This window comes from Pseudomonas sp. A1230 (assembly GCF_044218825.1).
GTDB lineage: Bacteria > Pseudomonadota > Gammaproteobacteria > Pseudomonadales > Pseudomonadaceae > Aquipseudomonas > Aquipseudomonas iridis.
The window spans coordinates 3,786,042-3,843,712 of the sequence record NZ_CP162582.1 but is presented as its reverse complement, the minus strand read 5'-3'; the positions used below and the strand labels follow the sequence as shown (position 1 = coordinate 3,843,712).

Annotated in this window: 49 protein-coding genes and 4 pseudogenes (2 of these 53 cut by a window edge); 32 read left to right on the top strand and 21 right to left on the bottom strand. The window is 58.5% G+C overall.

All coding sequences use genetic code 11. The annotated features are described in order from the left end of the window. A protein-coding gene (locus AB4P97_RS17945) for an amidohydrolase (RefSeq protein ID WP_395601425.1) crosses the window boundary here: on the top strand, window positions 1-746 show its 3' portion. It extends 46 nt beyond the left edge of the window; the window shows 746 of its 792 coding nt (coding positions 47-792); its start codon lies beyond the left edge, outside the window; the stop codon is at window positions 744-746. A gap of 179 nt (window positions 747-925) precedes the next feature. Here AB4P97_RS17945 and leuA read toward each other — a convergent pair whose 3' ends face one another. From leuA to AB4P97_RS17925, 4 genes and pseudogenes are all read right to left on the bottom strand, one after another. Next, window positions 926-2,605: a 2-isopropylmalate synthase gene (leuA, locus tag AB4P97_RS17940; protein WP_042560915.1), complete on the bottom strand. Its 1,680-nt coding sequence runs from the start codon at window positions 2,603-2,605 to the stop codon at window positions 926-928. A gap of 480 nt (window positions 2,606-3,085) precedes the next feature. Then, window positions 3,086-3,907, bottom strand: coding sequence for a M23 family metallopeptidase (locus AB4P97_RS17935; protein WP_042560914.1), 822 nt, complete (start codon window positions 3,905-3,907; stop codon window positions 3,086-3,088). A 3-nt stretch (window positions 3,908-3,910) separates the two neighbouring features. Continuing rightward, on the bottom strand, window positions 3,911-5,290 hold the full coding sequence (xseA, locus tag AB4P97_RS17930) for an exodeoxyribonuclease VII large subunit (protein ID WP_042560913.1): 1,380 nt from the start codon (window positions 5,288-5,290) through the stop codon (window positions 3,911-3,913). 10 nt (window positions 5,291-5,300) lie between these two features. After that, window positions 5,301-5,441, bottom strand: a pseudogene (locus tag AB4P97_RS17925) (LysR family transcriptional regulator); the annotation flags it as partial. A 49-nt stretch (window positions 5,442-5,490) separates the two neighbouring features. Between AB4P97_RS17925 and AB4P97_RS17920 the strand changes: the two are divergent. From AB4P97_RS17920 to AB4P97_RS17855, 14 genes and pseudogenes are all read left to right on the top strand, one after another. Next, window positions 5,491-5,688 (top strand): annotated as a pseudogene (locus tag AB4P97_RS17920) (sulfite exporter TauE/SafE family protein); the annotation flags it as partial. A 198-nt stretch (window positions 5,689-5,886) separates the two neighbouring features. Next, a complete protein-coding gene (locus AB4P97_RS17915) occupies window positions 5,887-6,435 on the top strand; it encodes a sugar ABC transporter ATPase (RefSeq protein ID WP_042560911.1) in 549 nt (182 codons plus the stop codon). 206 nt (window positions 6,436-6,641) lie between these two features. After that, complete coding sequence (guaB, locus tag AB4P97_RS17910) at window positions 6,642-8,111, top strand: IMP dehydrogenase (RefSeq protein ID WP_047302990.1); 1,470 nt, start codon at window positions 6,642-6,644, stop codon at window positions 8,109-8,111. Between the two features lie 99 nt (window positions 8,112-8,210). Then, window positions 8,211-9,788, top strand: coding sequence for a glutamine-hydrolyzing GMP synthase (guaA, locus tag AB4P97_RS17905; protein WP_042560909.1), 1,578 nt, complete (start codon window positions 8,211-8,213; stop codon window positions 9,786-9,788). 304 nt (window positions 9,789-10,092) lie between these two features. Next, window positions 10,093-11,295, top strand: coding sequence for a site-specific integrase (locus tag AB4P97_RS17900; protein WP_000954590.1), 1,203 nt, complete (start codon window positions 10,093-10,095; stop codon window positions 11,293-11,295). A 147-nt stretch (window positions 11,296-11,442) separates the two neighbouring features. Continuing rightward, a complete protein-coding gene (locus AB4P97_RS17895) occupies window positions 11,443-11,664 on the top strand; it encodes an AlpA family transcriptional regulator (protein ID WP_001179606.1) in 222 nt (73 codons plus the stop codon). A gap of 4 nt (window positions 11,665-11,668) precedes the next feature. Then, a complete protein-coding gene (locus AB4P97_RS17890) occupies window positions 11,669-12,496 on the top strand; it encodes a helicase RepA family protein (RefSeq protein ID WP_001162384.1) in 828 nt (275 codons plus the stop codon). Further along, the gene (repC, locus tag AB4P97_RS17885) at window positions 12,483-13,364 is read left to right on the top strand and encodes a replication protein C, IncQ-type (protein ID WP_000743064.1); all 882 of its coding nucleotides are present in this window, start codon (window positions 12,483-12,485) and stop codon (window positions 13,362-13,364) included. Before AB4P97_RS17890 ends, repC begins: the two co-directional genes overlap by 14 nt. Window positions 13,365-14,396: 1,032 nt before the next feature. Further along, on the top strand, window positions 14,397-14,585 hold the full coding sequence (locus tag AB4P97_RS17880; RefSeq protein WP_000024442.1) for a stabilization protein: 189 nt from the start codon (window positions 14,397-14,399) through the stop codon (window positions 14,583-14,585). 140 nt (window positions 14,586-14,725) lie between these two features. Beyond that, window positions 14,726-15,505 (top strand): P-type conjugative transfer protein TrbJ, encoded by a 780-nt coding sequence (gene trbJ / locus AB4P97_RS17875; RefSeq protein ID WP_000836966.1) that lies wholly within the window; start codon window positions 14,726-14,728, stop codon window positions 15,503-15,505. A 12-nt stretch (window positions 15,506-15,517) separates the two neighbouring features. Further along, a complete protein-coding gene (trbK, locus tag AB4P97_RS17870; protein ID WP_000718002.1) occupies window positions 15,518-15,754 on the top strand; it encodes an entry exclusion lipoprotein TrbK in 237 nt (78 codons plus the stop codon). A gap of 10 nt (window positions 15,755-15,764) precedes the next feature. Beyond that, window positions 15,765-17,192, top strand: a complete 1,428-nt coding sequence (trbL, locus tag AB4P97_RS17865; RefSeq protein ID WP_001405816.1) for a P-type conjugative transfer protein TrbL — start codon at window positions 15,765-15,767, stop codon at window positions 17,190-17,192. Window positions 17,193-17,196: 4 nt separating this feature from the next. Further along, window positions 17,197-17,445, top strand: coding sequence for a hypothetical protein (locus AB4P97_RS17860; protein ID WP_000213809.1), 249 nt, complete (start codon window positions 17,197-17,199; stop codon window positions 17,443-17,445). Between the two features lie 63 nt (window positions 17,446-17,508). Next, window positions 17,509-17,733 (top strand): type I toxin-antitoxin system ptaRNA1 family toxin, encoded by a 225-nt coding sequence (locus AB4P97_RS17855; protein WP_000211355.1) that lies wholly within the window; start codon window positions 17,509-17,511, stop codon window positions 17,731-17,733. Between the two features lie 36 nt (window positions 17,734-17,769). On the opposite strand, the gene AB4P97_RS17850 is transcribed toward AB4P97_RS17855, so the two are convergent. The 3 genes and pseudogenes from AB4P97_RS17850 to AB4P97_RS17840 all read right to left on the bottom strand — a co-directional run bounded on the left by AB4P97_RS17850 (window position 17,770) and on the right by AB4P97_RS17840 (window position 21,714). Continuing rightward, window positions 17,770-17,973 carry a hypothetical protein gene (locus tag AB4P97_RS17850; protein WP_000131871.1) on the bottom strand — a complete coding sequence of 68 codons (204 nt, stop codon included), beginning with the start codon at window positions 17,971-17,973 and terminating at the stop codon, window positions 17,770-17,772. Window positions 17,974-18,087: 114 nt separating this feature from the next. Next, window positions 18,088-18,795: pseudogene (locus tag AB4P97_RS17845) on the bottom strand (arsenic resistance protein); the annotation flags it as partial. A 33-nt stretch (window positions 18,796-18,828) separates the two neighbouring features. Next, the gene (locus AB4P97_RS17840; RefSeq protein ID WP_001138082.1) at window positions 18,829-21,714 is read right to left on the bottom strand and encodes a Tn3 family transposase; all 2,886 of its coding nucleotides are present in this window, start codon (window positions 21,712-21,714) and stop codon (window positions 18,829-18,831) included. A gap of 125 nt (window positions 21,715-21,839) precedes the next feature. Between AB4P97_RS17840 and AB4P97_RS17835 the strand changes: the two genes are divergently transcribed. The 4 genes from AB4P97_RS17835 to AB4P97_RS17820 all read left to right on the top strand — a co-directional run bounded on the left by AB4P97_RS17835 (window position 21,840) and on the right by AB4P97_RS17820 (window position 24,593). Then, entirely contained in the window at window positions 21,840-22,454 is a 615-nt protein-coding gene (locus tag AB4P97_RS17835; protein ID WP_000904906.1) for a recombinase family protein, read from the top strand. 65 nt (window positions 22,455-22,519) lie between these two features. Next, window positions 22,520-23,323 carry an aminoglycoside O-phosphotransferase APH(3'')-Ib gene (aph(3'')-Ib, locus tag AB4P97_RS17830; protein WP_001082319.1) on the top strand — a complete coding sequence of 268 codons (804 nt, stop codon included), beginning with the start codon at window positions 22,520-22,522 and terminating at the stop codon, window positions 23,321-23,323. Continuing rightward, complete coding sequence (locus tag AB4P97_RS17825) at window positions 23,323-24,159, top strand: aminoglycoside O-phosphotransferase APH(6)-Id (protein WP_000480968.1); 837 nt, start codon at window positions 23,323-23,325, stop codon at window positions 24,157-24,159. Before aph(3'')-Ib ends, AB4P97_RS17825 begins: the two co-directional genes overlap by 1 nt. 161 nt (window positions 24,160-24,320) lie before the next feature. After that, complete coding sequence (locus tag AB4P97_RS17820) at window positions 24,321-24,593, top strand: hypothetical protein (protein ID WP_208536440.1); 273 nt, start codon at window positions 24,321-24,323, stop codon at window positions 24,591-24,593. A gap of 15 nt (window positions 24,594-24,608) precedes the next feature. On the opposite strand, the gene tet(Y) is transcribed toward AB4P97_RS17820, so the two are convergent. From tet(Y) to traJ, 3 genes and pseudogenes are all read right to left on the bottom strand, one after another. Then, window positions 24,609-25,784, bottom strand: coding sequence for a tetracycline efflux MFS transporter Tet(Y) (tet(Y), locus tag AB4P97_RS17815; protein ID WP_011931119.1), 1,176 nt, complete (start codon window positions 25,782-25,784; stop codon window positions 24,609-24,611). Window positions 25,785-25,810: 26 nt separating this feature from the next. Beyond that, window positions 25,811-26,686, bottom strand: a pseudogene (gene traI / locus AB4P97_RS17810) (TraI/MobA(P) family conjugative relaxase); the annotation flags it as partial. Further along, window positions 26,683-27,057, bottom strand: a complete 375-nt coding sequence (traJ, locus tag AB4P97_RS17805; protein ID WP_033472343.1) for a conjugal transfer transcriptional regulator TraJ — start codon at window positions 27,055-27,057, stop codon at window positions 26,683-26,685. The pseudogene traI and the gene traJ, both read right to left, overlap by 4 nt. A 329-nt stretch (window positions 27,058-27,386) precedes the next feature. Here traJ and AB4P97_RS17800 point away from each other — a divergent pair, with 329 nt between their 5' ends. The 6 genes from AB4P97_RS17800 to AB4P97_RS17775 all read left to right on the top strand — a co-directional run bounded on the left by AB4P97_RS17800 (window position 27,387) and on the right by AB4P97_RS17775 (window position 33,801). Continuing rightward, window positions 27,387-27,779, top strand: coding sequence for a TraK family protein (locus tag AB4P97_RS17800; RefSeq protein ID WP_052928019.1), 393 nt, complete (start codon window positions 27,387-27,389; stop codon window positions 27,777-27,779). A 244-nt stretch (window positions 27,780-28,023) separates the two neighbouring features. Next, window positions 28,024-29,517 carry an IS91-like element ISVsa3 family transposase gene (locus AB4P97_RS17795; protein ID WP_001120888.1) on the top strand — a complete coding sequence of 498 codons (1,494 nt, stop codon included), beginning with the start codon at window positions 28,024-28,026 and terminating at the stop codon, window positions 29,515-29,517. 30 nt (window positions 29,518-29,547) lie between these two features. Next, window positions 29,548-30,432 (top strand): DUF3363 domain-containing protein, encoded by an 885-nt coding sequence (locus tag AB4P97_RS17790; protein ID WP_001447541.1) that lies wholly within the window; start codon window positions 29,548-29,550, stop codon window positions 30,430-30,432. Window positions 30,433-30,648: 216 nt separating this feature from the next. After that, window positions 30,649-31,863 carry a chloramphenicol/florfenicol efflux MFS transporter FloR gene (floR, locus tag AB4P97_RS17785; RefSeq protein WP_066679304.1) on the top strand — a complete coding sequence of 405 codons (1,215 nt, stop codon included), beginning with the start codon at window positions 30,649-30,651 and terminating at the stop codon, window positions 31,861-31,863. Between the two features lie 27 nt (window positions 31,864-31,890). Next, on the top strand, window positions 31,891-32,196 hold the full coding sequence (locus AB4P97_RS17780) for a LysR family transcriptional regulator (protein WP_001255015.1): 306 nt from the start codon (window positions 31,891-31,893) through the stop codon (window positions 32,194-32,196). 111 nt (window positions 32,197-32,307) lie between these two features. Continuing rightward, entirely contained in the window at window positions 32,308-33,801 is a 1,494-nt protein-coding gene (locus AB4P97_RS17775; RefSeq protein ID WP_001120888.1) for an IS91-like element ISVsa3 family transposase, read from the top strand. Window positions 33,802-33,976: 175 nt separating this feature from the next. On the opposite strand, the gene AB4P97_RS17770 is transcribed toward AB4P97_RS17775, so the two are convergent. From AB4P97_RS17770 to treR, 5 genes are all read right to left on the bottom strand, one after another. Further along, on the bottom strand, window positions 33,977-34,279 hold the full coding sequence (locus AB4P97_RS17770; RefSeq protein ID WP_000251875.1) for a phosphoglucosamine mutase: 303 nt from the start codon (window positions 34,277-34,279) through the stop codon (window positions 33,977-33,979). An 86-nt stretch (window positions 34,280-34,365) separates the two neighbouring features. Next, window positions 34,366-35,181 (bottom strand): sulfonamide-resistant dihydropteroate synthase Sul2, encoded by an 816-nt coding sequence (gene sul2 / locus AB4P97_RS17765; RefSeq protein ID WP_001043260.1) that lies wholly within the window; start codon window positions 35,179-35,181, stop codon window positions 34,366-34,368. A gap of 393 nt (window positions 35,182-35,574) precedes the next feature. Continuing rightward, a complete protein-coding gene (locus AB4P97_RS17760; protein ID WP_042560908.1) occupies window positions 35,575-38,694 on the bottom strand; it encodes a membrane-targeted effector domain-containing toxin in 3,120 nt (1,039 codons plus the stop codon). Between the two features lie 163 nt (window positions 38,695-38,857). Further along, on the bottom strand, window positions 38,858-41,953 hold the full coding sequence (locus AB4P97_RS17755; protein ID WP_395601424.1) for a membrane-targeted effector domain-containing toxin: 3,096 nt from the start codon (window positions 41,951-41,953) through the stop codon (window positions 38,858-38,860). 102 nt (window positions 41,954-42,055) lie between these two features. Further along, the gene (gene treR / locus AB4P97_RS17750; protein ID WP_042560906.1) at window positions 42,056-42,760 is read right to left on the bottom strand and encodes a trehalose operon repressor; all 705 of its coding nucleotides are present in this window, start codon (window positions 42,758-42,760) and stop codon (window positions 42,056-42,058) included. A 236-nt stretch (window positions 42,761-42,996) separates the two neighbouring features. Here treR and treP point away from each other — a divergent pair, with 236 nt between their 5' ends. The 7 genes from treP to tadA all read left to right on the top strand — a co-directional run bounded on the left by treP (window position 42,997) and on the right by tadA (window position 52,427). Then, entirely contained in the window at window positions 42,997-44,439 is a 1,443-nt protein-coding gene (gene treP, locus AB4P97_RS17745; protein WP_115147752.1) for a PTS system trehalose-specific EIIBC component, read from the top strand. Between the two features lie 129 nt (window positions 44,440-44,568). Beyond that, a complete protein-coding gene (gene treC, locus AB4P97_RS17740; protein WP_042560904.1) occupies window positions 44,569-46,215 on the top strand; it encodes an alpha,alpha-phosphotrehalase in 1,647 nt (548 codons plus the stop codon). A 105-nt stretch (window positions 46,216-46,320) separates the two neighbouring features. Then, window positions 46,321-47,544 (top strand): maltoporin, encoded by a 1,224-nt coding sequence (locus tag AB4P97_RS17735; protein ID WP_395601423.1) that lies wholly within the window; start codon window positions 46,321-46,323, stop codon window positions 47,542-47,544. A gap of 62 nt (window positions 47,545-47,606) precedes the next feature. Beyond that, the gene (gene ptsP / locus AB4P97_RS17730; protein WP_395601422.1) at window positions 47,607-50,144 is read left to right on the top strand and encodes a phosphoenolpyruvate--protein phosphotransferase; all 2,538 of its coding nucleotides are present in this window, start codon (window positions 47,607-47,609) and stop codon (window positions 50,142-50,144) included. A 1-nt stretch (window position 50,145) separates the two neighbouring features. Continuing rightward, window positions 50,146-50,436, top strand: coding sequence for a PTS glucose transporter subunit IIB (locus AB4P97_RS17725; protein ID WP_395601421.1), 291 nt, complete (start codon window positions 50,146-50,148; stop codon window positions 50,434-50,436). A 117-nt stretch (window positions 50,437-50,553) separates the two neighbouring features. Further along, entirely contained in the window at window positions 50,554-51,930 is a 1,377-nt protein-coding gene (locus AB4P97_RS17720) for a multicopper oxidase family protein (RefSeq protein WP_042560900.1), read from the top strand. Further along, window positions 51,930-52,427 (top strand): tRNA adenosine(34) deaminase TadA, encoded by a 498-nt coding sequence (gene tadA / locus AB4P97_RS17715; protein ID WP_042560899.1) that lies wholly within the window; start codon window positions 51,930-51,932, stop codon window positions 52,425-52,427. The genes AB4P97_RS17720 and tadA overlap by 1 nt, the downstream gene beginning before the upstream one ends. A gap of 130 nt (window positions 52,428-52,557) precedes the next feature. Here the strand turns inward: tadA and cmoB are convergent, their stop codons facing one another. The 6 genes from cmoB to lon form a co-directional block, all read right to left on the bottom strand. Further along, complete coding sequence (cmoB, locus tag AB4P97_RS17710; RefSeq protein WP_042560898.1) at window positions 52,558-53,514, bottom strand: tRNA 5-methoxyuridine(34)/uridine 5-oxyacetic acid(34) synthase CmoB; 957 nt, start codon at window positions 53,512-53,514, stop codon at window positions 52,558-52,560. Beyond that, window positions 53,511-54,254 carry a carboxy-S-adenosyl-L-methionine synthase CmoA gene (gene cmoA, locus AB4P97_RS17705; RefSeq protein ID WP_395601420.1) on the bottom strand — a complete coding sequence of 248 codons (744 nt, stop codon included), beginning with the start codon at window positions 54,252-54,254 and terminating at the stop codon, window positions 53,511-53,513. The genes cmoB and cmoA overlap by 4 nt, the downstream gene beginning before the upstream one ends. Before the next feature lie 196 nt (window positions 54,255-54,450). Continuing rightward, window positions 54,451-54,936, bottom strand: coding sequence for a hypothetical protein (locus tag AB4P97_RS17700; RefSeq protein WP_042560896.1), 486 nt, complete (start codon window positions 54,934-54,936; stop codon window positions 54,451-54,453). A gap of 130 nt (window positions 54,937-55,066) precedes the next feature. Then, entirely contained in the window at window positions 55,067-55,717 is a 651-nt protein-coding gene (locus AB4P97_RS17695; protein ID WP_181818523.1) for a lysoplasmalogenase, read from the bottom strand. A gap of 2 nt (window positions 55,718-55,719) precedes the next feature. After that, a complete protein-coding gene (locus AB4P97_RS17690) occupies window positions 55,720-56,112 on the bottom strand; it encodes a protease inhibitor I42 family protein (RefSeq protein WP_047302952.1) in 393 nt (130 codons plus the stop codon). A gap of 217 nt (window positions 56,113-56,329) precedes the next feature. Beyond that, a protein-coding gene (lon, locus tag AB4P97_RS17685; RefSeq protein WP_047302950.1) for an endopeptidase La crosses the window boundary here: on the bottom strand, window positions 56,330-57,671 show its 3' portion. 1,082 nt of this gene lie beyond the right edge of the window; only the last 1,342 of its 2,424 coding nucleotides appear in the window; the start codon falls outside the window, past its right edge; the stop codon is at window positions 56,330-56,332.

Below are 57,671 nucleotides of genomic sequence, written 5' to 3'. Positions count from 1 at the left end.
AGACCAGTCTGGCGTGGCACGACCGCCAGTCCAACTTCGAACATTTCGAGGTGTTGCTGGAACAGGCGCGCGGGGCGGATTTGATCATCCTGCCGGAGATGTTCACCACTGGCTTCTCGATGGAGTCGGAAACCCTCGCCGAAGCCGAGAATGGTCCGACCAGCAAATGGCTGCGGCTTCAGGCCGCCAGACTTGATGCGGTCATTACCGGCAGCGTGATCATCCAGGCGGCCGACGGCAGCCATCGCAATCGCCTGCTGTGGGCGAGGCCGGACGGTGAAGTGCTGCATTACGACAAGCGTCACCTGTTCCGCATGGCCGGCGAACACAACCACTACACGCCCGGTGAGCGGCAGGTGCAGTTCGAACTCAAGGGTTGGCGAATTCGTCCGCTGATTTGCTACGACTTGCGTTTCCCGGTGTGGAGCCGTGATGCGCAGGACACCGATCTGCTCCTGTACACCGCCAACTGGCCGGGTGCGCGGCGGCTGCACTGGAATCGGTTGTTGCCGGCGCGCGCCATCGAAAACCTCTGTTACGTGGCAGCGGTGAATCGCGTTGGCACCGACGGCAAAGGTTTTGCCTACACCGGCGACAGCCAGGTGCTGGATTTTCAGGGCGAGTCTTTGCTGGCGGCGGGGGAGGCGGACGGGGTGTTTAAGGCTGTGCTGGAAGCGGCGCCACTGGCGGCTTATCGCGAAAGATTTCCGGCTAATCTGGATGCCGACACCTTCGAATTCACCTGAAATTCAAGCGGTGACGGGGAGGGCCCTTTCGCGAGCAGGCTCGCTCCCACATTGGAATGCGATCCTCCTGTGGGAGCGAGCCTGCTCGCGAAGGTGGCTTTGAAATCTGCACAAAAATGTCAGGCAAAAAAAAGGCCCCGGAGCTTTCACTTCGGGGCCTTTTGCGTTTCAGCGGTGGATTAAGCCGCTTTCGCTTCCGGCTGGCTCAACGAGCGATTCAGCGCGCTGAACAGTGCCTTGAAGCTGGCAGTGGTGATGTTTTCATCGATACCCACGCCGTGCACCGCTCGTTCGCCGTTCACGCGCAGCTCAATATAAGCCGCCGCTTTGGCGTTGGTGCCCGCGCCAATCGCGTGTTCGTTGTAGTCCATGATCTCCACCGGAATCGGCAAGCCGGCCACCAGTGCTTCCAGCGCACCGTTGCCCTTGCCGCGCCAATGCAGGTTGGTTTCGCCCTGACCCTTGCTCGCCACTTCAACTTCGACGGCGCTGTTGCCGTTTTCTTCCTGCAGGCGATGGCTGACCAGCGCATAAGGGGTGTTGGCTTGCAGGTACTCGCTGATCAACAACGAGTGGATCTGCTTGGCTGTCATCTCAAGGCCCAGGCGATCGGTTTCACGCTGTACCACCTGGCTGAATTCGATCTGCATGCGACGCGGCAGGCTGATGCCGTATTCCTGCTCCAGCAAGTAGGCAATGCCACCCTTGCCCGACTGGCTGTTGACGCGAATCACCGCCTCGTAGCTGCGGCCAATATCGGCCGGGTCGATCGGCAAGTACGGCACTTCCCACAGTGCATCTGGTTTCTGCTGGGAGAAGCCCTTGCGGATGGCGTCCTGGTGGGAACCGGAGAATGCGGTGTGGACCAGATCGCCAACGTACGGGTGACGTGGGTGAACCTGAATCTGGTTGCACTCTTCAACGACTTTGCGCACGCCGTCGATGTCGGAGAAGTCCAGCTGAGGATCGAGACCCTGGGTGTACATGTTCAGTGCAACGGTAACGAGATCGACGTTGCCGGTGCGCTCGCCGTTGCCGAACAGGCAGCCTTCGACGCGATCGGCGCCGGCCATCAGGCCCAGCTCGGTGGCGGCCACGCCGGTGCCACGGTCGTTGTGGGTGTGCAGGCTGATGATCACGCTGTCACGACGGTTGATGTTGCGACCGAACCATTCGATCTGGTCGGCATAGATGTTCGGCGTCGCGCACTCAACAGTGGCCGGCAAGTTGAGGATCATCTTGTGCTCAGGCGACGGGTTCCAGACCTCGATCACTGCATCACAGACTTCCTTGGCGAATTCCAGTTCGGTGGCGCTGAAGGTTTCCGGCGAGTATTCGAAAGTCCACTCGGTGTCCGGCTGCATGGCGGCGTATTTGACGAACAGCTTGGCCGCGTTTACCGCGATGGCCTTGATGCCTTCCTTGTCTTGGTTGAAGACGATGCGACGGAAAGAAGGCGAGGTGGCGTTGTACAGGTGAACGATGGCTTTCTTCGCGCCGCGCAAGGATTCGAATGTGCGCTCGATCAGGTCTTCACGGCCCTGGGTCAGCACCTGAATGGTGGTGTCGTCCGGGATGTGGCCTTCTTCAATCAGGGTACGCACGAAGTCGAAGTCGGTTTGCGAAGCCGCCGGGAACGAGGCTTCGATTTCCTTCACGCCCACTTGCACGAGGGTTTTCCAGAAGCGCAGCTTTTTCACCGCGTCCATCGGCTCGATCAGCGACTGGTTGCCGTCACGCAGGTCGGAGCTGCACCAGATCGGCGCGGTATCGATGGTTTTCGACGGCCAGGTGCGATCAGGCAAGTTGATGACGGGGAACGCGCGGTATTTCGAGGACGGATCTTTGAGCATGCTCATCGGGAAATTCCTTATTGTCTGGGCCGAAAAGAGGCGGCCTGCCGGTACAACGAATGTGTTGGGAAAAGCGTAGGACGAGGCGCCGCGATTCAGCCTGGCAGTCGTGCGCTGACGAGGCACAGGCTGCGGTGCTGGCGAAGCTGAATAAGGGTGTGAGAGGTTTTCATGCCTTCAACCCTAACCGCGAGGACAAAGGTTGGCAAGCGGTCGAAAAAAATTGAGAGGAATACTCGAAAAGACGGGTTTTGCGCGATTTTATTGTTTGTAAGTTGCCGGATCGTTTTGATGTTTGCGCGAGGTTTGGTTGGGGCGCAATTGAGGGTGATGTGTTATTCCAGAATATTTCGGTGACAGTGAGTCCGTCATCGCGGGCAAGCCACGCTCCCACAGAGATTGGTGGTGTACACAACATTCATGTTCACCTCGAACCCTGTGGGAGCGGGCTTGCCCGCGATGAGGCCGGTAGCCTCACCACATAACTCAGGGCTGGAACGCACCAATGAAAATCGCCGGGTCCACCCGCGCATCATTCAGGCTGATGTTCCAGTGCATATGCGGCCCGGTCGCCCGGCCAGTCGAGCCGACCTTGCCAACCACTGCCCCACGAGCCAGCTGATCGCCAACCTTCACATCGATTTTCGACATATGGCAGAACATGCTGATAAAGCCCTGGCCATGATCGACAAACACCGTATTGCCGTTGAAAAAGTAATTGCCGGTCAGGATCACCTTGCCCCCCGCCGGGGTCTTGATCGGCGTGCCGGCCGGTACGGCGAAGTCGAGGCCGGCGTGAGGATTGCGTTCTTCACCGTTGAAGAACCGGCGCACGCCGAACTTGCTCGACAACGGCCCGTTGACCGGCTTGTCCAGCAACAGATTGCTTGGAATGTTCGGGCTGAAGCTGCGATAAGCCTTGATCTGCTCGGCCAACTCGCCCTCGATGCGCTTGAGGTTGGCCGGGTTCGGATTGACCTGCTGGGTGTTCTTCAGGGTGATGCGCTGTTCCGGGTATTTTTTGCTGCCAACGGTGAATGGCAAGGTTCGACCGCCGCTGCTGATCTGTTGTGCGCCAGGCTTGACCGTCAATGGCACACCGACAATCGCCAGCCAGTTGTTCTGTTCTTTCACCACAAGCACTGGTTTGCCCTGATACGTGGCTTTCGGCGCCTGAGCGGCAGCGCCAAGATCAACCACGGCCACGCCGCCGGGCACCGGTTTGTTGAGCAGCCGGGTGATGTAACTGTCGGCGTGGGCATTGAAGGTCAGGCAGAGCAAAAACAATGGAGCCAGAAAACGCGGCATGGATCAGTCCAGTAAAGAAAGGGTGACGGGCGTCAGGTGATTGTCCTCGACGCGCACTTGCAGTTCGCCTTCGCCGAGTTTGGCTTTCAGGCGCTGGCCGGTGTGTGTCTGCGCGGCGTTGCGAATCGCGTTGCCGCGCTCGTCGAGCAAAATGCTGTAACCGCGGCCAAGGGTTGCCAGCGGGCTGACCACATGCAGCGTCTGCATCTGACTTTGCAATTGCAGTCGACGGTTTTTCAGACCTTCGCGCATGGCCCGGGGCAGACGTTCGGCGAGGCTGTCGAGGCGCTGGCGCAACATCGCCAGTTGCCGTCCCGGGTGTTGTCCGGCGAGGCGGGTTTCCAGACGGATCAGACGTTCGCGGCGGGTATTGAGCTGGCGCTCGAAAGCCCGGCGCATGCGCATATCCAGATCATCCAGGCGCTGAGCCTGCTGGCGCAGTCGTTCGCCGGGATGACGCAAACGACGAGCCATGCCTTCCAGGCGCAAGCGATCGCGCATCAAGCGGTCACGCATACGCATCACCAAACGACGATGCAGGCTTTCGACCTGACGGATCAGATGACTGGAGTCGGGGGCGAGCAACTCGGCGGCAGCGGAAGGTGTTGGTGCACGCACGTCGGCGACAAAGTCGCTGATCGACACATCGGTTTCATGGCCGACGGCGCTGACGATTGGCGTCACGCAGGCATCGACCGCACGGGCCACGGCTTCTTCGTTGAAGCACCAGAGGTCTTCCAGTGATCCACCGCCACGGGCGAGGATCAATGCGTCAAAGCCGCGCGCGTCCGCCATTTTCAAGGCGCGGACAATTTGCGCGGTGGCTTCGCGGCCCTGCACGGCGGTCGGGATCAACGTCAGCTGCACTTGTGGCGCCCGGCGGCGGAACACGCTGATGATGTCGCGGATCACCGCACCGGTCGGCGAGCTGATGATGCCGATGCGCTGTGGATGGGCCGGCAGCGGCACTTTGCGTTCGGCACTGAACAGACCTTCGGCGCTGAGCTTTTCCTTCAACGCGTCGAAGGCCAGGCGCAACGCACCGTCACCGGCCGGTTCCACGGTGTCGAGTATCAATTGATAGTCGCCACGGCCCTCGAACAGCGAGACCTTGCCGCGCACCTTCACCGCCAAACCGTCCTTCAACGCCTGACGCACCCGAGCGGCGTTCTGCCGAAACAGTGCGCAGCGCACCTGAGCACCGCTGTCCTTGAGGGTGAAATAGATGTGGCCGGACGCCGGACGGGCGAGGTTGGAGATTTCGCCCTCGACCCAGATGTTACTGAACACGTCTTCAAGCAACACCCGCGCGCGGCCGTTGAGCTGGCTGACGGTCAGGACTTCACGGTCCAGGCCAAGTCTTGCAAAGGGATCTTTAATCATGGGGCGCAGTTTAAAGGCATTCGCCGGTGAATGTCTGGAGGAAGCGTTGGATCAAAGGTGTGGGATTTTGCCTATAGGCGAGGGCGACGGTGCTGTTGCAATCGGCATCCGAGGGAAGGAATCTTACGCCGATGGGGGCGCTGTCCTGAATCAACAGCAAAAATCGAATGGTTGCGGCTGCTGCCGTGCATGGTGGTGGGCTGTTTACCATCGCAGGTGTGTATGCCGAGCTACCCTTGTTGATGCTGGCGCTGTGTCTGTTGCCGGCCATGGCATTGGGATTGTGGGCTGGTCGGCGGCTGACGATGCGTTTGTCCCGCGAAGCATTTGTGCGACTGGTGATGTGGCTGGTGCTGGCAAGCGGGATTGCGTTGATCGTGCGCTACTTCAGCACTTGACCGGATTTCGTCAGGGATTAAGCTGCCGGCCGCACTGACGCCATCGCGGGCAAGTCGAATCGGCGCACCGATGCTCCCACAGTGATTTGAGTCGATCACAATGTTTGTATTCGCCTCAGACCCAGGGGGAGTGGGCTTGCCCGCGATGGCGGTGGAGTGAGCACCGCAGAACTTCCATTTGACGTCGCAGGCTGCATCATGAATTCGCAAAGCATCATCGTCCCGAAAATCTCCACCCTGCCGGTGCACGAGCCCCGGGCGCGGGCGATCGTGCGCTGGCTGGTGCGCAAGAACATCGTCAAGGAAGAGCTAAGCACCTGCGGGCGCACCGGCAACCGCATGGCCTACGCGATCGCTGATGGCGCCCGCGCGGTGGTGCTGCATCCCGAAGCACTGCCATTCGGCGAGCCGATCAATGGCCTGGAGATCGTCACCAAGCGCTGCATCTTCACCCCGGCCAAAGGTTTTCTCGAAGAAGCAGGTTGCGCCGAATGTCGCCGGGAAATCGGCGAAGCGCTGTTCGATAGCCTCGAGGACTGGATGCCGGCACGCACCGACAACTTCACCTGCCCCGAATGCGGCCACGAAGACGATATCAATGGCTTTCTCTTTTTGCAGGAATGCGCGTTCTCCAACCTAGGGTTCATCTTCAACAACTGGCTGGAAGCGGGGTTCAAACAGAGCTTTATCGACGAATTTGCCGATTGGCTCGATCAACCTGTGAGCTGGGTAAAAGTTGAACTCTAACGCCACATTCCCTGTGTAGGAGCTGCCGAAGGCTGCGATCTTTTGACGTTGTTCCTCAAAAGCAAGATCAAAAGATCGCAGCCTTCGGCAACTCCTACAACGAGCAGGGTTTTCCGTATATCAATTAGGCTGAGTTTTACATTGAACAGCAGGGGGTGTCTGACTATAATGGCGCGCTTCCATTTTCCCGCTCGGGAGCCCCCGCGATGCTGCGTATCAGCCAAGAAGCTCTGACCTTCGACGACATTCTTTTAGTACCTGGTTATTCCGAGGTGCTTCCTAACGAAGTCAGTCTCAAGACCCGTCTTACCCGTGGCATCGAACTGAACATTCCTCTGGTTTCTGCCGCCATGGACACCGTTACTGAAGCCCGTCTGGCAATTGCCATGGCTCAGGAAGGTGGCATCGGCATTATCCACAAGAACATGACCATCGAGCAGCAAGCTGCCGAAGTGCGCAAGGTCAAGAAGTTCGAAGCCGGTGTGGTCAAGGATCCGATTACCATCGAGGCTGATGCCACGGTGCGTGACCTGTTCGAACTGACCCGCATGCACAATATCTCCGGCGTTCCGGTGCTGCACGATGGCGACCTGGTCGGCATCGTCACCTCCCGCGACGTGCGTTTCGAAAGCCGTCTGGAAGCCACCGTCCGTGAAGTGATGACGCCTAAAGAGCGTCTGGTCACGATCAAGGAAGGCGCCAGCAAGGACGAAGCACGCGAATTGCTGCACAAGCACCGCATCGAGCGCGTGTTGATCGTCGACGACAAATTTGCCCTCAAAGGCATGATGACCGTCAACGATATCGAAAAAGCCAAAGCCTACCCGCTGGCCAGCAAGGACGATCAAGGTCGTCTGCGCGTGGGTGCTGCGGTCGGTACCGGTAAAGACACCGGTGACCGCGTCGCTGCACTGGTCCATGCCGGTGTGGACGTGGTGGTGGTCGACACCGCTCACGGTCACTCCAAAGGTGTGATCGACCGTGTTCGCTGGGTCAAACAGAATTTCCCTGACGTGCAGGTGATCGGCGGCAACATCGCCACCGGCGCTGCCGCCAAGGCCCTGGCCGAAGCTGGCGCCGATGCGGTCAAGGTCGGTATCGGCCCTGGCTCGATCTGCACCACCCGCATCGTCGCCGGTGTCGGCGTTCCGCAAATCAGTGCCATCGCCAACGTCGCCGCTGCCCTTGAAGGCACAGGCGTGCCGTTGATCGCCGACGGCGGCATCCGTTTCTCCGGTGACCTGTCCAAGGCCATCGTTGCCGGTGCTTCCTGCGTGATGATGGGCTCGATGTTCGCCGGTACTGAAGAAGCGCCGGGCGAGATCGAACTGTTCCAGGGCCGTTCGTACAAGGCTTATCGCGGCATGGGTTCGCTGGGCGCCATGTCCCAGGCTCAAGGTTCCTCCGACCGTTACTTCCAGGACTCCTCGGCAGGCGCCGAGAAACTCGTTCCGGAAGGCATCGAAGGCCGTGTGCCATACAAAGGCACCCTGAGCGCGATCATTCACCAGTTGATGGGCGGTCTGCGTTCCTCGATGGGTTACACCGGCAGCGCCGACATCGAAGAAATGCGTACCAAGCCCGAGTTCGTGCGGATCACCGGCGCCGGCATGGCCGAATCCCACGTTCACGACGTGCAGATCACCAAAGAAGCGCCAAACTACCGCGTAGGTTGAGCCTTCAAGCAAATCGTTAAGCAACCGGGGCTGTGTTATTCAGCCCCGAGTTGTTTCTGAATCACGACTGTTTCTGAATTACTTAGACGAGACTGAATCATGGCCCTCGACATTCACGCTCACCGCATCCTGATCCTCGACTTCGGTTCGCAATACACGCAACTGATCGCCCGCCGCGTGCGCGAGATCGGTGTTTACTGCGAACTGCACCCGTTCGACATGGACGAAGATGCGATCCGCGAATTCGCACCTAAAGGCGTCATCCTCGCCGGCGGCCCGGAGTCCGTGCACGAAGCCAACAGCCCGCGCTGCCCGCAAGCCGTGTTTGACCTCGGCGTGCCGGTCTTCGGTATCTGCTACGGCATGCAGACCATGGCCGAGCAACTGGGCGGCAAGGTTGAAGGTTCTGAGCTGCGTGAGTTCGGTTACGCCCGCGTTGACGTGGTCGGCAAGAGCCGTCTGCTCGACGGCATCGAAGACCACATCGACGCCGACGGCCTGTTCGGCCTCGACGTGTGGATGAGCCACGGTGACAAGGTCACCAAGATGCCGGAAGACTTCCACATTCTGGCCAGCACCCCAAGCTGCCCGATTGCTGGCATGTTCAACGACGATCGCGGCTACTACGGCGTGCAGTTCCACCCGGAAGTGACCCACACCAAACAGGGCGGCCGTATCCTGTCGCGCTTCATCCTCGACATCTGCGGCTGCGAAGCACTGTGGACCCCGTCGAAGATTGCCGAAGACGCCATTGCCAACATCCGCGCACAGGTCGGTACCGACAACGTGTTGCTGGGTCTGTCCGGCGGCGTTGACTCCTCGGTGGTTGCCGCGCTGCTGCACAAAGCCATCGGCGACCAGCTGACTTGCGTCTTCGTCGACAACGGTCTGCTGCGTCTGCACGAAGGCGAGCAAGTGATGGCCATGTTCGCCGAGAACATGGGCGTCAAGGTGATCCGCGCCAACGCTGAAGAGCAGTTCCTGAACAATCTGGCCGGCGAAGCCGACCCAGAGAAGAAGCGCAAGATCATCGGTCGTACCTTCATTGACGTCTTTGATGCCCAGTCGAACAAACTGGACAACATCAAGTACCTCGCTCAGGGCACTATCTACCCGGACGTGATCGAGTCGGCTGGCGCCAAAAGCGGCAAGGCTCACGTGATCAAGTCGCACCACAACGTGGGCGGCCTGCCGGAAGAGATGAACCTGAAACTGGTCGAGCCACTGCGCGAACTGTTCAAGGACGAAGTCCGTCGTCTGGGTCTGGAACTGGGTCTGCCGTACGACATGGTTTACCGTCACCCGTTCCCGGGTCCGGGCCTGGGCGTGCGCATCCTCGGTGAAGTGAAAAAGGAATACGCCGACCTGCTGCGTCGTGCCGACCACATCTTCATCGAAGAACTGCGCAAAGCCGACTGGTACCACAAGGTCAGCCAGGCGTTCGTGGTCTTCCAACCGGTGAAATCGGTTGGCGTGGTTGGCGATGGCCGTCGTTACGCCTGGGTCGTTGCCCTGCGTGCCGTAGAAACCATCGACTTCATGACCGCACGTTGGGCTCACCTGCCTTACGAACTGCTGGAAACTGTCAGCGGCCGCATCATCAATGAAATCGAAGGCATTTCGCGCGTCACTTACGACGTGTCGAGCAAGCCGCCGGCGACGATTGAGTGGGAATGATTCCGCGTCTGGCACAGCCAGGCACCTGATGGCATGAAATGCCGCTAAGCCCGCGTAATTGCGGGCTTTTTTTTGTTTGTGTTTGGCACGATCTGGCAACGGGAGGAAGCGCCAAGCACCGTTTGAGCATGGCATTAAAGCTGGTATTATGGTTTGGCGATGCCATGATTGATGCCGATACCATGCTGCGTTCTTTTGTGTGTTCATGGTATTAATATTCTATAAGTTACTGTTTCGTAAGAAAAAATACGATAAATTCGAGATTTTTTCAGCATGGTATCGGAGACGAAGAAGGACAAGGTACATGCTGACCGATACCAAGCTGCGCAATCTCAAGCCCAGGGACAAACTCTACAAAGTGAATGACCGGGAAGGTCTCTATGTGGCAGTGACTCCAGCCGGCTCCATCTCGTTCCGTTACAACTACTCAATCAACGGTCGGCAGGAGACCATCACCTTTGGGCGTTATGGTGTCGGTGGCATCACCCTGGCCGAAGCCCGCGAGCTGTTGGGTGACGCCAAGAAGATGGTTGCGGCGGGCAAGTCGCCGGCCAAGGAGAAAGCCCGAGACAAGGCGCGGGTGAAAGATGCAGAGACGTTCGGTGCCTGGGCGGAGAAGTGGCTGCGTGGCTACCAGATGGCCGACTCCACCCGCGATATGCGCCGCTCGGTTTATGAGCGTGAGCTGAAGCCGAAATTCAGCAATCAGAAGCTGGTGGAGATCACCCACGAAGACTTGCGGGCGCTGGCTGATGCCATTGTTGAGCGAGGCGCACCGGCCACCGCCGTTCATGTGCGTGAAATCGTGTTGCAGGTATTTCGCTGGGCCATCGAGCGTGGGCAGAAGGTCGAAAACCCGGCAGAACTGGTGCGCCCAACAAGCATCGCTCGATTCGAGCCACGTGACCGAGCGTTGACGCCAGAAGAAATTGGGCTGATGTACCAGTACATGGAGCGAGTGGGCACAAGCCCAACAAACCGTGCGGCGGCCAAGCTGTTATTGCTGACGATGGTGCGCAAGAGCGAGCTGACCAATGCGACCTGGAGCGAGATCAATTTCAGCGAAGCGTTGTGGACGATTCCAAAGGAGCGGATGAAACGCCGTAACCCGCACCTGGTATTTCTGTCCCAGCAGGCTCTGGATATTTTCATTGCCATGAAAACCTTTGCCGGTGGTTCCGACTTCGTTTTGCCATCACGGTACGACTCGGATGCGCCGATGAGCGCTGCCACACTTAACCAGGTGCTGACGCTGACTTACAAGGCGGCGCAGAAAGATGGGAAGTCACTTACCAAGTTCGGACCGCATGATTTGCGGCGCACAGCCAGCACGCTGTTGCATGAGGCCGGCTACAACACCGACTGGATCGAGAAGTGCCTGGCGCACGAGCAGAAGGGCGTGAGGGCTGTCTACAACAAGGCTGAGTACCGCGAGCAGCGGGCGGCGATGTTGCAGGATTGGGCCGATATGATTGATGAGTGGACTTCGGGAGGCAGTAAGGGTTGATGTTTTTGCTATCTTTGATAGCATTGAAGTTGATGCCGTGAATTTATAAATAAGGCCGCCATTGGCATCGGGCAGGTCAATTACCGATTAGCTGCTTCGCGCAGCTACTCGATGAATAGCAACTATTCATTTGAGAGGTATTGACCCATGCAAAATATAAAGACCCTCATCAACAGGAAGAAGCTCCTGGAGATGATCCCGCTTTCGACACGAACAATTTATAACCTGGAGCAGCGAGGGGATTTTCCACGCCGTATCGCGTTAACCAGTAGAAATGTCGCCTGGGATTTGTCAGAGGTCGAAGAGTGGATTGAGGCACGTAAATCATCGGGTGATCAAGCTGCGCGACCTGGCCCTATAGAGGGCTAGTTATATGGCTCTTGATCTTATGGCGGCTTTCACGGAATTGCCGCCACCCATTGATTATGTTCTGCCTAATATGGTTGCTGGCACTGTTGGTGCTCTTGTGTCGCCTGGTGGGGCTGGTAAATCCATGTTGGCCCTTCAATTGGCTGCACAGATTGCAGGCGGGCCTGATTTACTTGAAATAGGCGAGTTTCCCACCGGGCAAGTGGTCTATCTGCCTGCTGAAGATCCACCGGCCGCTATTCACCATCGTCTGCACGCCCTTGGGGCACACCTCAGCGCAGCGGAACGGCAAGCCGTGGCTGATGGTTTGCTCATTGAACCCTTGATCGGTAAATGCCCAAACATCATGGCTGCTAGCTGGTTCGATGCTCTCAAACGAGCCGCTGAAGGTCGTCGCTTGATGATCTTGGACACTTTGCGGCGCTTCCACATTGAGGAGGAGAACGCTAGCGGGCCGATGGCGCAGGTTGTTGGGCACATGGAGGCCATAGCCGCTGATACAGGCTGCTCCATTGTGTTTCTGCACCACGCGAGTAAAAGCGCAGCCATGATGGGGTCGGGCGATCAACAGCAGGCCAGTCGTGGATCGTCCGTACTGGTTGATAACATCCGTTGGCAATCGTACCTATCCGGCATGACGCAAGGCGAGGCCGAGATACTGGGGGTCGATGATTGTCAGCGTGGGTATTTTGTCCGCTTTGGCGTCAGCAAGGCCAACTATGGCGCACCTTTTCAAGAACTCTGGTTTAGACGGCACGACGGCGGCGTGTTGAAGCCTGCTGTACTGGAGCGGCAGTGCAAGGTGAAAAGGAGACAGCGTGAAGAAGCCTAAGCATGACCTGACCCACGTCCGACATGATCCCGCGCACTGTTTGGCACCTGGCCTGTTCCGCAGCCTCAAGCGTGGCGATCGCAAACGCTGCAAGCTGGACGTGACCTACACCTTTGGCGAGGACGAATCCATGCGTTTCGTCGGATTCGAACCTCTCGGGGCCGATGATATGCGTCTTTTGCAAGGCATCGTGGCCCTTGGCGGCCCGAACGGCATCTTGCTAACCCCGGAACCGACCAGTGAGACGGGGCGACAGCTACGGCTATTCCTTGAACCCCGTTTCGAAGCCATTGAGCAAGACGGCTTGGTGGTTCGTGAGAGCCTGACCAAACTGCTCTCAGAAACGGGCATGACGGATAGCGGCGACAACATCAAGGCGCTCAAAGCCAGCCTGCTGCGCATGTCGAACGTCACCATCCTTGTGACGAAGGGACGGCGGCAAGCCGCGTTCCACCTGATGAGTCATGCTTTTGACGAGACGGACGGCAGGCTATGGGTTGCCCTGAATCCGCGTATTGCCGAAGCGATCCTGGGGCATCGTCCATATGCCCGTATCGACATGGCGGAAGTGCGGGTGCTACAGACTGATCCGGCACGGCTGATGCACCAACGGCTATGCGGCTGGATCGACCCCGGCAAATCCGGGCGCGTGGAACTGGACACGCTTTGCGGCTATGTCTGGCCAGATGAAGCCAATGCCGAAGCTATGAAAAAACGCCGTCAGACTGCCCGGAAGGCACTGGCCGAACTTGCCGCCGTGGGTTGGGTAGTGAACGAATACGCCAAGGGAAAATGGGAGATCAAGAGGCCTGGCCCCACGGCAACTGCACCCGTTTACCGTCGTAACGTTCCCTTGTTACCGTCGTAACGCTCCCCTTCTGCCGTCGTAACGTTCCCCGTCCCAATTTGGAAAACCCAGACGGTGCGCTGCTTTGCGGGCAGTTTGGGAAATCCATCCAAGATTATCTAAAGATAATCCATCATGCGCGGTGCAGCTCGCGCCTTGAGGGCGCGTTCTGACCTTGCCAATAAAGCCCTGGCGGGCTTTATCAATCGGCCATAGGCCGATGGTTTAACGCCAAGAAGAGAAGGCGGCTTCAGTGGCCGCTGAAACGCCTTGTGAGAGGGGAAAACAACCCGGAGTCCCTTATTCCATGAGCTGAAGCAGAATCTGCGTCTAACGGTGCTGGAGGGCCGCTGTGTGCACTTGTAGTTATCTGTACTGAAACCTTGGCTCGAAACGTGAAATGGCTAAGCAGTGCCCATTCGTTCGGTAAGAATAATAAGAAGATTATTATTCTTATTATTACCAAGCAGGAATGAGCCGTGTGTGTTGGACGCCCATAACCAGTAACCTGCGTGAAGGTGTCAACATCAGGAAAGGTTGCCCCTCAAGTATCAATACGTCGCCTTAGTGGTATGACGGGAGGGGAGGCAAATTTCTTGTGTTCATTGACACTTGAGGGGCGGGTTATGCCCTTCTTTTTTGGCGTCCAACTCGCCCCATCGGGGCGAATGGTTTGTGTCGATTGTTGGCATTTTAGGTTCCGATTTAAAGCCGATTGAGCAGCGATTTTGAAGCGACTATGTCGATTGCAGGCCGATTTGGTGACGATTACGGTTATGTTGCCAAGAATCGGTGTTTGTTTGACGATAAAACGCTTTACGTTCGATATGCGCTAGATTTTCAATAGTGGGTGAAATGCGGGCAGGATGGGTGAAGTTAGCTAACCGGCAAGCCGGTTATCTATCTTCACTGTCCCTTATTCGCGCCGGGGGCACTCAACGGGAATCCTGCCCTGCGGGGCTGATCGGCTACCGCCGGTTGCAAGAGTATAGGTCTTGCTATTTTTAATATCTTTGATAGCATGGTTGTCGGGTACACCAAAAGGGTATTGATATGGCAAATGTGCTTATCAGGAATTTACCCGCCGAGGTGCACCGTGCGTTGAAAGTTCGAGCAGCGCTCAACGATAGGAGCACCGACGCGGAAATACGCGAAATACTGACGGCGGCAGTACAGCCGCTAGAGCTTGAAGAGATTGGCCGGGAAGTTGGCTTGTCCGAAAGCGATAAAAAAACAGAGTAGTTTTACGTTTGTAAGTCCGGGCCTCAGCGCCAAGGGCAATACCGATCAGCTAGTGGCGTAGCTCTTCGATGAAACGTTGCCGAGAACAAGCACAACGCTTGGTCAAGGCAATGCCTTCTTTTCATCGACGGAGTACGACCATGAAGTCCAAAATTTTAGCGGCTAAAAAAACCGCTCTAGCCGTTGCACTCGCAACCGGCTTTATCACCACTACCACCGCCCCTGTGCAAGCTGGTATCCCCGTCATCGACGGCGGCAACCTGGCCCAGAACATCATGACGGCCATCGAGTCGGTGGCGCAGACGCTCAAGCAGATTGAGCAGTACCAGACCCAGTTGCAGCAGTACGAAAATCAGCTCCAGAACACGATGGCCCCAGCCGCGTATATCTGGGATCAGGCGCAGACTACGATCAACCGGCTGATTGCCGCGCAAAACACGCTGGCCTATTACGAGAACCAGCTAGGCAGCCTGGATCGTTACCTGGCCAAGTTTCAGGACGTGGCCTATTACCGCAGCTCGCCATGCTTCAACGGCAGCGGCGGATGCACGCCGGCCGAAAAGGCAGCGATGGAAGAGAACCGCCGCCTGGCGTCAGAGTCGCAAAAGAAGGCCAACGATGCCCTGTTCCAGACCGTTGCCGACCAGCAAAAGGCTTTGAAGGATGACGCCCGTACCCTGGAGCGGCTGCAAGGCGCGGCCCAGGGTGCAACTGGCCAGCTACAGGCCATCGGCTACGCCAACCAGCTCGCCAGCCAGCAGGCCAATCAGCTCTTGCAGATTCGCACCATGTTGACCGCCCAACACAACGCGGAGGCAGCCCGGATTGCAGCAGAACTCGATGCCGAGGCGCGAGGTGATGCCAGGGCCGAGCAAATGCGTACCTGGACGTTTCGCCCGAGTCCGGCAGACAACTACTAGGGAGGCGGTGAGATGAAAAAAATCTTTTTTACTACCGCGGCTACGTTGCTGTTGTTGGCTGGATGTGAACAGGAAAGGATGCCCGAACCAAATGCGGCGACGTGTGCCCCCGATGCGTTCCAGGCAGCACTGAATGAAATGCGCAGCGAAGCGAACCGAGAGGCCTTTACCGAGGAATGCAGAGCATTCCAGAAGGCCAAGCAGATGCGTCAGTGGGAGTTCAAGCCCAGCCCTAAAGATGATTATTGAGGTGGTCGCCATGAGAAAGAAAATTGCTCTAGGTGGCTTGATGATGGTCGCCACAATGGTGCTGGCTGAACCTGCAATGGCGCAGGAGCTAAGTAGCAGCGGTGTTATGAATGATGTGCTCAAGCGTTTTCATGATGCTGCCGCAACATGGGGGCCAGCTATTGAGTCCGCTGCATCGCGTTTGTTCTGGACGCTGGTTGTGATTTCGATGGTCTGGACATTCGGCATGATGGCTTTGCGCAAGGCCGACATTGGCGAGTTCTTCGCGGAGTTCGTTCGCTTCACGATCTTCACCGGCTTTTTCTGGTGGTTGCTGACGAATGCGAACCAGGGCATGAATATCGCCGGTACGATTGTTCAGTCATTGCAAACTCTGGGCGCGCAGGCGGGGGGACTTTCCAATAGCAATCTTGGGCCCTCCAGCATCCTTGATCTTGGTTTCGAGTTATACAACCGCACAGTACAGGCCACCTCGGAGCTGGGATGGCGGCAGATGGCAACTGCTCTGGTCATGGAGCTAATGGCCCTGGCTGTTTTGTTTGTCCTGGCGTTGATTGCGGTCAACCTGTTGCTGTTGCTCGCATCAGCCTGGATTCTGTTGTATGCCGGTGTGTTCTTCCTTGGCTTTGGTGGAAGTCGTTGGACTTCCGACATGGCGATCAATTACTACAAGACCGTGCTGGGCCTGGCCGCACAGCTTATGGCAATGGTGCTTCTGGTTGCGATTGGCAAAGAGTTCATCAATCACTACTACACGCAAATCAGCGAGAACATGGCATCCCAGGAACTGGCCGTGATGTTGGTTATATCGGTCATCTTGCTTTTCTTGGTCAACAAAGTTCCGCCGATGATTTCTGGTCTTGTGTCTGGTGGTGGTATTGGCGCAGCCGGTGGAATTGGAAACTTCGGTGCGGGTGCGGCAGTTGGGGCGGCGGTGACGGCGGCCAGTATGGCAACTGGCGGCGCTGCCCTGGCAGGTAAAGCGGTTATGGGTGCCGCAGCCGGTGCAGCCGGAGGTGCAAGTGCACTCCAAGCGGCTTTTCAGAAAGCATCAGCGAGTATGGAAACCGGCGGTGACATGTCCAGCATGGGGTCAGTTGTCAGCAGTGGCGGAAACGGTGGTGGTGAAGCGGGTACTGCTGGCAGTAGCCCATTCGCCCAAGCGGCTGGCTTTGGTGACAGCGGCAGTAGCTCAAGCGGTGGCGGCTTTGCCAAGGCCGCGAAGCTGGCCACAGGCACGGCCTCCGAGTTAGCCAAGGGTGTCGGCTCTCAAGTGAAGCAGGGATTCCAGGAGCGAGTGAGCGAAACCACAGGCGGAAAACTGGCTGCTTCGATACGCGAAAGCATGGAGCCGAAAGAAGCAAGCCAATCTGGCCAGTTCGAGGGCAATAGCTTGGGCGCCGATTCTGGCCCAGATAGTAACGAAGTCAGGAGTTAGCACGATGACGACATCAACATACATGGCCGCATTGGCGGCCCTGGATGAAGCGCCAAGGGAAGAAGTCAGCCAGGTATTTATTTCGCCGCTGGGTGATCAATCGACCGAGGTCGATGCAGAGACAGAAACAGCCGCTTTTGTATCACGGCCAGACCCTATGAGAGAGAGCGAAACTAAGCCGATAAGTATTGAGGTTAATGGCGGCAGGAATGAGCGGTCAGCATTCGCGGAGGCGGCGGGGCTGTACCTGTAGGCGCACCGGGCTGGCCACAACCAGCCCGGCACTTTCAATCAACACCTACTGGAGAGGTGAATTATGACAACACAACATATTATCGAACCAGGGCAAGCAGTGCATCAAGCAGCGGCTATTCTTTCTTCTTTGGAGTACATCAACCAAGCGGAAGCGCGGAGCCTTGGGCCATTGGCCGAAGCCGTCGCTAATGCTTTTATGGTGGTGTACTACCAAGCTGAAACGGGCCGGGCGACACAGGCTGATTTTCAAGAAGCAATGAACGCCTTGCGCCAAGCGTGCAGCTAATGACGAAAGGGCGGCCACTCGAACTGGCCGCCTTTTTCAATCTTCACTGTTTGGCCATTCCCGACCCACAGACGGCGCATCCATCCATTCGCGTTCCTCCGGCGGCAGCGGGTAAGCCCCGGATGCTTCCGCGTCGGCCAGTAGTTCGGCCAGTGTGTAGCGCACCCGACCAGTGGAAACGGCGCGGGCCGGGTCGGCCTTCTCATGCAGCCTGTTCTCTAGGTTCTTTGGGTCTGTCATCGGGCGACCTCAGCAAGCATGGATACTAGGTGTTCCAGGTCAGTGATCGAATGCGCCAGGAAGCGGCCGGCGCGGCAATCTGCAATCATTTCCTCAGTTTTTTCCTACTCATGTTCAACCTCGTTCGTACCAGCTCTTCGAGCGATTCACCACGCGCACGACCAGCAGCATCACCGGCACTTCGACCAGGACGCCGACCACGGTTGCCAATGCAGCGCCGGAGTGCAGACCGAACAAGCTGATGGCGGCCGCCACGGCCAGCTCGAAGAAGTTGCTGGCACCGATCAGGGCCGAAGGACAGGCGACAGAGTGCTTTTCCCCCGCCCGCTTGTTCAGCCAGTAGGCTAACCCGGAATTGAAGAACACTTGAATCAAGATCGGCACGGCTAGCATGGCGATCACTAACGGCTGCCGGATGATGGCCTCGCCCTGGAAGGCGAACAGTAGAACCAACGTCAGCAGCAGCGCGGCCATCGACCACGGCCCGATCTTCTGCATGGCCCGTTCAAAGGCGGCCTGTCCTTGCTTGAGCAGATGCCGCCGCAAGAGCTGCGCCAGGATCACCGGCACGATGATGTAGAGCACGACCGAAATCAGCAGCGTGTCCCAAGGCACCGAGATCGAGGACATGCCCAGCAGCAGGCCGACGATGGGCGCGAAGGCCACGATCATGATGGCGTCGTTCAGAGCCACTTGCGAGAGCGTGAAAAGCGGGTCGCCGTTGGTAAGGCGGCTCCACACGAACACCATTGCCGTGCAGGGCGCGGCGGCCAGCAAGATCAAGCCCGCGATGTAGCTGTCCAGTTGATCGGCCGGCAGGAAGGGGTCGTTTGCGGGAGGGGGCGGAATCCTACGCTAAGGCTTTGGCCAGCGATATTCTCCGGTGAGATTGATGTGTTCCCATCCGAGCGGCGAAACATGGGCCAAGAGATCGGGCGATAGCAGCTTTCCATCGCGTTTCTGGTTTGCAACGACCTCGCCGAGCTTCATGGTGTTCCAGAAGATGATGATGGCGGCGAGCAGATTCATGCCGGCGATGCGGTAATGCTGGCCTTCGGCGGAACGGTCGCGGATTTCACCGCGGCGGTGGAAGCTGATTGCCCGCTTCAGCGCATGATGAGCTTCGCCTTTGTTGAGCCCGATCTGGGCACGCCGTTGGAGTTCGGCATCCAGAATCCAGTCGATCATGAACAGGGTGCGCTCGACGCGACCGACTTCCCGCAGGGCTGTCGCGAGCTCGTTCTGCCGCGGATAGGAGGCGAGTTTCCGCAGAATCTGGCTTGGCGCGACGGTCCCGGCAGCAATGGTGGCGGCGATGCGCAGGATGTCGGGCCAATTGCGCTCGATCATGGCTTGGTTGACCTTTCCGCCGATCAACGCTCGCAGGTGCGCCGGGGCGGCCGACGGATTGAACGCGTAGAGCCGTTTGGATGGCAGGTCGCGGATGCGCGGAGCGAACCGGTAGCCGAGAATGGCACATGCGGCAAAGACGTGATCGGTGAAGCCGCCCGTGTCGGTGAACTGCTCGCGGATATGGCGTCCAGCATCGTTCATCAGCAGGCCATCGAGGATGTAAGGCGCTTCGCTTGCCGTTGCAGGAATCACCTGGGTTGCGAACGGCGCATATTGGTCGGAGACGTGGCTATAGGCTTTCAGGCCCGGGGTATTGCCATATTTCGCGTTGACCAGGTTCATGGCCTCACCTTGCTCTGTAGCGACGAAGAACTGTCCGTCGCTCGAAGCCGACGTGCCCATGCCCCAGAACCGGGCCATGGGTAACGCTGCCTGTGCCTCGACCACCATGGCCAGCGCCCGGTCATAGGCTTCGCCCTCGACATGCCACCGTCCAATGCGGATCAATTCCCAGAAGGTGTGGGTGTTTGTCGCATCCGCCATTTTGCGCAAGCCGAGGTTGATCCCTTCCGCCAAGATAACGTTCATTAGCCCGATCCGGTCAGCGCAGGGTGCTCCTGTGCGCAGATGGGTGAACGCTTCGGTGAAGCCGGTCGCCGCATCCACCTCCAGCAGGAGATCGGTGATGCGCGTGGGCGGGATCTGCTTGTAGAGATCGAGCACCAGATCTTCGGCGCCTGTCGGCGCGGCGGCTTCGAGTTTCTCGATATGCAGAACGCCGTTTTCAATCGACCCGCCCGGGATCGTGCCTGCGCGAGCGGCACGGCCAAGCTCGCGCAACCGCATGTCGAGGCGAGCTTGCCGGTCTGCCAGCCATTCCTCCGGCCGCAATGGCACAGCGAGACGACCGCCTTCCGCGATGGATTGTGCCGGAACGAGTGCGTGTTTCAGATCGCCATAGCGCCGGGACCTAGTAAGCCAGACATCTCCGGAGCGGAACGCATCGCGCAGATGGAACAGCACCGCGATCTCCCATAGGCGAGCGTCGCCAGCCCTCTGGGCCCGAAGGTGGCGATGCCATTTCGAGCTGGGCCGCAAGAAGCTGGTCATCGCGGCATCGTTCAAACCGGTACGAAGGGCCGTCACCGCTTCCAGAAGCGGCAGTGCAACGGGCGCAGCTCGCAGATCGAGCAGGCGCAACATGCGTGGAGCGTATCGGCGGAAGCGGTGATAACCGTCGAGCACATGATTGAGCGGATCGTCGGCCATGGTGGCGGTCAGCCTGGTTGCCATTGCAACAAGGGTTTTTAAGCCGTCCCACCCTGACCCACTCGCGATGACATCGCCCAGCGGCTGGCCATCATCCTGTGCATCGACCAGGGCGCCCCCGATCTCGGCGAAGGATTTCAGGGTGTCACGCACCACCCCCGCTTCGTCTGCGACCTTTGCATGGCAAATACGCTCCGAAGCACGGTAGAGACGGCCGACGATCCGGTCGTGGGTTTCGACCACTGCGTCGGCCAACATCGCCTGCCATTCCGAGACGCAAACAGCCAAGATCGCAAGCCGCCTGTCCTCCGGGAGATCGCGCATGCCGTCGGCATAATACCGTTCACCCTGCCTGCGCAGACGAGTCACCCGATGGGCAGGAACGCCGGCAAGCAGATCCTCGGGGAGATCGATGCGTTGCAGATATTCGAGCCGGTCGAGCAGCCGGTTGGCCGACGAAGAGTTCGAGCCAGGCTCGAACTGGCGCAGCCACACAAAACGGGTCACCCGATCATCAGCCGTCTCCTCGAGCAATGCCAGCAACTGTTCTCGGATCGACATAGGCAGCCGACTGGCGATCCTCGTCTCGATGCGTCGCTCGGCATCGACGAGAGCCGCGGCACAAAGCCGCTCGATCGTGGATGTCGCGGGAAGGACAGTGCGGGTGCGTCGGCACTCGGCTACGAAGCGACGGGCGATATCCTCGTTCGACACCGCCATCTCGGCTTCTCGGAACAACCATTCCTTCAGCTCGCTCGCACCACGTCCGGAGAAGGTGCGGAAGCCGTAGAGCCCCCGTAACTCGGCAAGATGCTCGTGCCGTGTTTCCTCGCGGGCAGCATAGTCTACGAGATCGTCGGCACCCAGGCCAAGCTGCGCTCCGATAAATTCGATGACCTCTGCAGGGATCAGTTCGCCTGGAGCCAGCACCCGGCCGGGATAGCGCAGGACACACAATTGCAGGGCGAAGCCGAACCTGTTGTGAGCGCGCCGACGCAGCCTGATATGCCCAAGGTCTTCATCACTCAGCGTATAGTGCTTGAGCAAATCCGTCTGTGAAGTCGGCAAGCGCAACAGCGCGTCTTTCTGCCGATCGGTTAGAGTGACGCGACGCGGCATACATGTTCCTTTTTCAAAATCTGATAGCGTTCAAGACGCTTTGTTTATGAAGCTGGTTGAGATACATTTCCAGAGGTCAATGCAATCGTGGCCGAAGCGCCGCCTCAAACCAACGTTTGTGATACATGCTGATCGGATATGCCCGCGTCTCCAAAGCCGATGGCTCGCAGTCTCTCGACCTGCAGCACGACGCCTTGCGCGCCGCAGGTGTCGAACGGGACAATATCTATGATGATCTTGCTTCCGGCGGTCGTGATGATCGCCCTGGCTTGACTGCCTGCCTCAAGTCATTGCGTGACGGCGATGTGCTGGTGGTCTGGAAGCTCGATCGCCTCGGACGATCGCTTGCCCATCTGGTCAACACGGTGAAGGAGCTGTCAGACCGCAAGATCGGCCTGCGGGTTCTGACTGGAAAGGGCGCTCAGATCGACACCACGACTGCGTCCGGTCGCATGGTGTTCGGAATCTTCGCCACCTTGGCCGAGTTCGAGCGGGATCTGATCCGAGAGCGCACCATGGCGGGTCTCGCCTCCGCGAGAGCGCGCGGTCGCAAGGGCGGACGAAAATTCGCGCTCACCAAAGCTCAGGTGCGTCTCGCGCAAGCCGCCATGGCCCAGCGCGATACTTCAGTTTCCGATCTCTGCAAGGAACTCGGCATCGAGCGCGTCACTCTCTACCGATATGTCGGTCCCAAAGGCGAGCTCAGAGACCATGGAAAGCATGTTCTCGGACTTACGTAGCAACTCGTTTCTTTTCGCAGGTTGAGCCACCTCCGCGCTTCATCAGAAAACTGAAGGAACCTCCATTGAATCGAACTAATATTTTTTTTGGTGAATCGCATTCTGACTGGTTGCCTGTCAGAGGCGGAGAATCTGGTGATTTTGTTTTTCGACGTGGTGACGGGCATGCCTTCGCGAAAATCGCACCTGCTTCCCGCCGCGGTGAGCTCGCTGGAGAGCGTGACCGCCTCATTTGGCTCAAAGGTCGAGGTGTGGCTTGCCCCGAGGTGATCAACTGGCAGGAGGAACAGGAGGGTGCATGCTTGGTGATAACGGCAATTCCGGGAGTACCGGCGGCTGATCTGTCTGGAGCGGATTTGCTCAAAGCGTGGCCGTCAATGGGGCAGCAACTTGGCGCTGTTCACAGCCTATCGGTTGATCAATGTCCGTTTGAGCGCAGGCTGTCGCGAATGTTCGGACGCGCCGTTGATGTGGTGTCCCGCAATGCCGTCAATCCCGACTTCTTACCGGACGAGGACAAGAGTACGCCGCAGCTCGATCTTTTGGCTCGTGTCGAACGAGAGCTACCGGTGCGGCTCGACCAAGAGCGCACCGATATGGTTGTTTGCCATGGTGATCCCTGCATGCCGAACTTCATGGTGGACCCTAAAACTCTTCAATGCACGGGTCTGATCGACCTTGGGCGGCTCGGAACAGCAGATCGCTATGCCGATTTGGCACTCATGATTGCTAACGCCGAAGAGAACTGGGCAGCGCCAGATGAAGCAGAGCGCGCCTTCGCTGTCCTATTCAATGTATTGGGGATCGAAGCCCCCGACCGCGAACGCCTTGCCTTCTATCTGCGATTGGACCCTCTGACTTGGGGTTGATGTTCATGCCGCCTGTTTTTCCTGCTCATTGGCACGTTTCGCAACCTGTTCTCATTGCGGACACCTTTTCCAGCCTCGTTTGGAAAGTTTCATTGCCAGACGGGACTCCTGCAATCGTCAAGGGATTGAAACCTATAGAAGACATTGCTGATGAACTGCGCGGGGCCGACTATCTGGTATGGCGCAATGGGAGGGGAGCAGTCCGGTTGCTCGGTCGTGAGAACAATCTGATGTTGCTCGAATATGCCGGGGAGCGAATGCTCTCTCACATCGTTGCCGAGCACGGCGACTACCAGGCGACCGAAATTGCAGCGGAACTAATGGCGAAGCTGTATGCCGCATCTGAGGAACCCCTGCCTTCTGCCCTTCTCCCGATCCGGGATCGCTTTGCAGCTTTGTTTCAGCGGGCGCGCGATGATCAAAACGCAGGTTGTCAAACTGACTACGTCCACGCGGCGATTATAGCCGATCAAATGATGAGCAATGCCTCGGAACTGCGTGGGCTACATGGCGATCTGCATCATGAAAACATCATGTTCTCCAGTCGCGGCTGGCTGGTGATAGATCCCGTCGGTCTGGTCGGTGAAGTGGGCTTTGGCGCCGCCAATATGTTCTACGATCCGGCTGACAGAGACGACCTTTGTCTCGATCCTAGACGCATTGCACAGATGGCGGACGCATTCTCTCGTGCGCTGGACGTCGATCCGCGTCGCCTGCTCGACCAGGCGTACGCTTATGGGTGCCTTTCCGCAGCTTGGAACGCGGATGGAGAAGAGGAGCAACGCGATCTAGCTATCGCGGCCGCGATCAAGCAGGTGCGACAGACGTCATACTAGATATCAAGCGACTTCTCCTATCCCCTGGGAACACATCAATCTTACCGGAGAATATCGTTGGCCAAAGCCTTAGCGTAGGATTTCGCCCTCTCCCGCAAACGACCCCATGTGGGCGGTAAAATCAGCTATGTCCGTATTCCCTCACCTGAAGACTTCTGGTGATGAAAATGGCATCCCCACCCGGAAACTGGAAAACCCGCTATAAAGCCAGTGATCTTGCAGACCATCAAAGATTAGAAATGACCTGCAAGAAATGTAACCGCCTTGTTTATATCAATAAGGCAATGATCAGCTCAATTCGAGGACACGAGCAATTATATTTGGACGAAGTTGAACGACGCGCACGCTGCAAAGCTCAAAATTGCCGTGGCACCATGCGCATGGCAATGGTGCGTCTTGATGAACTCAGCGGTTTTATTGGCGGGATTGCTTGATCTCCCGCCAAGATTTTAAGATCGCAATAAACTGGCTGACTGGCGCAATAATGGTATAGCAATAAGATAAAGGCTTGCTGCGACGAGCCAAACCCAACCATCCCACTGCCCCGCGGTTAAGCCATAAAGCGTCGTAAATCCGACCGGCCCGATAATCGAGGTTATATTCGTCAACCCCGTTAAAGTTCCCTGTAAAGCACCTTGTTTTTCATCGCAAACAAGACCTGAAATAATGGCCTGCAAAGCAGGCATACCAATGCCGCCTGTGGCCAGCATAAAAATTGCCGGCAGAACCATCCAGCTTTGCGTGATAAAAGCCAGCAATAAAAACCCGCACATATCAGCGCCCATTCCAAGCAGCAACACACCGCGGTCACCCAGTCGCTTTGAAAGAGTGCCGGTTAAAACAGCTTGTACGAATGTATGTGCTGCACCAAAAACGGCCAGCGACACACCTGCTGTGCCAATATCCCAATTCAAGCGCTGTTCGCCATAAATCACCCACAAAGCGGCGGGCGCCTGCCCAATCAGCTGCATAAGAAAAAACAACGCAAAAAAGCTGGCAAGTCCCTGAACTGCAAAATTGAAGCGAAAGCCTTCAAACAAATTGATTTTGGCTGGCTGTCCTTCAGGCGGTTGTGACGGCGTTTTGGGCAACAAGAAAGCCACCAAACAAAAGGCAATTGCATTGAGAAGAGCCCCTGCCACAAAGGGCGCATGCACAGATATATCACCAAGAACACCGCCAATAGCAGGCCCTGCAATCATACCTGCACCAAAACACGCCCCCATAAAACCAAACCAACGCGCACGTTCTTCCTGTTTAGTTGTATCAGCGATAATTGATGCCGCGATTGCACCAGTTGCTCCGGTAACACCTGAGATAATCCGGCCGATATAAAGCACCCATAAAACAGGCGCTGCCGCCATTATGCTATAATCAATCGTGGCACCTAAAAATGAAACCAGCAAAATAATCCGCCGTCCATAGCGGTCAGATAACCGCCCTAAAACGGGCGCGCAAAAGACCTGCATAAACGCATAAAGCGATAAAAAAACACCATAGTGAAATGCTGTTTGCTCTGCCGGTACAAATTCATTTAATAAAGCCGGAACCACCGGCATGATTAATCCCAAACCAATCGCATCAAGCGCGACAACAATGAGTGCGGTTATAAGTGATTTTGACATAGATGTGACTTTTATTTATCATTGATAAGTTGGCGATAAAAAACTTTGTACCTGGCATAAAGCTCGGTGGTGTCAGCGCGTGACCGTACCGGCTTCTTTTGATACTGCCGCCTGGGCGGCTTCTCCTGCTGATCCGGTGACGCCTCAAAGGCTCCCAGCCGCTTTTCCAGGGCAGGCTTGGACAGATCGCGGGACAGGGTGCTGGGCTTGACCATCGTGCCGTCATCGGCCCGGATCACCAACCCGTTACCCCTTGGCGTAATCTCCAGGCCGTTATCACGCATGACCTGGTGCAGCTCCGTCCAGGACTGCGCGGCTTTAATGTCGTCCAGGCATTCGCGCTTGATCCAGCCCACCAGACTTTCCACGCCGGCATGGCGCTCCATGTCGGCGGCCCTCGATGCCGCCCCGCGCTGCTGCGGCCGGTGATTGTCTGCCTCCAGGCCATAGTCCCGTTCCAGCGTCTCGCACAAGTCGGCCAGCGCCAGGTGCGGATAGTACGGTTCGTGCATCGTGTGCCTGGTCGGGTGAATCTTGTTGATGGCAATGTGGATGTGCAGGTTGTCGGTGTCGTTATGCACGGCGCTGATACGCTGATGCTCACCAAACCCTAGCCCTTGGCAAATCCGTTCCTCTATCGCCTTCAAGGTGTCGGCATCGGGATTCTCGCCGGCGCGAAAACTGACAATCAGGTGATAGGTCTTATCGCCCTTGGCCCTGGTGTTCATGTGCTGGGTGGCCAGCACTTCGGTGATGGCATCGCGCACTGAATGCGCCTCGCAATTCGTGACCTGAACATGGCCCAGCCGGTGGTCTTTGCTCTGTGCGTCGGTGATGTATTTAGCCAGGTCGGCAAAGTCTGATTTGCCCAGGGAACGCATGGCAACATGCTTGGCAATCATGATGCTGCCCTGGGTCGCACAATAGATTCCATCAATCGGCTCATTTCGTCCTGGTTGGCCTCAATCCGGGCCAGCAGGCCCAAGACAGTTTCAGCGCTGAACCGGGCCGTTCGGGCATCGTCGGTCAGCCACAATTTCAGCAGACCACCGAGGCGGCCCAGGTCGCCATTGACCCGCACCAGCTCGCGCACGTTCTCGTAATCGGTCACGCCCTGGACGGCGTAACCCTGCCCCACGGCCAGCAAAAAAGCAGACGTACTCAAGCCAGCCGCTTGTGCGTTGGCCTCAATGGCGGCCCGCTCTTCCGGCAGGCAATACACCTTGATCGGCGTGCTGCTTTTTCTCGTTACCTTCTGCTCTGTCGCCTCCATCTTTGGCGTCCTCCTGGTTCTCTTATTCCGGCGTCCGCCGATGGCCCCGCAGGGCAGGATTCCCGTTGAGCGCCGCAGGTGCGAATAAGGGGAAGTGAAGAGGAACACCATGCTTGCATGGTGGGCCTACTTCACACATCCTGCCCGCTTCACCACCACTTTAACATCACTACCATTTACCGGCTATAACCCGTTTTATCGACAAACACAAGCCGATTCCACGCATAAGGCGTGCAATCTGGCTTTAGTCGCCTTACAATCGCTTTAATAGCGATAGAATCGGCATTAAATCGCGGATAAATCGACATATAAAAGGCGGTAGAATCGGCATGACTAAACGGCTTACAGAGCGCATTGCAGCGCAAATGCAGACCCAAAAGCCCACCCGTTCAGGACAGAATCGGGCGGCTTTCCTGGCCCAGCGCGACGACATAAAAGAGGCTTTGACCGATGGCTGGCCGGTAAAAGCCATCTGGAAAACGCTGCACGATGAAGGGAAAATCAGCTTCGGATATGATGCTTTTATCAGCTATGTGAACAGTCTGATTCGGTCGCCAGGCGAGCCTGAAAAGGCCACCGCAAGACCGCCGGCATCCTCCCAACCGGCCCCCAAGAAAGCCACCCCAGCGACACCCAAACCAGTACCATCAGCCAGCCATAAGCCGGGGGAGATTCCCAGCTTCAACTTCAACCCCAGCCCGAACAAAGCGGACTTGATTTGACGCCCCAAGGGGCGGATTGGACGCCAAGAGGGAAGGCATAGCCCGCCCCTCAAGTGTCAATGAACCCCTGGAAATCGACCCCGAAAACAGCCCCCTTCATAGAGGCGGCCTATTAACATTTGAGTGGGAGTGACGGGCACTGGCTGGCAATGTCTAGCAACGGCAGGCATTTCGGCTGAGGGTAAAAGAACTTTCCGCTAAGCGATAGACTGTATGTAAACACAGTATTGCAAGGACGCGGAACATGCCTCATGTGGCGGCCAGGACGGCCAGCCGGGATCGGGATACTGGTCGTTACCAGAGCCACCGACCCGAGCAAACCCTTCTCTATCAGATCGTTGACGAGTATTACCCGGCATTCGCTGCGCTTATGGCAGAGCAGGGAAAGGAATTGCCGGGCTATGTGCAACGGGAATTTGAAGAATTTCTCCAATGCGGGCGGCTGGAGCATGGCTTTCTACGGGTTCGCTGCGAGTCTTGCCACGCCGAGCACCTGGTCGCTTTCAGCTGTAAGCGTCGCGGTTTCTGCCCGAGCTGTGGGGCGCGGCGGATGGCCGAAAGTGCCGCCTTGCTGGTTGATGAAGTACTGCCTGAACAACCCATGCGTCAGTGGGTGTTGAGCTTCCCGTTTCAGCTGCGTTTCCTGTTTGCCAGCCGGCCCGAGATCATGGGGTGGGTGCTGGGCATCGTTTACCGCGTCATTGCCACGCACCTGGTCAAGAAAGCGGGCCATACCCACCAAGTGGCCAAGACGGGCGCGGTCACCCTGATCCAGCGTTTTGGATCGGCGCTCAATCTGAATGTTCACTTCCACATGCTGTTTCTCGACGGTGTGTATGTCGAGCAATCCCACGGCTCAGCGCGTTTCCGCTGGGTCAAGGCGCCGACCAGCCCAGAGCTCACCCAGCTGACGCACACCATCGCCCACCGGGTGGGTCGCTATCTGGAACGGCAAGGCCTGCTGGAACGGGATGTCGAAAACAGCTATCTGGCCTCGGATGCGGTGGATGACGACCCGATGACACCCCTGCTGGGGCACTCGATCACTTACCGTATCGCTGTCGGTTCACAGGCGGGGCGAAAGGTGTTCACTTTGCAAACTCTGCCGACCAGTGGTGATCCGTTCGGTGACGGGATTGGCAAGGTAGCCGGGTCCAGCCTGCACGCCGGCGTGGCGGCCAGGGCCGATGAACGCAAGAAGCTCGAACGGCTGTGCCGGTACATCAGCCGCCCGGCGGTATCCGAGAAGCGGCTGTCGTTAACACGAGGCGGCAACGTGCGCTACCAGCTCAAGACGCCGTACCGGGACGGCACCACGCACGTCATTTTCGAACCATTGGATTTCATTGCAAGGCTGGCCGCCCTGGTACCGAAGCCCAGAGTCAACCTAACCCGCTTCCACGGGGTGTTCGCACCCAACAGTCGGCACCGGGCGTTGGTCACGCCGGCAAAACGGGGCAGGGGCAACAAGGTCAGGGTGGCTGATGAACCGGCAACACCAGCACAACGGCGAGCGTCGATGACATGGGCGCAACGGCTCAAGCGTGTTTTCAATATCGACATCGAGACCTGCAGCGGCTGCGGCGGCGCCATGAAAGTCATCGCCTGCATTGAAGACCCTATAGTGATCAAGCAGATCCTTGATCACCTGAAGCACAAAGCCGAAACCAGCGGGACCAGGGCGTTACCCGAAAGCCGGGCGCCACCGGCTGAGCTGCTCCTGGGTCTGTTTGACTGACGAGCCTGAAGGCCAACGATACCAATCAAAATGCTGCGTTCACAGCGCCGCGGCAGGGATCCGCCGTGCTGGTTGTCGGAAAAGGAGCCGCTAGTGGGAAAGAGGAGGGTAAATTTTCAGCGTTGCTGGCTCCCCGTCAGCCGGATTGGGTTGCATCGCAGGGGTGTCGAAAGAGTCAACTGCGGTCCAAAGCTGTTGGACTTGGGTGAAAAGGGCGTTTATTCTTCCTATACGTGCCGCGTTCCAGGCGGCGACTATGAGGGCTATGTCGATGCCCATGTGCGCCGGCTGGAGGCGCTACGCCGGGCCGGTATCGTCGAGCGGATCGACGCCGACCAATGGCGCATCCCCGATGATCTGGTCAGCCGTGCCGCCGCCCATGACGCCGGCCGAGACAGTCAGGCCAGCGTTCGCGTCCTTTCCCCGGTCGATCTGAACAAACAGATCGGATCGGACGGCGCGACCTGGCTGGACCGGCGGCTGATCCACGGCGAGACGGCCGACCTTGCGCCAACCGGCTTCGGGCAACAAGTCCGCGAAGCCATGGACCAGCGCCGCGAGCACCATATCGAACAGGGCGACGCCACCCGCAGCCGGGACAGCCGCGTCTTCTACCGGCGCAACCTTCTCGCCATCCTGCGGGAGCGCGAGGTAGCCGGCGTCGGATCGGATATGGCTTTGAGTAAGGGCCTGCCGTTCCGCGCCGCCACGGACGGCGAGAGCGTCAGCGGCAAGTTTACCGGAACCGTGCATCTATCGAGCGGCAAGTTCGCCGTGGTCGAGAAATCCCATGAGTTCACCCTTGTCCCGTGGCGGCCGATCATCGACCGCCAACTCGGCCGCGAGGTTATGGGCATCGTGCAGGGCGGGTCGGTGTCGTGGCAGTTAGGGCGGCAGAGGGGGCTGGAACGCTGAGTGCGCCCATGCCGCATTGCGAAGCAAAAGATAATCGGATAAAATGTAGCAATTCATATTCGTAAGCGTGGAGTAATCAGATGGGAAATTCCAAGTCAGCAGACAAGTAAGCCGCAACAACCAGTATTGTTGTTGCGGCGCTCTGTAAGGCTAGTCTCATCTGATTGCTGACGAGCAGACGTCGCCCGGTATTCCTTAATCGAGGGTTGATTCGTCATGACCACCACACGCCCCGCGTGGGCCTATACGCTGCCGGCAGCACTGCTGCTGATGGCTCCTTTCGACATCCTCGCTTCACTGGCGATGGATATTTATCTCCCTGTCGTTCCAGCGATGCCCGGCATCCTGAACACGACGCCCGCTATGATCCAACTCACGTTGAGCCTCTATATGGTGATGCTCGGCGTGGGCCAGGTGATTTTTGGTCCGCTCTCAGACAGAATCGGGCGACGGCCAATTCTACTTGCGGGCGCAACGGCTTTCGTCATTGCGTCTCTGGGAGCAGCTTGGTCTTCAACTGCACCGGCCTTTGTCGCTTTCCGTCTACTTCAAGCAGTGGGCGCGTCGGCCATGCTGGTGGCGACGTTCGCGACGGTTCGCGACGTTTATGCCAACCGTCCTGAGGGTGTCGTCATCTACGGCCTTTTCAGTTCGATGCTGGCGTTCGTGCCTGCGCTCGGCCCTATCGCCGGAGCATTGATCGGCGAGTTCTTGGGATGGCAGGCGATATTCATTACTTTGGCTATACTGGCGATGCTCGCACTCCTAAATGCGGGTTTCAGGTGGCACGAAACCCGCCCTCTGGATCAAGTCAAGACGCGCCGATCTGTCTTGCCGATCTTCGCGAGTCCGGCTTTTTGGGTTTACACTGTCGGCTTTAGCGCCGGTATGGGCACCTTCTTCGTCTTCTTCTCGACGGCTCCCCGTGTGCTCATAGGCCAAGCGGAATATTCCGAGATCGGATTCAGCTTTGCCTTCGCCACTGTCGGGCTTGTAATGATCGTGACAACCCGTTTCGCGAAGTCCTTTGTCGCCAGATGGGGCATCGCAGGATGCGTGGCGCGTGGGATGGCGTTGCTTGTTTGCGGAGCGGTCCTGTTGGGGATCGGCGAACTTTACGGCTCGCCGTCATTCCTCACCTTCATCCTACCGATGTGGGTTGTCGCGGTCGGTATTGTCTTCACGGTGTCCGTTACCGCGAACGGCGCTTTGGCAGAGTTCGACGACATCGCGGGATCAGCGGTCGCGTTCTACTTCTGCGTTCAAAGCCTGATAGTCAGCATTGTCGGGACATTGGCGGTGGCACTTTTAAACGGTGACACAGCGTGGCCCGTGATCTGTTACGCCACGGCGATGGCGGTACTGGTTTCGTTGGGGCTGGTGCTCCTTCGGCTCCGTGGGGCTGCCACCGAGAAGTCGCCAGTCGTCTAACCGACGACTGGTAGCAGGCCCGCTCCGATGCGGCGCACTAACCATCGAAACCTCGTGAATGTCGGTATCCTGTCTGGCAGGATACCGCTCATTTCCCTTGTTCAGTTCATCGCCGTCGCCGAGCATCTGAATTTTCGGCATGCGGCCAAGGCACTTGGTATCAGCCAGTCGAGCGTCAGCGCGCGTGTGAAAGCGCTGGAGGATAACCTTGGTGTCCTGCTATTTGAGCGCCATGCGCGGGGCGTTCGGCTAACAGACGCAGGCAGGCACTTCATGGAGCGTGTCACGGCGGGTGTCGATCAACTCGATCACGCAGTGAAGACCGCGGAGTGACGGGCACTGGCTGGCAATGTCTAGCAACGGCAGGCATTTCGGCTGAGGGTAAAAGAACTTTCCGCTAAGCGATAGACTGTATGTAAACACAGTATTGCAAGGACGCGGAACATGCCTCATGTGGCGGCCAGGACGGCCAGCCGGGATCGGGATACTGGTCGTTACCAGAGCCACCGACCCGAGCAAACCCTTCTCTATCAGATCGTTGACGAGTATTACCCGGCATTCGCTGCGCTTATGGCAGAGCAGGGAAAGGAATTGCCGGGCTATGTGCAACGGGAATTTGAAGAATTTCTCCAATGCGGGCGGCTGGAGCATGGCTTTCTACGGGTTCGCTGCGAGTCTTGCCACGCCGAGCACCTGGTCGCTTTCAGCTGTAAGCGTCGCGGTTTCTGCCCGAGCTGTGGGGCGCGGCGGATGGCCGAAAGTGCCGCCTTGCTGGTTGATGAAGTACTGCCTGAACAACCCATGCGTCAGTGGGTGTTGAGCTTCCCGTTTCAGCTGCGTTTCCTGTTTGCCAGCCGGCCCGAGATCATGGGGTGGGTGCTGGGCATCGTTTACCGCGTCATTGCCACGCACCTGGTCAAGAAAGCGGGCCATACCCACCAAGTGGCCAAGACGGGCGCGGTCACCCTGATCCAGCGTTTTGGATCGGCGCTCAATCTGAATGTTCACTTCCACATGCTGTTTCTCGACGGTGTGTATGTCGAGCAATCCCACGGCTCAGCGCGTTTCCGCTGGGTCAAGGCGCCGACCAGCCCAGAGCTCACCCAGCTGACGCACACCATCGCCCACCGGGTGGGTCGCTATCTGGAACGGCAAGGCCTGCTGGAACGGGATGTCGAAAACAGCTATCTGGCCTCGGATGCGGTGGATGACGACCCGATGACACCCCTGCTGGGGCACTCGATCACTTACCGTATCGCTGTCGGTTCACAGGCGGGGCGAAAGGTGTTCACTTTGCAAACTCTGCCGACCAGTGGTGATCCGTTCGGTGACGGGATTGGCAAGGTAGCCGGGTCCAGCCTGCACGCCGGCGTGGCGGCCAGGGCCGATGAACGCAAGAAGCTCGAACGGCTGTGCCGGTACATCAGCCGCCCGGCGGTATCCGAGAAGCGGCTGTCGTTAACACGAGGCGGCAACGTGCGCTACCAGCTCAAGACGCCGTACCGGGACGGCACCACGCACGTCATTTTCGAACCATTGGATTTCATTGCAAGGCTGGCCGCCCTGGTACCGAAGCCCAGAGTCAACCTAACCCGCTTCCACGGGGTGTTCGCACCCAACAGTCGGCACCGGGCGTTGGTCACGCCGGCAAAACGGGGCAGGGGCAACAAGGTCAGGGTGGCTGATGAACCGGCAACACCAGCACAACGGCGAGCGTCGATGACATGGGCGCAACGGCTCAAGCGTGTTTTCAATATCGACATCGAGACCTGCAGCGGCTGCGGCGGCGCCATGAAAGTCATCGCCTGCATTGAAGACCCTATAGTGATCAAGCAGATCCTTGATCACCTGAAGCACAAAGCCGAAACCAGCGGGACCAGGGCGTTACCCGAAAGCCGGGCGCCACCGGCTGAGCTGCTCCTGGGTCTGTTTGACTGACGAGCCTGAAGGCCAACGATACCAATCAAAATGCTGCGTTCACAGCGCCGCGGCAGGGATCCGCCGTGCTGGTTGTCGGAAAAGGAGCCGCTAGTGGGAAAGAGGAGGGTAAATTTTCAGCGTTGCTGGCTCCCCGTCAGCCGGATTGGGTTGCATCGCAGGGGTGTCGAAAGAGTCAACTGCGGTCCAAAGCTGTTGGACTTGGGTGAAAAGGGCGTTTATTCTTCCTATACGTTGTCGGCAGCGGGCCAAAAAGGAATACGTCCATGCCCATCGAGGTGAAACCGGCTGTGAGCGCGGGTTCAAGCATATAGCCCGACAGGCGCGTATCCTTGCCGATCACGACACGATGGCGGTGGTCACCGCGACGAAAGACACGGCCAGCCGCCATGCCGACGCGCAAGGCGGTTTCCGCCGTCATCGCGCCTTCGTTGGCTTTGCCACGAATACCGTCTGTGCCGAAATATTTGCGCACCATAAGGTCGATTATCCTGTCGTCGGGTCGCCCTCAAAGGGGACATGCCTGCTGAACCGCGAATATAGAGAAATATCCCGAATGTGCAGTTAACGAATTCTTGCGGTTTCTTTCAGCGCCGCCAATACCGCCAGCCCGTCGCGCAAGGGGCGCGGCTCGTGTGTGCGGATGAAGTCAGCTCCACCTGCGGCGGCGGCAAGCTCTGCAGCGAGTGTCGCGGCCCCGACATCCCCCGGACCACGGCCTGTGAGCGCGCGCAGAAAGGATTTGCGCGAAACAGACAGAAGCACCGGCAAATCGAAGCGCAGCCGCAATTCATCGAACCGCGCCAGCACCGAGAGCGAGGTTTCGGGAGCAGCCCCCAGAAAAAACCCCATGCCGGGATCAAGGACAAGGCGGTTGCGTTTGATACCGGCACCCGTCAGCGCCGCGATGCGCGCGTCAAAGAACGCCGCAATGTGATCCATGATGTCGCCAGCGGGTGCCTCGCGCCGATCTGCCTGCCCGTCTTGCACCGAATGCATAACGACGAGTTTGGCAGATGATTTCGCCAATTGCGGATAGAACGCAGCGTCTGGAAAACCGCGAATATCATTGAGATAGGCCACACCACGCGACAAGGCATAGGCTTGCGTCGCGGGTTGATAACTGTCGAGCGAGACGGGAATGCCATCTGCCTTGAGCGCGTCCAGCACCGGCGCGATACGCGCGATTTCTGTGTCGGACGAAACAGGCGCGGCGTCGGGATTGCTGGATGCCGGACCGAGGTCGATCACATCTGCCCCCTCGGCCATCAGCTTACGCGCCTGCGCAATGGCTGCGTCTGGCGCCAGATACCGGCCTCCATCGGAGAAACTGTCCGAGGTTATGTTGACGATGCCGAAAATGATGAGCGATTTATTCATGGGGGCTTCTATAATAATAATAATCGAGCATGAGTCTCATACGGATGCTCGGGTCGAAAGGGAATCCCCAGGCGAGTAACCTGTTTGCGGTGATCCATTAGCTGCAGGAGCAGAAGAGCATACATCTGGAAGCAAAGCCAGGAAAGCGGCCTATGGAGCTGTGCGGCAGCGCTCAGTAGGCAATTTTTCAAAATATTGTTAAGCCTTTTCTGAGCATGGTATTTTTCATGGTATTACCAATTAGCAGGAAAATAAGCCATTGAATATAAAAGATAAAAATGTCTTGTTTACAATAGAGTGGGAATGATCCCGCTGCACTTGAATGCCTGCATCAAGTGACTGAAAACCCCTGGCCTCGGCCGGGGGTTTTTCGTTTCAGGTGCGCGAAAACGTTCAGAGGGGCAGGCGGCTTTGCAGTTTCAGCCCTATTTCCGTCAGGCGCTGGGAGAGTGCGGCGACATCAGGAAACAATACGCCACTGATCCGCGGCATGGCCTGGACCCAGACATACACCTGGCCGTCCACTGTCTGATTCACCGGGGTTCGGACAAGGTTGCCCGAGCTATTGCGGCGTATGAGGGTGTAATTGTTCTGGGTTTTTTCCAGCAGGTACATGCCATTGCGGTGCAGCAGCCGATCCAGCGTTTCCTCGGTCCAGGTCACGGGGGGTGCTTCGATTTGCAGGCGCAGGTCGGCGTAGAGATAGTCGAACGAGTCGCGTGTGCTTGCGCCATTGTCGAAGGGGCCGCGAGCGACTTTGATGCCGGGGTCGATGTCCACGCCAACCTCCTCTGACGGCAAGGCCTCTTCTATCCGCAAACCGATGCCGCCCCGCAGTTCGCTGATGCCGGGCAGGTTCCTGAAGTTATTGGTGTTCTGGGCATCGATCAGTGCGATCCATTTGCCCGGACCGTTGAGCACATCATCCCCCCACATGATTTGCGACATCAGGCTGGTGTGCATCATTTGCTCTTCAATCGAGGTGAGGGACACGTTCATTTTGTAGCTGGCCGCGCAATCGATCCCTTGCACCCGGATGCCATTGACCTGGGCCGTCCTGACCAGCTCGAGCATGTTGAACCTCTCGTTCGGATCGGTCCCGAGGCTGGTCAGGTAAAGGCGTAAATCTTCGGACATCTGCCCGCTGGTGTAGAAGTTGTTCAGATCAACCTGAGCGAAATCGTTGAGCAGGCCACGTACATAGAGCGTCTTGGCATGTCGGGCAAGCGCGGGCATGTTTTCGATCATGAAGCGCATGCTGGTGATGCGATCGAGGGTTTCGCCAACGGCCAGGCCTTCGGCGTGTTCAAAAATGCCGTCAATCAGTTCGCCGGTTGGCATGGCGCGGGTGATTGCAGGCTGTTTCGGCCGTACCGGCAGGTTGTTCCAGTCCAGCTCGGCGTAAAACTCCTTGGCTTCACTCAGAAGCTGTGTGCGTCGGTGGCTGAAATGGGTGGCATACACGTGGTCGACCGTTCCATTGCCGGCGGCGCCGGCAGCTGCTTCGGCTGAATCGTCGGGCAGGTTCATTGCCCATTTTCTCAGGTTGAGCATGTCCGAACCGTACACGTCGTAGAGCGTACGCACGCGGCGCAGCGGGCGGGAAATCGTTGCGGGTGGCAGGACCAACGATTCGTCTGGCGTTGGTTCCAGTGAGGGGATCGACGAGCTCTTGCCGGGGCCACAGGTACCGAGGCATTGCCCGCCGCCTTTGAGACGCAGCGCCGGCATGCGCTTCCAGGTGCCGTCGGCACTCAAGCGAACCGGCAAGGAGTAGGCGAACTGGCTGGGCCGCTCCGGGTCGACGATTGCCCAGTTGCCACTGTCCTCGGAGGCGGTGAAGTAACGCACGTAGTACGGTTTGCCATCGAGGCTGATGGCATACGCCGGCTCCGAGTCGAGGCGGTAAATGCCCTGGAACTTCCCCGGTTCGGTTTCGGCGTGAAGGTGTTCAAGCACGGCATCACACTGATACCGGACAGGGATTTTCAGCGCCGAAGACGATGGCGGTGCAGCGGGGGCGAGCACCTCGGGAGTGGGCGAAGGGGTTGTGGCCTCATCCGACAGTCCGGTTGCCGTCTCACCCGCCTCGGCTTCGGCTACGGTCTGCGGCGCATCGAGCGCTGGCAGTAACGGCTCGTTCGCCGCGGTGAACTCGATCAACCCGGCCATTTCCTCGGCCTCGGCAAATTCAACCTGCGGGCCCACTTCCAGCAGCGCGCCGGAGCCGCTGAGGAACGGAACGTTGAGCAGCGCCTCGATACCGTCGAGCACCGCGCCCAGGGTGCCGACCCTGCGCTCGGCGGGAGTCCTGCCGTTGACTGCCAGGTCGATGTTCAGGCTCATGTTGGCGATCCCGGCGCCAATCACCGGTAGTGCCAACGGCCAACCCACGGCGGCCATCGGGCCGAAGACCTTCAGACCCGCGCTCAAGTAACCCATCCACAGTTTTTTGCGCAGATCGCTGTTGGAGGTCAGCGCCAGACGGGCCTCGGCAAACATGGCGTTGCGTGTCGAATCGGTTAGCCAGGTGAACGGGTCAGCGCTGATGGTGACACTGCTGCCATTGACCAGCCGATGATCGCTGCGTCCCCAAGTGCTCACCAGACGGTTCATCAGATCGGTCAGCTTTTCGTTCATCGCGTTGCGATCGGCCAGCGGGAACCGGTTTAGGAAGGCCTTGCGCTTGCCCTCGGTGTTCATCTGTTCGAGCACCCACCAATGCAGATCCGCGTCGTCCTCCATGACCCGCAAGGCTCGGGCTTCGCCGGGCAGATAGAGGATCTGCCGGCCACTGTCCTGCATCAGGCGCAGCGCATTGATGGCGACGTGTCCGTCAATTTCCAATGCACGTACTTCGCCGCTGGCCGCTTGGCTTGCCTGCAGCATTTGCAGGGTGACGGGCCAGGTGATGGGGCCAGTCACCGCGTCAATCACGCGTTGGAAATCTGTCCCGTCAAGGTGGCCTTGCTTGAGTGCCTGCACCGCCAGGGCGAGAAAATTGCACTTGGCCAAGGTGCGGAAGTCGTCCGCCGAGGCCTGCCAGAACGTCGTCAGCTCCCCGGTGTAGCGCGTGCTGAAATCGATGCTCCAGAATTCATTCAACACATCACTGCCCAGCAATCGCACTTCATTGCTCTGATCAAAGCTTTCGGCCTCCGGCCCGTCGGAGTAGAAACCGCAGTAGAGCGCCAGCAGGTCTGCGTTGTCCTGATCGGTGGCGCGAAAACGCTGGATCACCAGTTGCGTGAGGGTCAACGACTCGTACGGTTTTTCCTGCGGGTGTTCCCAGCCGGTGAAGGTCAGGGCGCTGCTCTGCGCGGTCCTGAATCGATGGAAGTAAATCCGGTCCGGATTGGCGCCCGACAGACCTTTATCGGCCAGTAACTGCGTGGCGACGGCTCGGGCTGCGTCCTCAAGGCCTGGACATACCAGCACGAGGGTTGTGGCGATTGCCTTGAGACTGGCCTTGTCTGCCGCGTTGGGCAGCTGGCGGCGTTCGGGTGCGTTCATGCACTTCTCCATCCATGGGGAAAACGAAGATCGAGCATGAACGATTGGTTGAGGGCGCAGGCACTAACTATGTATTGCCCATCGCCCATGGTGCGTGGAGGCTGGCGTGGAAATAGCAAAACCCCTGGCTCGCGTCAGGGGTTTTGTCTGTCTGGAGCAGGTGTCAGTCGGGCAGGCGACTTTGCAGCGACAGGCCCATTGCGGTCAGGCGTTGGGACAGTTCCTTGATGTTGGCGAAGCGGATGTCGTTGACCTTTGGCCAGCCAGGGCGGTGCAGGGAAACGCCGCCATCAGGCAGTTGCGTCACGGGTGTGCGCATCAGCATGCCTCGCTTGCTGCGGTGCAGCACGGTCCAGCTGTCGTCGTTCTTGATGAACATGAACATGCCGCGTCGATGCAGCAGGTTGTCCAGCGTGTCCTCATTCCAGTTCACCGGTTCTGCCGGCATTCTCAGGCGCAGGTCAGTGCGAATCACGTCATGATTGACCGACGCTCCGGCTTCAGCGGAAAACGCCTCGCGACGCACTTCCAGGCCCGGATCGACATCGACCACTGTGGGTTGGCCTATTGCCGCTTCTTCGATGCGCAAACCGATGCCGCCCTTGATTTCGGCGAGACCGTCCAGGCCTCTGAAGGTGTTGGTGTTCTGCGCGCCGGTCAGCACCATCCATTTTCGAGGACTGTTGATGTAGGTGTCGCCGGTCATGATGTCACTGGCCAGATACGTGCCGATCATTTGCTCGTCGTAGGGCGCGGCCGGCGAATTCATCTTGTAGCTCGCCGCGCAATCGATGCCCTGTACCCGCACGCCGTTTTCCCTGGCGACCCTGACCAGTTCCAGTGCATTGAAGCGTCCCGCCGGGTCGGTGCCCAGACTGGTCAGATAGGTGCGCAGGTCCGCCGACATGGCGCCGCTGGTGAAGTAGCGGTTCAGGTCCACCTGTGCGAAGTCACTGAGCACACCGCGCATATAAAGGGTTTTGGCATGGCGGGCGAGCGCCGGCATGTTTTCGATCATGAAGCGCATGCTGGTGATGCGGTCCAGGGTCTCGCCCACGACCAGCCCGGGCGCCGACTCAAAGATACGGTCGAGCAGTTCGGCTATGGATGTCTGCTCATCAAAGGCAATGGGCGGGCGCGGCGGCGACGTGATCCACGGCAGATCGTTGAAGAACTTTCTCGCGGCGACTTGCAGCGACTGCCGCTTGGCCAGCGCATGGCGCTCGAAGGGGTCCTCCATGCCGAAAGTGCCGTCGGCGGTGGGCGTCAGTTCGACATGGGTTTCGTTGAGGTTCAGCGCCCAGGCCTTGATCGAGCGGCGCACCGTCGGATCGATATCGTAAGCCGAGGGCACGATGCGCACCGCGCGCGGTATCGGCGACTGTGGTTCTGTCGGCGGTAGCGTTTCGGCCTCGGTGGATTCAGTCGACTCAAGGGTGTTGAGTTCGATAGGCGGCGTGCACTGTTTGCCCGCGCACTGGCCACCGCCCCGAAGACCCAGCGCCTGCATCCGCTCCCACTCGCCTTGGGGGTTCAGGCGCACCGGCAACGAATGCACGAACTGGTTGGGACGATCCGGATCGACAATCGCCCAGTAGCCGCCCTCGCTGGCATCGCCGAAAAAGCGCACGTAGTACGGCTTGTTGTTGAGCAGGATGGCGAACGGTGGATCACGATCAAGGCGAAAGATCCCTTGAAACTGTCCGGGCTCACTTTGCGCAGTCAGCCCTTCGAGCAGTTCGTTGCACACGTACCTCTGCGCAATCGGCGGCGGGGTCGCACGGTCAACCGGGCCCGGCCACGTTAACTCGGCGACCGGATTTAGCGTTTCGGCGTCCTCGGCCGCTTCGCTAGGCGCTTCAGGCGCAAGCGGATCCGCCGGCGTCTGGGCCGCAGTCGCTTCGCTGAACTCGGCCATCTGTTCGGCTTCTGCTGCGTCCACCTCAACGCCGACCTCCAGCGTTGAGCCTGAGTCTTTGAGAAACGCGACGTTGAATAGCGCGTCAATGCCACTGAGCACCGCACCGAGCACCCCGGCCTTGCGTTCACTGGCGCTTTTGCCATTGACCGCCTGATCGATATTCAGGCCCATGCTGGCAAGGCTGGCGCCAATCACCGGCAAGGCAATCGGCCAGCCGACCGCAGCCATGGGGCCGAATACCTTGAGGCCCGCGCTCAGGTAGCCGATCCAGAGTTTCTTGCTCAGTTCGCTGTTGGAGGTCAGGGACAGGCTGGCCTCGGCGAACATCGCGGCGCGGGTCGCTTCACCGAGCCAGCGCATCGCATCACCGCTGATCGCGCGATTGTGCTGGTTGATCAGGTGATGGTCGGCGCGGCCCCAGGTGCCGACCAACTGGTTCATCAACTCGGTGAGACCCTCGGTGATCTGCTGCCGATCCGCCAGTGCAAAGTGGCTCAGCAGCGCCTGTCGCCGGGTTGCCTCGTTCATCTGTTCGAGCACCCACCAGTGCATGTCCGCCGGGGTCTGCATGACCACAAAAGCCTGCGCTGCGCCCGGCAGATACAGGATCTGCCGGCCGTCGGTAGCCACGATGCGCAGCAGATTGATGGCGACATGCCCGGCGATATCGAACGCGCGCACATCACTGGTCGTAGTGTGGCTCGATTGCAACATGGCCAGTGTCACCGGCCAGGTAACGGGGCCGATGACCGCATCGACGATCCATTGGAAATCGCTGCCGCTCAGTTGCTCGAGCTCAAGTGCCTGCACCGCCTGACTGAGAAAGTTGCACTTGGCCAACGTGCGGAAATCTTGCGCGTGGGCGCTCCAGAAGCTGTTCAGCTTTTGCTGGTAGCGCGAGCTCAGATCAATGGTCCAGAAGTCGTTGAGCACTTCGTTGCCATGCAGGCGCACTTCATTGGTGTGGTCGAACGTCTCGGCCTGCGGCCCGTCCTTGTAGAAGCCGCCGTAGAGGTCCAGCAAGTCGGCATTGTCCTGATCGGTGGCGCGAAAGCGATGCACCACCAATTGGGTGAGGGTCAGCGATTCGTAGGGCTTTTCGCCGGTGTGCTCCCAGCCGGTAAACGACTGCGTGCTGCTTTGCGCCAGGTTGAAACGATGGAAATAAACCTGATCCGGGTCGATCTCGGTAAGGCCCTTGCGCACCAGCAACTCGCTGGCGACTTGATGGGCCTCGTCGTAAAGGCTGGGGCAAAGCTGCACGACGGTGGTGGCGATGGCCTTGAGTGACGCTTTGTCTGCCGCATTCGGCAGACGGCGCTGTGGGGACGATTTCATGTGCTCTCGATCCTTGAGAAATGAAGGTCGAGCATGGCCGAATCGCTACGGCGGCGTGCATTAGATACCTACCGCACAGGGTGTCTGCAAACGTGTCGAGGGTCAGCGCCGCGCCACGTCGGAGAAGTAGAACTTGTCCAGGGTGTGCCGGGATTCGGTGTATTCGAACTGGCGGCCGTCCTGAAGGAATGTCTGGTTGCTGACGACGATCACGTGGCTCTGGCCGTCGAGGTCCAGGTGCGACAGGTCATCCTTGCTGCACGGGCGGGCTTCGATGGTGCGCTGCGCGTAGGCGATCTGGAGCTGCAGGGTCTGTTCGATGTAGGCGTAGATTGATTGCTCGGCGATATCGAGGGACAGGCCGGGAATGACCTCGGTGACAAAATGGTTGATGTCGAGGATCACCCGTTTGCCATCAATGCGCCGCACCCGTTTGACCCGGGTAATCAGGCTGCCGGGCTGCGCATCGATGTGTTCGAGCAATGCGCCTTCGAGGGGAATCTGCGCCAGCTCGACCACTGCGGTACTGACGTCGTCGCCCAGGCGTGGGTAGGTCTCCTGAAAACTGACGATGCCACCGAGCTGAAATTCGATCGGGTTGGTCGACAGGACGAAGGTGCCCTTGCCATGGACTTTCTGCGCGAAACCGCGCTCCTGAAGTTGCTCGATGGCTTTGCGCACGGTGCCGCGGCTGGCCTGATAGCTGTCCATCAGCTCGGTTTCGGAGGGCAGGCGAGCGCCACGTTGCAGACGTTCAGTGGTGATACTCGCCAGCAGATCGCTGTAGATCTGGTTGTATTTGCTCATGAGAGGGGCTCGATGCCGGCTGTGCTCAAAGCTTCGAACCTTAAGGGCAGGGTAGGGCTTTGTCCATGTGGGGATTGGAAATCACCTTAGGCTGAGGTAGGAAAATTCTCTGCTGGTCTGGCAAAAATATACAAAAACAAACTCGTCTGTACGAGTTGTTGCAATAACTCGTACAGACGAGTACTTTTCGTTCCCACGTGCTGCCAATAACAACAATCCACAGCGGAAGAACTAGCATGAGCCATGACTATCCGAACATCGCCCGAGCGCTGCTGCAAAGCCTTGGCGGTCGCGAGAACATCGAACAGGCCGCGCACTGCGTCACGCGCCTGCGCCTGGCGTTGAAGAATCCAGCCTTGGTCAACAGCGCCACGCTCAACCAGATCGATCTGGTCAAAGGCTCGTTCTTCACCGGCGGTCTGTATCAGGTGGTGATCGGCCCGGGCGACGTGGAAAAGGTCTACGCCGAATTGCGCCGCCAGACCGGCCTCGCCGCGTCGACCATCGCCGACGTCAAACAGAAAAGCGCCGAGAAGATCAACGCCATGCAGCGTCTGGTGCGGGTATTTTCCGACGTGTTCATGCCGATCCTGCCCGCGCTGATCGTTGCCGGTTTGCTGATGGGTATCAACAACCTGATCGGCGCCAAAGGCATGTTTATCGAAGGTCAGACCCTGCTGGATGCCTACCCCAAACTCGAGGGACTGTGGAGCCTGATCAACCTCATGGCCAACACCGCGTTCGTGTTCTTGCCGGCATTGGTGGGATGGTCGGCGGCCAAGCGTTTTGGCGGCAGTGAGATTCTCGGCATCGTACTCGGCCTGATGCTGGTTCATCCGGATCTGCTCAACGCCTGGAACTATGGCAAGGCGGTGGCCGGTCTGGACGGTCAGCAGATGCCGTACTTCGACATCCTCGGATTGTTCCAGGTTGAGAAAGTCGGTTATCAGGGGCAGATCCTGCCGATACTGCTGGCCGCTTACGTGATGAGTGTCATCGAAAAATGGTTGCGGGCACGCGTGCCCAACGCAGTGCAATTGCTGGTGGTGCCCATCACCACGATTGTCGTCACGGGAGTTCTGGCGTTGGCGGTGATCGGGCCTGTAACCCGTCACATCGGTATCTACATCACCGAGGGCGTGGTCATGCTGTTCGACCTGGCGCCGATGGTCGGTGGGGCGATTTTCGGACTGCTCTATGCGCCTCTGGTGATCACCGGAATGCACCACATGTTCCTCGCAGTCGATCTGCAACTGATCTCGACCCAGGGCGGCACGTTCATCTGGCCGATGATCGTCATGTCCAACCTCGCTCAAGGCAGCGCGGCGTTGGCGGTGTTCTACATGACGCGCAATGCACGCGACAAAAGCATGGCCTCGACCTCAGCGATTTCCGCGTATTTCGGTATCACTGAACCCGCCATGTTCGGGGTCAATCTGCGTTACAAATTTCCGTTCTATGCCGCGCTGACCGGCTCGGCGCTGGGCTGCATCTTCCTGTCGATTAACAAGATTCAAGCCTCGGCCATCGGCGTCGGCGGCTTGCCCGGGTTTATCTCGATCATTCCGCAGTTCATTCCGATGTTCGTGATCGGCATGATCATCGCCATGGTTGTGCCGTTTGTTTTGACCTGTGCGCTGAGCATGAAGATTGTCCGCCCCGGCTATCGGGTTGCCTGATATCGACCCGCAGACTGCGATCTTTTGATGTTGTTTTTTGAAAAGCCAAAGTCAACAGATCGCAGCCTTCGGCAACTCCTACAGGGGGCACAGGGTTTGCCGGTTTTAAAATCAAGAGGGAAATGTGCCATGCAAGACTGGCAGCGTTCGGTTATCTACCAGATCTACCCGAAGAGTTTTCACAGCCATGCCGGCAACCCGACAGGTGATTTGCTCGGCGTTGTGGCCAAGCTCGATTACCTGCAATGGCTGGGTGTCGATTGCTTGTGGATCACGCCATTCCTGCGCTCGCCGCAACGTGACAACGGCTATGACATCAGCGACTACTACGCGATTGATCCCAGTTACGGCAGCATGGCCGACTGCGAGTTGCTGATCGCCGAGGCGGGCAAGCGCGGGATCAAGTTGATGCTCGACATTGTGGTCAACCACACCTCGATCGAACATGTATGGTTTCAGCAGGCGCGCAGCAGCCTCGATAATCCCTACCGCGACTTTTATATATGGCGCGATCAGCCGAACAATTGGCAGTCCAAGTTTGGCGGTTCGGCCTGGGAGTACGAGGCCCAGACCGGTCAGTACTATCTGCACCTGTTCGACCACACCCAGGCTGACCTGAATTGGGACAACCCCAAGGTACGCGCCGAAGTCTTCAAAATGATGCGCTTCTGGCGGGACAAGGGCGTGGGTGGTTTCCGGCTGGACGTGATCAATCTGATCTCCAAGCCTGCGGATTTTGCCGAGGACAACAGCGACGGCCGACGCTTTTACACCGACGGGCCGAACGTCCATGAGTACTTGCAGCAGATGCACCGTGAAGTCTTCGCCGGCCACGACCTGATCAACGTCGGGGAGATGTCATCCACCAGCCTCGAACACTGCATTCGTTATTCCAATCCGCAGTCGCAAGAGTTGTCGATGACCTTCAACTTTCATCATCTGAAAGTCGATTATCCAAACCTGGAAAAGTGGGTTCGCGCCGATTTCGATTTCCTCCAGCTCAAGCAGATTCTGTCCGACTGGCAGACCGGCATGCAGGCCGGTGGTGGCTGGAATGCGCTGTTCTGGTGTAACCACGATCAGCCTCGGGTGGTCTCGCGGTTCGGTCATGACGGCGAATATCGTGAGCTCTCGGCGAAAATGCTCGGTACGGCGCTGCACTTTTTGCAGGGCACGCCGTTTGTGTACCAGGGCGAAGAACTGGGCATGACCAATCCGGGTTTCGAGCGTATCGATCAGTACCGGGATGTCGAGACGCTGAACATCTTTCGGCTCAAGCGTGAAGCAGGCACCAGCGACATCGACAACATGGCGGCGATCATGCAGAAGTCCCGTGACAACGGGCGTACGCCGATGCACTGGAACGCGGAACCGAATGCCGGTTTCAGCCACGTCGAACCGTGGATCGGGTTACCGGCCAATGCCGCCCGGATCAACGTCGCCCAACAGCTTGATGATCCTGATTCGGTCCTTCATCACTACCGTCTTCTGATCGCGTTGCGGCGCACAGAGGCGCTGATTTCGCTGGGCATCTATCGACAGTTGTTGCCTGAACACAAGCAGGTCTGGGCTTATCTGAGAGAAGGCACCGGCGAGCGCCTGCTGATCGTAAACAACTTCTATGCCACACCGTGTGAAATCGAACTGCCAATAGAGATCGACGAGACGCTGAACCAGCGGTTGCTTGTCAGCAATTATCCGGACTGTCCGCCACGTAATCGACAGGTGAGTTTGCGCCCGTATGAATCGTTCGTCCTGCACCTGATTGATCCCTGATTCCTAACTAAAAAACAAGATTTCAAAAAGCACGCAGAGCACTGCGCGGGGGAGTTTTGCGCGCCGAATTCATGGAAACACACAATAAAAATAATGGGGTGGCTTATGAAAACAACAATTAATCGCAGCCTTGCAGTCGCAGGTTTATGCCTCGCTTTACCACAGACATCATCGGCGCTGGAGTTCGGTGGTTACTTGCGCAGTGGCGTTGGCAACGCGACCAAGGGCGGAAGCCAATCGTGTTTCCAGTTGCCGGGGGCGCAGACCAAATACCGCTTGGGCAACGAATGCGAGCAGTACGGCGAGCTTGAGTTGCGCCAGGATTTGTACACCCTCGACGATGGCTCGGTACTCAGCGTCGATGGCATGGTCTCGCTGTACAACCGCTACAACCAAAGCCTCACGTTCAATGAAGACAACGGCTCGGTGCGTCTGCCGCAGGCCTATGCACAGTGGTCGAACATGCCCGCGCTCAATGGCGGTTCGCTCTGGGCCGGTCGCCGTTACTACAAACGTAATGACATCCACATTTCCGATTTCTACTACTGGAACCAGAGCGCTACCGGTGGCGGGATCGAAGACGTGCTGATCGGCGATCTGAAATACAGCTACGCCTTTTCGCGCAAGGACAACCTCTATCAAAAGGACTACATCAACCGGCACGACTTCAACGTCGCCGGGTTCGCTACCAATCCCGGCGGCGAGCTTGAGTTTGGCTTGAGCTACATCGACAAACCCGACAGCCGCGATGCGCACCGGGGCTGGGCGATCACCACGCAGCATGTGCAGAAGGACTTTCTCGGTGGCAAAAACAAACTGGCCTTCCAGTACGGCGAAGGGCCCGGCACCGGGCTGGGCTATACCGGTAACGTCAAACTGGACGACAGCAGTAAAAGTTATCGGATTGTCGAGTTTTTCGACTGGCAACTGACGCCGCGTTTTGGCGGGCAAATCGAGGCGGTTTATCAAAAAGACATTCGCCCTGACGGTGCTGACCAGAACTGGCTGTCGCTGGGCGTGCGTCCGACCTATGCGCTTACCGAACAATTCAAACTGGTCACCGAACTGGGCCATGATCAAGTCGATGCACCGGGCGGCACGCGCAAATTGAGCAAGTTCACCGTTGCGCCGACATGGTCACCCAAGGGCCCGGAATTCTGGGCGCGCCCCGAGGTGCGTTTGTACTACACCTATGCCAGTTGGAACGAGGCAGCCAAACGCGCGGCCAACGAATTGGCCCAAGGGTCGGCGCTGTCCGATACCGGCGCTTTCGGTACCGCTCGCCACGGTGCGAACGTTGGATTGCAGGTCGAATACTGGTGGAAATAAGCGATGCTGGTGGGGCGGCGCGCTCCACGGGTACTTCCAAGAACAAAACCGCAGGTGACATCATGGCCACACCTCAACAATTGCAACTGCTGGCGCCTTTGTCCGGCGTGCTGATCCCAATGGATCAAGTGCCCGACCCGGTGTTTGCTAATCGCGTGATCGGCGACGGCCTGTGCATCGACCCGACTTCATCAGCCTTGTGCGCTCCGCTGGCCGGGGTGATCAGCAACGTGCAGGCAAGCGGTCATGCCGTGAGCATCACCGATGACCGTGGCGTTCAGGTGTTGCTGCACATCGGTCTGGATACGGTGAATCTTGGCGGTCAGGGCTTCACCCGCCTGGTTGAAGAAGGTCAGCGAGTGGCGGCTGGCGAAACGCTGATCAAGTTCGATGCCGATTACATCGCCCTGCACGCGCGCAGCCTGATGACCCTGATGCTGGTGGTCAGCGGTGAGCCATTTACCTGGACGGCCGCGCAGACGGGGCTGGTCGAAACGGGCCAACCTCTGCTGAGTCTCACCAGTGCGCATGCCATCCGTGAAGAACAGGTCGCGCCAACAGGCGAAGTGATTTTCTCAAATGTGCTGAAACTGCCCAATCCCAACGGTCTGCATGCGCGTCCGGCGGCGGTGTTCGCGCAAGCGGCGAAGGTTTTTTCGGCAAAGATTTATCTGCACAAACAGCAGGCCGAAGCCAACGCCAAGTCACTGGTGGCAATCATGGCGTTGCAGACCGCTTTGGATGACAGCGTGCAAGTGAGCGCCGTGGGCGAAGACGCGCAAGCAGCAATCAGCACACTCTCGCGGTTGCTCGCCGAAGGGTGCGGGGAATCGGTCACAACGTTGCCTGTGACGGAGCCTTGCGAGAGCGTCGAACCTGAGGTGCTGACGGTTCTGCGTGGAGTCTGTGCATCGCCCGGTTCGGCATTGGGCCAGGTCATGCAGATCACCGAGCCAAGCCTCGACATAAAAGAGTCCGGCGCCGGGGCGAAAACGGAACAGGAGGCGCTGACGAACGCGCTGATCGAGGCGCAAATGGCGTTGCAGCACTTGCGCGACACGGCGGGAGGCAGCGCTCAGGAGGAAATCTTCAAGGCTCATCAGGAACTGCTCGATGACCCGAGCCTGCTCGATCAGGCCCAAGCGTTGATTGCCGAGGGCAAAAGCGCAGCGTTTGCCTGGCGCACTGCAACCGAGTCGACCGCGACGCTGTTTCGGCAGTCGGCCAGTCCGTTGCTGGTTGAACGTGCGGCAGACCTGGCGGACGTCTGCTTGCGAGTCCTCAAGTTGATTCTCGGCCTGCACGACCCGGTCCTGACATTGCCGCACGGGACGATCCTGATCGCCAATCAACTGACGCCGTCACAGACGGCGGGGCTCGATGTGACAAAGGTGCTTGGCATCGTCACGGTCGGTGGTGGCGCCACCAGCCATGTCGCCATTCTTGCGCGGGCCTTTGCCCTGCCGGCGATTTGCGGGGTGCCGGCGCAGGTGCTGGCGTTGGCGAACGGCAGCACGGTGCTGCTCGATGCCGACAGGGGCGAACTGCAACTCAATCCCGACCCGCTCGCCATCGAGCAATTACAAGCCCGACGCGAGCTACAGCGTCTGCGCCATCAACACGACCACGCACAGGCGACGCTGGCCGCCTGCACCCGCGACGGGCATTACATCGAAGTCACAGCCAACGTCTCCTCCCTGAGTGAAACCGAGCAGGCGATGGGCCTGGGCGGTGCAGGCGTCGGGCTTTTGCGCTCGGAGTTTCTTTATCTGGATCGCAACCATGCGCCCACTTTCGACGAACAAGTGTCGACCTACAGCGCCATCGCCCAGGCCGTGGGGCCGTCGCACAATCTGGTGGTACGCACCCTCGATGTCGGCGGCGACAAGCCATTGGCCTACGTGCCGATGGACAGAGAAACCAACCCGTTCCTCGGACTGCGCGGGATTCGTCTGTGTCTGGAGCGCCCGCAACTGTTGCGCGAGCAATTTCGGGCGATCCTTGGCAGTGTCGGTCTGACGCGCCTGCACATCATGTTGCCGATGGTCACGCAAATCTCGGAGCTGCATCTGGCCCGGCAAATGCTGGAGGAGGAAGCGCAGGCACTGAACCTGGTCGAACGGCCGAAACTGGGGATCATGATCGAAGTGCCGGCGGCGGCACTGATGGCCGATGTGTTCGCGCCCTACGTGGATTTCTTCTCGATCGGCACCAACGATCTGACTCAATACACCCTGGCGATGGATCGCGATCATCCTCGCCTGGCCAGTCAGGCCGATAGTTTTCATCCCTCGGTGTTGCGCCTGATTGCCATGACCGTCAAAGGCGCGCACGCCCATGGCAAATGGGTCGGCGTCTGTGGCGCGATGGCCTCGGAACGTCTGGCCGTGCCGCTGTTGCTGGGGCTCGGCGTGGATGAGTTGTCGGTCAGCGTGCCGCAGATTCCGGCGATCAAAGCGGCAGTGCGGGAGGTGGATCTGCTCGACTGCAAGGCCATCGCCGAACAGGTACAGAGTCTGGAAAGCGCTGAGGAAGTACGCGAAGCACTGCGTCTGTATCACGAGGCAACGGTCGATATTTCACCGGTTCTGGAGAACTGACATGTTCGATAAATTGCAGCAGGCGTTCTGGAAAGCCCTGACCCCGGATCTGGTACCGGACGAGCCGACAATATCGGCCGAACCTGACGAGGGGTTAAGCGCAGATATCGTTGCGGCGTTGGGTGGTGGGGATAACCTCAAAGCGCAGCAACCGGTGGCGCTGACCCGGGTGCGGGTGGTGTTGCGTGACGTATCACGCATGGACCGTCAGGCATTGAACGAGGCCGGTGTCGCGGGCGTCATGCCCCTTGAGGATGGGGTGGTGCACCTGATTACCGGCCTGCGGCCATAAGTCCCTAGGGGTGTGCGGCCTCAGGTCACCCTTACTGTTTCTCAACCGCAGGTGTATCGTATTCGCCTTTTACGGGCCTTCAGGGGTCTGTCGCTGATACGTGAGGTAGTTGAGTTCATGTCCTTTACCCGTCGCCAAATCCTCGGTGGCCTGGCCGGTCTTGTTGTCGTAGGCGTTGGAGCGGGGGGCGCGTCGCGTTACTGGCTGGGCAAGATGGCTGACGCCGAGGCGGGCCACGACTACGAGTTGATCGCCGCGCCCCTGGATGTGGAACTGGTGCCGGGGCACAAGACCGAGGCCTGGGCGTTCGGCCCATCGGCACCGGGCACCGAGTTGCGTGTGCGTCAGGGCGAATGGCTGCGGGTGCGGTTCATCAACCATCTGCCGGTGGCGACCACCATTCACTGGCACGGCATTCGCCTGCCGCTGGAAATGGACGGCGTGCCGTACGTGTCGCAATTGCCGGTGCTGCCGGGCGAATACTTCGACTACAAATTCCGCGTGCCGGACGCCGGCAGCTACTGGTATCACCCGCATGTCAGCAGCAGCGAAGAACTGGGGCGCGGATTGGTCGGGCCGCTGATCATCGAAGAGCGCGAGCCGACCGGTTTCAACTACGAAAAGACCCTGAGCCTGAAGAACTGGCACATCGACGAAGAAGGCAATTTCGTTGAATTCAGCATCCCTCGTGAAGCTGCGCGCGGTGGTACGGCGGGACGTTTGTCGACTATCAACGGCGTGCCGTTGCCGGTGATCGACCTGCCGGCCGGGCAGATCACCCGCGTGCGTTTGCTCAATCTCGATAACACCCTGACTTACCGCATCAACATTCCTGGTGTTGAGGCAAAAATCTACGCGCTGGACGGCAACCCGGTTGAGCCGCGCCCGCTGGGCAAGGAATACTGGCTCGGCCCCGGCATGCGTATCTGCCTGGCGATCAAGGCACCGGCGGCAGGCGAAGAATTGTCGCTGCGCAATGGCCCGGTGCGTCTGGGCACTCTGCGCTCGGTGGCCAACACGGACGCGCCGACCGAGTGGCCGCCGGCGCTGCCCGCCAACCCGGTGGCCGAACCGGACCTGGCCAATGCCGAGAAACTCAACTTCAATTTCGAGTGGGTCGGTTCGGTGTCGGTCAACGTCGACAACGGCAAGCCGCCGAGTCTTTGGCAGATCAACGGCAAGGCGTGGGACATCACCGACAAGACGTGCGCCGATCGTCCGATTGCCAGTCTCAAACTGGGCCAGAGCTATATTTTCGAATTGAAGAACATGACCCAGTATCAGCACCCGATTCACCTGCACGGCATGAGCTTCAAGGTGATTGCGTCGAACCGGCACAAGGTCATCCCGTACTTCACCGACACCTATCTGCTGGGCAAGAATGAGCGCGCGCAAGTGGCGCTGGTGGCGGATAACCCGGGGGTATGGATGTTCCATTGCCACGTGATCGACCACATGGAAACCGGCCTGATGGCCGCCATCGAGGTGAAGTGATGCGCCAGATTCGCCCCGCAGCGATCATCGACCGCAGCCGTGACCGCGACTTCATGCGCGAAGCGCTTGCCCTTGCAGCGCAAGGCGCAGCTCTCGGCGAAGTGCCGGTGGGCGCGGTGCTGGTGCAGGATGGCGAGATCATCGGTCGTGGCTTCAACTGCCCGATCAGCGCCAGCGACCCGAGCGCTCACGCCGAAATGGTCGCGATCCGCGCCGCGGCGCAGGCGGTGGATAACTATCGACTGCCCGGCAGCACGCTGTACGTGACTCTGGAGCCGTGCAGCATGTGCGCCGGTTTGATCGTGCATTCAAGAGTGGCGCGGGTGGTGTATGGCGCGCTGGAGCCAAAAGCCGGGATCGTGCAAAGCCAGGGGCAGTTTTTCACCCAGGGCTTTTTGAATCACCGGGTGTTGTATGAGGGCGGGGTGTTGGCAGAAGAGTGTGGGGCGGTGTTGACCGAGTTCTTTCGTGCCCGCAGAGCAAAACCCACTGAATAAACACGGACTCAATGTGGGAGCGAGCCTGCTCGCGAAAGCGTCGGTACATTCAACATGAAGGGTGACTGACACACCGCTTTCGCGAGCAGGCTCGCTCCCACAGGGGCTCTCTAATGTGCGGGAGATTGGGTTACTTCCTCGCCACAATCACCGCCCGCATCGGCGCTGGCAGTCCTTCGATCGTCTTGCTGTGATCATCCGGATCAAGGAAGTCACTCAACGACTGATACTTCATCCACTCGGTGCCGCGCTGTTCCTCAATCGTCGTCGTGCTGACATCCACGCATCGAATATCGGTAAACCCGGCACGCCGTAACCACAACTCCAGCGCCGGCACCGACGGCAGGAACCACACGTTACGCATTTGCGCGTAACGGTCTTCAGGCACCAGCACCTGGTGCTTGTCGCCTTCAACCACCAGCGTTTCCAGCACCAGTTCACCGCCCTTGACCAGGCAATCCTTCAGCGCCAGCAAGTGCTCGATCGGCGAGCGGCGGTGGTAGAACACGCCCATGGAAAACACCGTGTCGAAACCTTCCAGATTCGGCGGCAAATCCTCGAACGGGAAGGGCAGGTGCCACGCGTTTGGCTCAGACAGATAGCGCTGCACAGCCTGAAACTGGCAGAAGAACAACCAATTCGGGTCAACCCCGATCACGCTGTCCGCACCGGCGCCAAGCATGCGCCACATGTAGTAGCCGTTGCCGCAACCGACATCGAGGATGCGTTTTCCCTTCAGATCCAGATGCGGGGCGACCCGCGACCATTTCCAGTCCGAGCGCCATTCGGTGTCGACGTGCACACCAAACAGATCGAACGGCCCCTTGCGCCACGGCGACAGGCCCATCAGGGCGGTGCGCATTTGCGCGCGGGTTTCGTCGTCGCAATCGGTGTCGAGTTTCAAGCCGTTGAGCAGGTCGACTTCGCTCGGCTGGATCTTCGGCAAGGCGTCCAGCGCACTTTGCCAGCGCTCCAGATCGCCGTGGCCCTTCTCCATTTTCTTGTCGAGTTGACGCTGCAGGGTGTTGGCCCATTCGGCCAGCGGTGTACCGGCCAGACGGCGGGCGAGGGGGGACAGATCAATCATGGCAAGGCAATCAACGAGGCAAAGTTAAGACACTGGAACCACGGCACGACTTTCGAGAACCCGGCGGCCAACAGGCGTTCGCGGTGTTCTTCGAGGCTGTCGGGCTTCATGACGTTTTCGATGGCGCTGCGCTTCTGGGCGATTTCCAGTTCGCTGTAGCCGTTGGCGCGTTTGAACGCGACGTGCAGATCGGTGAGCAATGCATGTTCTTCGGCGTCATTGAAGCGCAGTTTTTCCGACAGAATCAGTGCGCCGCCGGGCAGCAATGACTGGCGGATGCGCGACAACAACGCGGTGCGCTGATCCGGGGCGATGAATTGCAGGGTGAAGTTCAGTGCCACCACCGAGGCGGGTTGAAAGTCGAGGGCGAGGATGTCGCCTTCGATGACCTCGACCGGCAGCAACTCCTGAAACATCGAGTCCTGCCCGTTGATGTATTCGCGGCAACGTTCGACCATGGCGGCCGAATTATCCACCGCGATTACCCGGCAACCGTCGGTGCGCACGTGACGGCGCAATGCCTGGGTCACTGCCCCGAGGGATGCGCCGAGGTCGTAGAGCACGCTGTTCGGCTGGGCGAATTGAGCGGCGAGCACGCCGAGGTTTTCGACGATGGTCGGGTAACCCGGCACCGAACGCTTGATCATGTCCGGGAACACGCGCACCACGTCTTCGTTGAAGGCGAAGTCAGGCACCTTATCCAGGGGCTGGGCGAAAATGCGATCGGATTCTTTGCTCACGGCGGTTTCCGGCGGTGTCGGTGGAAAAGGCCGGCATTTTAGCCAAAGTGGCGCGGGGATGCTTGAGTTGTCTGATAAAGCGTGGGGAATCGGCACGCGGCCTACAGAGGGCGGGGGGCTGCGCAGGATAGTCAGGAGAGAACAGTGAATGACCCAGTCAACATCAAGACTTGGTCATTCACGGCTTAAAGCGAGATCAGGAGGCGCGCATGTAAACGTTTAATTCGGCTCTGCCAGTGATGTGCAGCTCTTCTGTCCTGTGGTCTTTGCCTTTGAAATCAAAGTTGATGAGGTAGCGCAGCGCCTGGGAGTCGTTTGAAATGACTTCGACATCAATAGTGCCGCTTTCCGGACTGTAATTATAAAAAGTGGAGTAAGAGTCGCTAGCACCGACTTCATAATATTGGAATATCTCAAACGGGAAGTCTGAATCTGTTGGGTTGTAACTGCCAGATTGAATGTCGCTGCGAAAACGAAACGTCATTCCTTTTCCGTAATTCACAAGATTTTTTTCGAAAGCGCTGGCAGTAAATTCGATTCGAGTGCTGTTAGGGTCTTGTTGGAACTCGATATTTTGCGTATTGAAATCCACGCGGTTTGAAATCGAGGTTTGAAGATCGCAGTTGACGGAGATATAGGTCCCCTGTGCATTTGGCGAATTTTTGTTTTTGAATATATTCATGATGTTCTTCCTTGGTCTACATTCGTGATTTGGATAACGCCACGCAATGGTAGAGAGGGGAAGAAATTCGGGGCACTGTCAGATCTGACAGGTTTTTATATCGTTTGGAGATAGATCAAGATTTTTATGGTTATGACACATCGCCAGATTGTTTGTTTTTATTAAACGCCGAGGCAGCAATACCCCATTGGCCCAGCCAATAACTGAGGATGATGACGTAAGGCGCGGCATGGAATGGTGCAACAAACCGGTCGATGCCAATCACGCTGTCAGAAAACACAAATGCCAGCGCACCTCCCGCTGCCAGTAACGCCGAACGCTTGGGCACGTCGGTGCCGAGGCGAGCAAGAGCACGCCAGAGCATGGCGCTTATTGCTGTGCCGTAGACGATCACGGGTACTAGCAGGGGGCCGAGGCCACTGGAAATCAGCATCCCCAACAGCACGGCACCAACGCCGAGCGCGAGCATCAGTGGCATCAACGCCAGACGTTTGCAGTCACTGAGATAAGCCTTGAGATACGCCAGATGCGCAACAAGAAATGCGCCAAGGCCGAACACGAACAGATCCCCTGGCCACGCCAACAACACATCGCCCAGCAGGGAAAAAATCAGACCGAGGCTGATCCAGCGGCGATAGTCGCTGGGCGGTGCGTCGTGCAGCCAGCCGAGCAATGCCAACACCGGCAACGGTTTGACCAGCAGACAAAGCAGCGCCGCGTGGGTGCTCAAGCCGTAGAGAAAGGTCACCGCGCCCATCAGCGCCAGAATCAGCCAGCCCACGATCAATTCACCGAAATGGCGCAGTCAAAGGTTTCTACCGGCAACACTTCCGGCGCCCAGGGTTGTTGCGAGGTCAGGCGCAGGCGCCCGGTGCCCGCAGCAAACGCTTGAAAACGCCAAGTGGAAAGCCCGGCAGCACCAACCACGCCAGCATCTTCCGGGTTGCTGTAGACCTCGGGGCTGAGGGCGCGCAAGACGCCGCCGGCGGAATCCTGAATCGCCCAGCGATAACCCGTGGTCGGGTTGCTTGGCAGCATCACGATCAGGTTTTGCCCAGTGGTGAGTCGCACGGGGCATTCGCTTTGTTTTTCCACGGTCACGTTCTGTTTCGGCTGCGTGGCGCAAGCGGCCAGCAAAGAAAGGGCGATAGGGACAAACAGGCGAATGGGGGACATAAGGTCAGCGGCTCCGGCGTTGGCGACGAACGGCGAGCATAACCGAAGATGAGACAAATTGTGACAGCGCGGCGGTTTGGCGGTGTTGCCAAGGACGCCATCGCTGGCAAGCCAGCTCCCACAGGTTTCTAGGTAGAGCACAAGATTTGTGAGCACCAATGAACATTGTGGGAGCTGGCTTGCCAGCGATAGCGGTAGTGCAGTTGCTACTTCATGTTCAGAAGAGCACCTTCGCCACATCCGCAAACCGCTTGGCGAAATGCACGGTAATGCCTTCTTTCAAGTAGTCCGGAAGTTCCTCGAAGTTGCCCCGATTCGGTTCTGGCAGGATCAACTCGAAAATCTTCTGCCGCCGGGCCGCGATCACCTTTTCACGTACCCCGCCAATCGGCAGTACATGCCCGGTCAGTGTCAGCTCGCCGGTCATCGCCACGCCTTTTTTCGGCGCTTGATTGCGTGCGAGAGAGAGCAAAGCGCTAGCCATCGTCACGCCGGCGCTCGGGCCATCCTTCGGTGTCGCGCCTTCCGGTACGTGAAGGTGGACGAAGGCTTCGTCGAAGAACTTCGCATCGCCGCCGAATTGCTTCAGGTTCGAGCTGACGTAGCTGTAGGCGATCTCCGCCGATTCCTTCATCACGTCACCCAACTGCCCGGTGAGTTTGAAACCGCGATTGAGCGTGTGAATCCGCGTCGCTTCGATCGGCAACGTGGCGCCGCCCATGCTGGTCCACGCCAGCCCCGTGATAACGCCCGTGCCGGACAGCACTTGCTCGTTGCGGAACACCGGATGGCCCAACGAGGCCTCCAGATCTTTCGGCCCGAGTTTGATCACCGCTTTTGGCTCGTCGATCAGTTTCATCACCGCTTTGCGCACCAGTTTGCCCAGTTGTTTTTCCAACTGACGCACCCCGGCTTCACGGGCGTAACCGTCGATCAGGGTTTTCAGGGCGCTGTCACTGATGCTCAGGCTGCCCTTGGATACGCCGGCCTTTTCCAACAATTTCGGCCACAAGTGACGCTTGGCGATGGCGACTTTTTCTTCGGTGATGTAGCCCGACAGACGAATCACTTCCATACGGTCAAGCAACGGACCGGGGATCGAATCAAGCGTGTTGGCGGTGCAGACGAACAGGACTTTCGACAAGTCCATGCGCAGATCGAGGTAGTGGTCGAGGAATTCGACGTTCTGTTCCGGGTCGAGGGTTTCGAGCAGCGCCGAGGCCGGGTCGCCCTGGTAGCTCTGGCCCATCTTGTCGATCTCGTCGAGCATGATCACCGGGTTCATCACTTCGACGTCTTTCAACGCCTGCACGAGTTTGCCTGGCTGTGCGCCGATGTAAGTGCGGCGGTGGCCCTTGATCTCGGCCTCGTCGCGCATGCCGCCGACGCTGAAGCGGTAGAACGGGCGGCCGAGGGATTCGGCGATGGATTTGCCGACACTGGTTTTACCCACACCTGGCGGGCCGACCAGCAGCACGATAGAACCGCTGATCTCGCCTTTATAAGCACCGACGGCGAGGAATTCGAGGATGCGGTCCTTGATGTCGTCGAGGCCGGCG

Coding starts and splice junctions, on each gene's coding strand:
- treR (WP_042560906.1), bottom strand. CDS start 42,760: ATGAGCAAATACAACCAGATCTACAGCGATCTGCTGGCGAGTATCACC.
- guaA (WP_042560909.1), top strand. CDS start 8,211: ATGGCCCTCGACATTCACGCTCACCGCATCCTGATCCTCGACTTCGGT.
- AB4P97_RS17860 (WP_000213809.1), top strand. CDS start 17,197: ATGACGACATCAACATACATGGCCGCATTGGCGGCCCTGGATGAAGCG.
- AB4P97_RS17700 (WP_042560896.1), bottom strand. CDS start 54,936: ATGAATATATTCAAAAACAAAAATTCGCCAAATGCACAGGGGACCTAT.
- AB4P97_RS17820 (WP_208536440.1), top strand. CDS start 24,321: ATGAAAATGGCATCCCCACCCGGAAACTGGAAAACCCGCTATAAAGCC.
- AB4P97_RS17900 (WP_000954590.1), top strand. CDS start 10,093: ATGCTGACCGATACCAAGCTGCGCAATCTCAAGCCCAGGGACAAACTC.
- trbL (WP_001405816.1), top strand. CDS start 15,765: ATGAGAAAGAAAATTGCTCTAGGTGGCTTGATGATGGTCGCCACAATG.
- AB4P97_RS17890 (WP_001162384.1), top strand. CDS start 11,669: ATGGCTCTTGATCTTATGGCGGCTTTCACGGAATTGCCGCCACCCATT.
- AB4P97_RS17825 (WP_000480968.1), top strand. CDS start 23,323: ATGTTCATGCCGCCTGTTTTTCCTGCTCATTGGCACGTTTCGCAACCT.
- treC (WP_042560904.1), top strand. CDS start 44,569: ATGCAAGACTGGCAGCGTTCGGTTATCTACCAGATCTACCCGAAGAGT.
- cmoB (WP_042560898.1), bottom strand. CDS start 53,514: ATGATTGATCTGTCCCCCCTCGCCCGCCGTCTGGCCGGTACACCGCTG.
- AB4P97_RS17690 (WP_047302952.1), bottom strand. CDS start 56,112: ATGTCCCCCATTCGCCTGTTTGTCCCTATCGCCCTTTCTTTGCTGGCC.
- tadA (WP_042560899.1), top strand. CDS start 51,930: ATGCGCCAGATTCGCCCCGCAGCGATCATCGACCGCAGCCGTGACCGC.
- AB4P97_RS17880 (WP_000024442.1), top strand. CDS start 14,397: ATGGCAAATGTGCTTATCAGGAATTTACCCGCCGAGGTGCACCGTGCG.
- guaB (WP_047302990.1), top strand. CDS start 6,642: ATGCTGCGTATCAGCCAAGAAGCTCTGACCTTCGACGACATTCTTTTA.
- trbK (WP_000718002.1), top strand. CDS start 15,518: ATGAAAAAAATCTTTTTTACTACCGCGGCTACGTTGCTGTTGTTGGCT.
- AB4P97_RS17720 (WP_042560900.1), top strand. CDS start 50,554: ATGTCCTTTACCCGTCGCCAAATCCTCGGTGGCCTGGCCGGTCTTGTT.
- AB4P97_RS17775 (WP_001120888.1), top strand. CDS start 32,308: ATGCCTCATGTGGCGGCCAGGACGGCCAGCCGGGATCGGGATACTGGT.
- xseA (WP_042560913.1), bottom strand. CDS start 5,290: ATGATTAAAGATCCCTTTGCAAGACTTGGCCTGGACCGTGAAGTCCTG.
- ptsP (WP_395601422.1), top strand. CDS start 47,607: ATGGCCACACCTCAACAATTGCAACTGCTGGCGCCTTTGTCCGGCGTG.
- AB4P97_RS17850 (WP_000131871.1), bottom strand. CDS start 17,973: ATGACAGACCCAAAGAACCTAGAGAACAGGCTGCATGAGAAGGCCGAC.
- AB4P97_RS17795 (WP_001120888.1), top strand. CDS start 28,024: ATGCCTCATGTGGCGGCCAGGACGGCCAGCCGGGATCGGGATACTGGT.
- AB4P97_RS17790 (WP_001447541.1), top strand. CDS start 29,548: ATGCTGCGTTCACAGCGCCGCGGCAGGGATCCGCCGTGCTGGTTGTCG.
- AB4P97_RS17725 (WP_395601421.1), top strand. CDS start 50,146: ATGTTCGATAAATTGCAGCAGGCGTTCTGGAAAGCCCTGACCCCGGAT.
- AB4P97_RS17800 (WP_052928019.1), top strand. CDS start 27,387: ATGACTAAACGGCTTACAGAGCGCATTGCAGCGCAAATGCAGACCCAA.
- AB4P97_RS17770 (WP_000251875.1), bottom strand. CDS start 34,279: ATGGTGCGCAAATATTTCGGCACAGACGGTATTCGTGGCAAAGCCAAC.
- sul2 (WP_001043260.1), bottom strand. CDS start 35,181: ATGAATAAATCGCTCATCATTTTCGGCATCGTCAACATAACCTCGGAC.
- leuA (WP_042560915.1), bottom strand. CDS start 2,605: ATGAGCATGCTCAAAGATCCGTCCTCGAAATACCGCGCGTTCCCCGTC.
- AB4P97_RS17855 (WP_000211355.1), top strand. CDS start 17,509: ATGACAACACAACATATTATCGAACCAGGGCAAGCAGTGCATCAAGCA.
- traJ (WP_033472343.1), bottom strand. CDS start 27,057: ATGGAGGCGACAGAGCAGAAGGTAACGAGAAAAAGCAGCACGCCGATC.
- AB4P97_RS17760 (WP_042560908.1), bottom strand. CDS start 38,694: ATGAACGCACCCGAACGCCGCCAGCTGCCCAACGCGGCAGACAAGGCC.
- AB4P97_RS17915 (WP_042560911.1), top strand. CDS start 5,887: ATGAATTCGCAAAGCATCATCGTCCCGAAAATCTCCACCCTGCCGGTG.
- floR (WP_066679304.1), top strand. CDS start 30,649: ATGACCACCACACGCCCCGCGTGGGCCTATACGCTGCCGGCAGCACTG.
- AB4P97_RS17895 (WP_001179606.1), top strand. CDS start 11,443: ATGCAAAATATAAAGACCCTCATCAACAGGAAGAAGCTCCTGGAGATG.
- AB4P97_RS17755 (WP_395601424.1), bottom strand. CDS start 41,953: ATGAAATCGTCCCCACAGCGCCGTCTGCCGAATGCGGCAGACAAAGCG.
- AB4P97_RS17835 (WP_000904906.1), top strand. CDS start 21,840: ATGCTGATCGGATATGCCCGCGTCTCCAAAGCCGATGGCTCGCAGTCT.
- treP (WP_115147752.1), top strand. CDS start 42,997: ATGAGCCATGACTATCCGAACATCGCCCGAGCGCTGCTGCAAAGCCTT.
- AB4P97_RS17735 (WP_395601423.1), top strand. CDS start 46,321: ATGAAAACAACAATTAATCGCAGCCTTGCAGTCGCAGGTTTATGCCTC.
- AB4P97_RS17840 (WP_001138082.1), bottom strand. CDS start 21,714: ATGCCGCGTCGCGTCACTCTAACCGATCGGCAGAAAGACGCGCTGTTG.
- trbJ (WP_000836966.1), top strand. CDS start 14,726: ATGAAGTCCAAAATTTTAGCGGCTAAAAAAACCGCTCTAGCCGTTGCA.
- AB4P97_RS17780 (WP_001255015.1), top strand. CDS start 31,891: ATGCGGCGCACTAACCATCGAAACCTCGTGAATGTCGGTATCCTGTCT.
- AB4P97_RS17935 (WP_042560914.1), bottom strand. CDS start 3,907: ATGCCGCGTTTTCTGGCTCCATTGTTTTTGCTCTGCCTGACCTTCAAT.